The sequence below is a fragment of the Methylomonas defluvii genome (assembly GCF_033949435.1).
In the GTDB taxonomy this organism is placed as follows: domain Bacteria; phylum Pseudomonadota; class Gammaproteobacteria; order Methylococcales; family Methylomonadaceae; genus Methylomonas; species Methylomonas defluvii.
In genome coordinates, this window is sequence record NZ_JAXARY010000014.1 from 112,789 (window position 1) to 153,572 (window position 40,784).

General features: G+C 48.0%; 33 protein-coding genes (1 of these 33 running past the window's edge). 20 read left to right on the forward strand and 13 right to left on the reverse strand.

Features of this window, described 5'->3' with window-relative positions:
- The 11 genes from hldE to QLH52_RS15630 form a co-directional block, all read left to right on the forward strand.
- Nucleotides 1-990: the 3' portion of a bifunctional D-glycero-beta-D-manno-heptose-7-phosphate kinase/D-glycero-beta-D-manno-heptose 1-phosphate adenylyltransferase HldE gene (hldE, locus tag QLH52_RS15580; protein WP_319962174.1), read on the forward strand. It extends 441 nt beyond the left edge of the window; 990 of the gene's 1,431 nt are visible here — the last part of the coding sequence; the start codon falls outside the window, past its left edge; it ends in the stop codon at nucleotides 988-990.
- 28 nt (nucleotides 991-1,018) lie between these two features.
- Complete coding sequence (locus QLH52_RS15585) at nucleotides 1,019-1,183, forward strand: hypothetical protein (protein ID WP_319962175.1); 165 nt, start codon at nucleotides 1,019-1,021, stop codon at nucleotides 1,181-1,183.
- A 101-nt stretch (nucleotides 1,184-1,284) separates the two neighbouring features.
- Complete coding sequence (gene dndC / locus QLH52_RS15590) at nucleotides 1,285-2,421, forward strand: DNA phosphorothioation system sulfurtransferase DndC (RefSeq protein WP_319962176.1); 1,137 nt, start codon at nucleotides 1,285-1,287, stop codon at nucleotides 2,419-2,421.
- On the forward strand, nucleotides 2,394-2,612 hold the full coding sequence (locus QLH52_RS15595; RefSeq protein ID WP_319962177.1) for a DNA modification system-associated small protein: 219 nt from the start codon (nucleotides 2,394-2,396) through the stop codon (nucleotides 2,610-2,612). The genes dndC and QLH52_RS15595 overlap by 28 nt, the downstream gene beginning before the upstream one ends.
- Nucleotides 2,609-4,642 (forward strand): DNA sulfur modification protein DndD, encoded by a 2,034-nt coding sequence (gene dndD / locus QLH52_RS15600; RefSeq protein WP_319962178.1) that lies wholly within the window; start codon nucleotides 2,609-2,611, stop codon nucleotides 4,640-4,642. The genes QLH52_RS15595 and dndD overlap by 4 nt, the downstream gene beginning before the upstream one ends.
- Nucleotides 4,635-6,131 (forward strand): FtsK/SpoIIIE domain-containing protein, encoded by a 1,497-nt coding sequence (locus QLH52_RS15605; protein ID WP_319962179.1) that lies wholly within the window; start codon nucleotides 4,635-4,637, stop codon nucleotides 6,129-6,131. The genes dndD and QLH52_RS15605 overlap by 8 nt, the downstream gene beginning before the upstream one ends.
- A gap of 24 nt (nucleotides 6,132-6,155) precedes the next feature.
- Complete coding sequence (locus tag QLH52_RS15610; protein WP_319962180.1) at nucleotides 6,156-7,346, forward strand: AAA family ATPase; 1,191 nt, start codon at nucleotides 6,156-6,158, stop codon at nucleotides 7,344-7,346.
- Nucleotides 7,347-7,350: 4 nt separating this feature from the next.
- Nucleotides 7,351-8,244, forward strand: coding sequence for a hypothetical protein (locus QLH52_RS15615; protein WP_319962181.1), 894 nt, complete (start codon nucleotides 7,351-7,353; stop codon nucleotides 8,242-8,244).
- A gap of 34 nt (nucleotides 8,245-8,278) precedes the next feature.
- Nucleotides 8,279-9,148 (forward strand): 4-hydroxybenzoate octaprenyltransferase, encoded by an 870-nt coding sequence (gene ubiA, locus QLH52_RS15620; RefSeq protein ID WP_319962182.1) that lies wholly within the window; start codon nucleotides 8,279-8,281, stop codon nucleotides 9,146-9,148.
- Nucleotides 9,149-9,299: 151 nt separating this feature from the next.
- Nucleotides 9,300-9,749 carry a nucleoside deaminase gene (locus QLH52_RS15625; protein WP_319962183.1) on the forward strand — a complete coding sequence of 150 codons (450 nt, stop codon included), beginning with the start codon at nucleotides 9,300-9,302 and terminating at the stop codon, nucleotides 9,747-9,749.
- Nucleotides 9,750-10,013: 264 nt separating this feature from the next.
- The gene (locus QLH52_RS15630) at nucleotides 10,014-10,661 is read left to right on the forward strand and encodes a glutathione S-transferase family protein (RefSeq protein ID WP_101052874.1); all 648 of its coding nucleotides are present in this window, start codon (nucleotides 10,014-10,016) and stop codon (nucleotides 10,659-10,661) included.
- Between the two features lie 240 nt (nucleotides 10,662-10,901).
- Here the strand turns inward: QLH52_RS15630 and QLH52_RS15635 are convergent, their stop codons facing one another.
- Genes QLH52_RS15635 through QLH52_RS15645 form a run of 3 tightly spaced genes read right to left on the reverse strand, consistent with a single transcriptional unit; the run spans nucleotide 10,902 to nucleotide 16,050 of the window.
- Nucleotides 10,902-14,018 carry an efflux RND transporter permease subunit gene (locus QLH52_RS15635; protein ID WP_319962184.1) on the reverse strand — a complete coding sequence of 1,039 codons (3,117 nt, stop codon included), beginning with the start codon at nucleotides 14,016-14,018 and terminating at the stop codon, nucleotides 10,902-10,904.
- The gene (locus tag QLH52_RS15640) at nucleotides 14,015-15,082 is read right to left on the reverse strand and encodes an efflux RND transporter periplasmic adaptor subunit (RefSeq protein WP_205452378.1); all 1,068 of its coding nucleotides are present in this window, start codon (nucleotides 15,080-15,082) and stop codon (nucleotides 14,015-14,017) included. Before QLH52_RS15640 ends, QLH52_RS15635 begins: the two co-directional genes overlap by 4 nt.
- A 41-nt stretch (nucleotides 15,083-15,123) precedes the next feature.
- On the reverse strand, nucleotides 15,124-16,050 hold the full coding sequence (locus tag QLH52_RS15645) for a hypothetical protein (RefSeq protein WP_205452380.1): 927 nt from the start codon (nucleotides 16,048-16,050) through the stop codon (nucleotides 15,124-15,126).
- Between the two features lie 543 nt (nucleotides 16,051-16,593).
- Between QLH52_RS15645 and QLH52_RS15650 the strand changes: the two genes are divergently transcribed.
- Nucleotides 16,594-19,578 carry a cytochrome c peroxidase gene (locus QLH52_RS15650; protein WP_205452389.1) on the forward strand — a complete coding sequence of 995 codons (2,985 nt, stop codon included), beginning with the start codon at nucleotides 16,594-16,596 and terminating at the stop codon, nucleotides 19,576-19,578.
- A gap of 479 nt (nucleotides 19,579-20,057) precedes the next feature.
- Here the strand turns inward: QLH52_RS15650 and QLH52_RS15655 are convergent, their stop codons facing one another.
- The 9 genes from QLH52_RS15655 to gmk form a co-directional block, all read right to left on the reverse strand.
- A complete protein-coding gene (locus QLH52_RS15655) occupies nucleotides 20,058-21,401 on the reverse strand; it encodes a DNA recombination protein RmuC (protein ID WP_240348147.1) in 1,344 nt (447 codons plus the stop codon).
- Between the two features lie 31 nt (nucleotides 21,402-21,432).
- The gene (locus QLH52_RS15660) at nucleotides 21,433-22,080 is read right to left on the reverse strand and encodes a hypothetical protein (RefSeq protein WP_171697035.1); all 648 of its coding nucleotides are present in this window, start codon (nucleotides 22,078-22,080) and stop codon (nucleotides 21,433-21,435) included.
- A gap of 187 nt (nucleotides 22,081-22,267) precedes the next feature.
- Complete coding sequence (locus QLH52_RS15665; RefSeq protein WP_171697036.1) at nucleotides 22,268-22,537, reverse strand: Txe/YoeB family addiction module toxin; 270 nt, start codon at nucleotides 22,535-22,537, stop codon at nucleotides 22,268-22,270.
- Nucleotides 22,518-22,790, reverse strand: a complete 273-nt coding sequence (locus tag QLH52_RS15670) for a type II toxin-antitoxin system Phd/YefM family antitoxin (protein ID WP_171697037.1) — start codon at nucleotides 22,788-22,790, stop codon at nucleotides 22,518-22,520. Before QLH52_RS15670 ends, QLH52_RS15665 begins: the two co-directional genes overlap by 20 nt.
- Before the next feature lie 176 nt (nucleotides 22,791-22,966).
- Nucleotides 22,967-23,485, reverse strand: coding sequence for a hypothetical protein (locus tag QLH52_RS15675; protein ID WP_319962185.1), 519 nt, complete (start codon nucleotides 23,483-23,485; stop codon nucleotides 22,967-22,969).
- 129 nt (nucleotides 23,486-23,614) lie between these two features.
- Nucleotides 23,615-23,863 carry a CCDC90 family protein gene (locus QLH52_RS15680; protein WP_033157634.1) on the reverse strand — a complete coding sequence of 83 codons (249 nt, stop codon included), beginning with the start codon at nucleotides 23,861-23,863 and terminating at the stop codon, nucleotides 23,615-23,617.
- A 76-nt stretch (nucleotides 23,864-23,939) separates the two neighbouring features.
- Nucleotides 23,940-25,226, reverse strand: a complete 1,287-nt coding sequence (gene hemL, locus QLH52_RS15685; RefSeq protein WP_319962186.1) for a glutamate-1-semialdehyde 2,1-aminomutase — start codon at nucleotides 25,224-25,226, stop codon at nucleotides 23,940-23,942.
- Nucleotides 25,227-25,369: 143 nt separating this feature from the next.
- Nucleotides 25,370-25,810 (reverse strand): hypothetical protein, encoded by a 441-nt coding sequence (locus tag QLH52_RS15690; RefSeq protein WP_033157632.1) that lies wholly within the window; start codon nucleotides 25,808-25,810, stop codon nucleotides 25,370-25,372.
- A 17-nt stretch (nucleotides 25,811-25,827) separates the two neighbouring features.
- Nucleotides 25,828-26,442 carry a guanylate kinase gene (gmk, locus tag QLH52_RS15695; RefSeq protein WP_205452397.1) on the reverse strand — a complete coding sequence of 205 codons (615 nt, stop codon included), beginning with the start codon at nucleotides 26,440-26,442 and terminating at the stop codon, nucleotides 25,828-25,830.
- A gap of 121 nt (nucleotides 26,443-26,563) precedes the next feature.
- On the opposite strand from gmk, the gene dnaA reads away from it, so the two are divergent.
- From dnaA to QLH52_RS15720, 5 genes are all read left to right on the forward strand, one after another.
- Nucleotides 26,564-27,880, forward strand: a complete 1,317-nt coding sequence (gene dnaA / locus QLH52_RS15700) for a chromosomal replication initiator protein DnaA (protein WP_205452398.1) — start codon at nucleotides 26,564-26,566, stop codon at nucleotides 27,878-27,880.
- A 189-nt stretch (nucleotides 27,881-28,069) separates the two neighbouring features.
- Entirely contained in the window at nucleotides 28,070-29,173 is a 1,104-nt protein-coding gene (dnaN, locus tag QLH52_RS15705; RefSeq protein WP_020484043.1) for a DNA polymerase III subunit beta, read from the forward strand.
- A gap of 14 nt (nucleotides 29,174-29,187) precedes the next feature.
- Nucleotides 29,188-30,261: a DNA replication/repair protein RecF gene (gene recF / locus QLH52_RS15710; protein WP_205452399.1), complete on the forward strand. Its 1,074-nt coding sequence runs from the start codon at nucleotides 29,188-29,190 to the stop codon at nucleotides 30,259-30,261.
- Nucleotides 30,262-30,381: 120 nt separating this feature from the next.
- Entirely contained in the window at nucleotides 30,382-32,787 is a 2,406-nt protein-coding gene (gene gyrB / locus QLH52_RS15715; protein WP_205452401.1) for a DNA topoisomerase (ATP-hydrolyzing) subunit B, read from the forward strand.
- Nucleotides 32,788-33,079: 292 nt separating this feature from the next.
- A complete protein-coding gene (locus QLH52_RS15720) occupies nucleotides 33,080-35,803 on the forward strand; it encodes a DEAD/DEAH box helicase (protein WP_319962187.1) in 2,724 nt (907 codons plus the stop codon).
- 457 nt (nucleotides 35,804-36,260) lie between these two features.
- On the opposite strand, the gene QLH52_RS15725 is transcribed toward QLH52_RS15720, so the two are convergent.
- Nucleotides 36,261-37,256, reverse strand: coding sequence for a hypothetical protein (locus tag QLH52_RS15725; RefSeq protein WP_319962188.1), 996 nt, complete (start codon nucleotides 37,254-37,256; stop codon nucleotides 36,261-36,263).
- A 171-nt stretch (nucleotides 37,257-37,427) separates the two neighbouring features.
- Between QLH52_RS15725 and QLH52_RS15730 the strand changes: the two genes are divergently transcribed.
- From QLH52_RS15730 to QLH52_RS15740, 3 genes are all read left to right on the forward strand, one after another.
- Entirely contained in the window at nucleotides 37,428-37,721 is a 294-nt protein-coding gene (locus QLH52_RS15730) for a hypothetical protein (protein ID WP_319962189.1), read from the forward strand.
- 225 nt (nucleotides 37,722-37,946) lie between these two features.
- On the forward strand, nucleotides 37,947-38,705 hold the full coding sequence (locus tag QLH52_RS15735; protein WP_319962190.1) for a TnsA endonuclease N-terminal domain-containing protein: 759 nt from the start codon (nucleotides 37,947-37,949) through the stop codon (nucleotides 38,703-38,705).
- Nucleotides 38,668-40,743 (forward strand): Mu transposase C-terminal domain-containing protein, encoded by a 2,076-nt coding sequence (locus QLH52_RS15740; protein ID WP_319962191.1) that lies wholly within the window; start codon nucleotides 38,668-38,670, stop codon nucleotides 40,741-40,743. Before QLH52_RS15735 ends, QLH52_RS15740 begins: the two co-directional genes overlap by 38 nt.
- Nucleotides 40,744-40,784 lie beyond the last annotated feature (41 nt).

Genomic DNA, 40,784 nt, shown 5'->3' on the forward strand with positions numbered 1-40,784 from the left:
TCCGATTACGGCAAAGGCACCCTAAGCCAAGTGCAACAATTCATCAAGTTGGCTAAGCAGTTGCACAAACCGGTATTGGTCGATCCGAAAGGCAGCGATTTTTCGATTTATCGGCAAGCCACGCTGATTACCCCCAACCTCAGCGAATTTGAAGCGGTGGTGGGCCGCTGCGCCGATCAACAGAAAATCGTCGAACGCGGCATGAATTTGCTGAACGAGCTAGAACTTCAAGCCTTGCTGGTCACCCGTGGCGAAAACGGCATGACCCTGCTCAGCAAGAATGAAGAACCCTTACATCTACCAACGCATGCCCGCGAGGTTTTCGATGTCACCGGCGCCGGCGATACGGTGATCTCCGTACTAGCCGCCAGTCTGGCCGCGAAAAAGTCGCTGGCCGAAGCCACGCAACTCGCCAATATCGGTGCCGGCATCGTGGTCGGCAAAATGGGTACCGCCACCGTCAACACCGACGAACTGGCTAACGCCTTACAAGGCCCACGCGCCCATCACAAAGGCGTCTGCAGCCTACCGGACCTGCTGGCTGAGCGCGCCGCCGCCAAACAAAACGGCGAAAAAATCGTCGCCACCAACGGCTGCTTCGACATCCTGCATCCCGGCCACGTCCGCTACCTGCAACAAGCTAAAACCCTGGGCGACCGCTTGGTGGTGTTGGTCAACAGTGACGCCTCGGTGCAACGCCTGAAAGGCCCGGAGCGCCCGGTCAACAAACTGGATCATCGCATGGAAATGTTGGCCGCGCTGGAATGCGTGGACTGGGTGGTGGAATTTGAGCAAGACACCCCCAAGGAAGTCATCGACCAATTACTGCCGGACATTCTGGTCAAAGGCGGCGACTACACCGACATCACCAGCATCGCCGGCCACGAAAGCGTATTGGCGAATGGCGGCGAGGTGAAAATCCTGTCGTTCATCGAAGGGCATTCGACGACGGCGATTATTCAGACGATTAAGGATAAAGCCGGCAACTAAGCTAATAACGTTACAAAGGAGGACGGCCATGTTTGATGATGAAGAAATGTCGATATTAACCGCATTGGAACATAATCGGCTGATACGTAGCGTCAATGCGGACGAAGAAATTGCCTCAGCAAAACAAGCAGCTAAAGAATACCTGTCGAAAGGGAAATCTGACATTGAAAAAAACCGCAAGGTAGAAATTTGACTTTTTTCTGGGTTCGAACCACATGGCAAGATCGCTGCAATTAGCGACGCCCCCGCTAACAGGTTAGAATCCATCTATACCACCAACAGTAAAACAAACAGATGCAACAAGCCGTACTCCCAATCGATAAGCTGCAATCGCACGTCGAGCTAACCAAAGATTTGCTGCTACGCAATTACCTTGCGGATAGCCGGCCGTGGGTTGTTGCCTATTCCGGCGGCAAGGATTCGACCCTGGTACTGCAATTAGTATACGAGCTGATTTATTCGCTAGAGAAAGAACAGAGAAAACCGGTATTTGTTATCGCCTCGGATACCCGCGTGGAAGCACCAAATGTTGAAAGCTACCTTGATAAACGCATTAAAGAAATCAGCTTTCACGCCTCGGCAAACGATCTGCCAATTCATGCCGAACTGGCACAACCAACCGTAGAACAAAGTTTTTGGTTTAATTTAATCGGCAAGGGCTATCCGCCACCGACACGCTGGTTTCGTTGGTGTACGTCCAAGATGAAAATCAAACCGGTACAAACAGCCATTGAAAACGTCATAACCGAATTTGGTAGCGTCATTTTATTGCTCGGTTCACGAAGCGCGGAAAGCAGCCAACGCTCTCAAAGCATGGGCAAACGTGAACTGAGCAGCCGTAAATTGAATGCACATGGCGAGATAGCCAATGCACTCGTTTTGTCCCCTATCGCGGACTGGACTAGCGACGATGTCTGGGAGTATTTATTTACCAACAATCCACCACCCTGGGGCGGCAGTCACGACTTTATGCTGGACTTGTACCGGCAGGCAAACGGTGGCGAATGCCCGGTGGTGATGGATTTGAACACCCCTTCCTGCGGCGGTAGCCGTTTCGGTTGCTGGACCTGTACGGTCGTCAAAGCCGACAAATCAATGGAAAGCTTTATCGAAAACGGCGAAGAATGGATGAAACCGCTCAACGATTACCGAAATTGGTTGAAAGAGATTCGAGAAGACGAATCCCGGCGTAGTCCGGTTAGAAGAAACGGTGCCGAAGGTCACGGGCCTTTTATAGCCGCCACTCGTAAAGAGATGCTGCAACGCTTGTTAATGGCGGAGCAAAATGTCAAACAGCCTTTAATATCGGATGAAGAAATCGTGGAGATTCAAAAACAATGGACTGCCGACTTCGATATTATGGATAGCGCTTTTATCATCGCAGAACAATTTGGCAGAGAACCATGGAAGATATTGCACAAGACTCATTAATCCAATCCACCGAATTACTTAAATCTCTTGCTAAAGAGCATCAAGTTCCACTGGAAATAGCAGAACAAATGGCTGTGCTGATGCAGCAATATCCAGATTTAAGTATATGGGGAAGTGAGTCAGAATTGACAGGAAAACTTGAAAGAGTTTTAGAATATGCCTTTAAGAATAAAGTTGTAGGAATGGAATGATTTTTAAGTCTATCACGCTACATAATATATTTTCTTATTATGGCTCTTGCTCATTTGATTTAGAACCACCTGCAGACAACTCGGGTAACATTGTTGTTATTATGGGGCGCAATGGTTTTGGAAAAACAAGCCTTCTCAACAGCATAAAACTACTTTTTGGCGGTGTCACTGAAGAGTTACGACAAAGCGTCCAACGCGACAAACCTCCTACGGCAAAAGGTTTTGTGGTTGGAGATAAGGACTGGTGGGGTATATTAAATCATCAGGCTAAAATAAAGGGTGATTTTGAGTGCTTTGTTTCTGCAATTTTACTTGATGACAATCATCGTGAATATGAAATAAAACGCGCTTGGAATTTGTATGGTGGTAATTACCAGAGCGAATTAACCATCACGGCCCCCAGAAAGGCTCCGCTAGTTGGTGAAGATGCTAATAATTATTTATCTGCGCTATTACCTCTTGACTACATTCCATTCTTTTTTTTTGATGCTGAAGAAATCGGTTATTTGGCAGAAGCCAATCGTAACAAAGTCATCGAGAGAATGGAGCAATTGCTCAATATACGCCCTGCCGATAATCTCAAAGAATGTATCAAGAGACTGACTAGAAAAATAGAACGTGATTCTATCGCGCCAGATGCCAAATTAGAATTAGTTAAGGCCGAAAATCGCCAGTCAGAAATGCGAATACACCGAGAAAGCCTTCAACAAGAAATGCAATCTGTAGGCTCTGATATTGAAACTTTAGAAGAGGAGATTCGTGAACTTCGACAAAAACTTAGGTTATTCAGTGGGCAGGGTGCTATCGAAAATAATGCAAAATTTGAAGCTATTAGAAATGGCGAGTTGAAAAACCAAGAAAATGCGCTGACAGCACTTTCGGAAATGTTTGAACGGGATGCATTTTTACGTTTAAATTCGAAACAGATTCAAAACACAATACCCGTTGTTGATGTTTGCGTTAATGGTCAACGTGGTATAAACGCAGAAATGTTGGAATCCCTTCGGGAGCCGTTGAAAGAAGTTTTTACCACACCTCCTTATCCAGATTATCGACTTACTGATTCTCAAATAGCCTTTTATCAAAAACGTATAACTAAATTACTTGACTCCCGTGATATAGAAGAGGAAGAAAACATCCCTTTCCGACTGGACATTGGCCGAGCAAAAAAGCTTTTGACTACAATTTCTGCTTATGCGCCGCAACATATCCCTGAACAACCCTTGCGCAATCTATTGTCTCAAGCTATCCAAGCCGATAATGCAATTAATGATATTGACAAAACATTACAGGATGTCCGGCTGTTATCTGAGGAAAATAAACAGCAATTGTTACAGATTCAAGACAGGTTAGAGCAACGGCAAGACGAACTTACTAAGCTCAACAAACAATTAAGTGATATTGCCCATAAACTTCCTCTCATTGAACGTGAGATTAAACCTTTAGACGAAGCAATTACCAGATTAACCCAGCAAGCTCGCCAATCAGAACAAGCTCAAACACGTATTGAATTATTAGATAAAATGCAAAAGCTATTGGCAGCCTATAAGCAACAACTCAAAGAAAGACAACGAGGTACTCTGGAAAAATATTTCAACAGTCACTTAGCTAGTCTATTGGACTCAAATAATCTAATTAGCGAGGCAAAAATAGACGAATTATTTCAACTACACTATTTAGACATATCCGGCAACCCAGTTGCAATGAGTAGCATTTCCGCAGGAATGAAGCAGCTCGCCGCCACCGCTTTGTTGTGGGCCTTGAAGGACGCTTGTGGTCGGCAATTGCCGGTTATTATTGATACGCCATTAGGCCGTATCGACAAACAACACCAAGATAATTTGCTAAGCCGCTATTACCCTCATGCAGCCAAACAGGTCATTTTGTTGCCGACCGATTCTGAGTTGGACGAACGCAAACATCGCTTATTGGAACCTTATATTTATCGGGAGTTTCATCTATATAATCCCGCTGGGGAAAATACCGAGATAAGAGAAATAACACGAAGCAAGGAAACTCACTATGGCTGATATTTACACTAGCCACGATGATGAGAATATTATAGAGCAGGTAAAAACCTATGGTTTTCGTACCCCTAAAGCCCCTAAATATCGGGTATTAAGATTAGCGCTGGCTAAATCTTTATCGATCGATGCACATCCAGACAAGGATTTAGATACGCTTGTTGGTAAGGGATCGGAATACTGGCTAGAACAAGTAACAGGGTATGGCAATAACAAAAACGACGGCGCTTTGGACTACGATGACGCTATTCGTTCGGTATTAAGCGTTTATCACAACGAAGACTTATTTAATTCGGATGCCCGGTATAAAAAGCTGCTGCAAAGGCATATTCGCCGAGGATTACGGGAAATTCGCACCAGCTGGAATCGCGGGCACAGTTTCATTCATTGGTTGCGCGAAGAGTTAATTTTCGAGCCCGCTATAGAAACCGGCAGTATTATAAATACCGAACTTGAACAAGGACAATTGGAAGCAGCATTGAAAGAAATCGGCATCTCCACGGAAATCAAAGAATCCAAGCAAGGTATTCGTCTTAACAAATACGCACTCTATCTCGCCAATATTCATCATCTGGATACTCTGAAAAAAGGCTTGAGCAAGCTTTCGTTCCGGCTTGGCGTACCTGATGACAGTATTACTCTGGAAGTTGGTTCCGAAGCGGGTATCGCCAATCTTTATATCCCTAGAGATCCCGAATTCTGGCGGATAGTGCCAGCCCAGCGCCTTAATGAGTGGGCTATAACAAAACGACCGGAAAAATTGCCGATCTGGCTAGGCTGTACCGTTATGGGTGATGACTTTGCAATGGATTTAGCCGAGGCGCCGCATATCCTGATTGCCGGGGCCACCGGCAGCGGCAAAACCGTATGTTTGCACAGTATGCTCTGTTCGCTATTGCTGACATTGAGTAGCAGCCAAGTACAGTTAGCTTTGATCGACCCCAAAGGCACGGAGTTTTCCTTGTACGGCAAATTACCGAATTTGTTTGGTGGGCAAATAGGCCGGAATATTGTTGAAGCCGCCGACATTCTTAATGCCTTGGTCGATGAAATGGAAATGCGTAACCAGCATTTCATCGAGCTGGGTGTCAGGAATTATGAAGAAGCCAGCCACAAAATACAGATGCCGCGCATTGTCGCGGTTGTAGAGGAGTTGGCCGACCTTTTGATGCAATCTCGCGATCTCGAAATTCCGCTGGTACGATTGGCGCAAAAGGCCCGGTCTGCCGGCATCCATTTGATTCTTGCCACGCAAAGACCGGATTCCGCGACGTTCAGCGGTTTGTTGCGCAGCAATATTCCGGTCAGGATTGCACTACGAGTGCAGAAACACACCGAGTCCAACATTATTTTGGACACAAAGGGTGCGGAAGCCTTACTGGGTAAAGGCGATATGCTGGTTAAATTAACCGATAAGCCCGACCCGATACGCTTACATGGTGCCAAACTAACTGACGACAACATCGCCCAAGCCATTGCGCATTATTGCCGGTAGCTTATTCGAAATACGGAGCATGCAATGGACGACCTATTGGTATACGAATTCAAACCCTTATTTTTGACACTGGATCGGGTGGGGCCTTTCCAAAGCTTTTATAAAGTCGATTTCACCGATAACAACAATCATCCTTGTAATTTCTTCATGATGGTTTCGCCCAATGGCTTGGGCAAAACCACATCACTGGAAACCTTCTCGTGCCTGATGAATTTGTTGGGAAAAAAAGCTATCGACAGCTACGGTCATGAGGATTTAGACAAACGTGACGGCCGCGCGCAGCTGGATTTCTGGGTTAGGTTGCGCTGGCAAGGTAGAAATATCGGTATTGTGTTATCGGTTTTGGCGGGCGTTATTGGTGAAGAAACGTTTTTAAATCCGTGGTCGCCGGATCAACTGCAAACTTTTAATGCCGAGAGTTGGCACAAGGCCGGATTTCGCAGTCCGGTTCCTGGAAGGTACGAAGGCATCGCGCTGAAAAGCGATGATCTGTTACAAGATTTACTTGCGACTCTCCGTGCTGCCAGTGAAACGGCGCCAGAAGATAACTTTCTGCAACCGTCGTTTCATTTGCCGACCGTTTTATATTTTTCCGCTTACCGGGATATTCCCTATCCGAATAACGACAATCACGACTGCATTCCGCAAACGGCCCAGTTCATAAACGAACGCAGTATTTCAACACCTAACCATTGGAATTATCAGCCTGTTCACGCTTTCGAAGCGCATAGCGCTTATTGGAAGAACTCACTGGACAATTTGTTAGTTTGGCTTAAATGGCTCGACAACGGTTCATTTGAAAAAGCTCAAGAGTGGATTAACCAACAGTTATTTGTCGAAACGCCCAAGCTGTTGAAAGGCGTACGCCGCAATCCACCCGAAGCGATTATCGATACCGGTAATAACCAAACCCATCGGCTAGACAGATTGAGCAGCGGCGAAAAAAGTTTGGCTTATTTGTTTTTGCGCATGGGAGCCCACAGTACCTGCAACACCATTATTTTGATCGATGAAATGGATATTCATTTGCATATTCGCTGGCAGCACCGCTTATATAACGCCTTGGAGAAACTAGCTAAGGATAATCCCGGTTTTACGGTGATATTAACCACCCATTCCATTGAAATATTACGGCGCTTTACCGCGACGATGGGGCAGGAAAGAGAAGGTCTCTATTTGGGCGGCGAACTAATCGAAGAAACGGATTTGAGATAGAAATATGGCAAGTTTCAAAACAGCACAAACAGCAGTTGTCGATGCAAAGTACGAAGGCGGAATCAAAGTCTTTTTAGAGTCTGCCGAAGATGTGCGCATCTTCAGTGAACATTGGTTTAGCCACAAACAGGATAAATTGCGTTTTGTGAGCGCGGAAGGCGAACAATCGGGCGGTGGTGGATGCCAAGTTGTAATTAGCAAAGTTGAAGAAGCTAATAAGCAGAATATTCAAGCTTACGGCATTGTTGATCGTGATGTTTTATTGTCTGACGAGAAGTTAGATATATTTTGGGAAACCAACGATCCAAAATTCCACGCTGCAAAGCCCTATGGAGAGAAAATTCATGTATTGCGCCGCTGGGAGTTGGAAAATTATTTATTACAACCGGATGCTTTTACCAGTGAAGTTTCCAGAAGAGTTTCTCGGTCGCCCTCGCCAATCGTTTCAGAGGATATATTTTTATCTCAAGCGGACGAACTTATCCAAGTTACCGCACTGACTACCTTTTCGGTAAGGCACTGTAAAAATTCGCCAAATCCAGGTTTTGGTATTCAGTCAACGGGCGAAGAACTAACCAAGGAGATTGATAAGTTTCTGAAAAAACAATTTCCTGAAGTTGTTGATCCCGATATTAGCAATGACGCTAAGAAAATCATCGCATTTGGTCAAAATGATGTTAATTCCGCCGAGCGTTGGGAAGGACTATCACGCATTTTAGATGGAAAAAAGAGTTTGATGCGCTTATGCCGGTATTTATCTGATAGCCTGGGAATTGAAAGTATTCGCCATTGGGAAGAAATGCGTGGCTGTCTTGCCAATGCCATTGCATCGAAAGATACGATTGATCATGAGTTGAAAGACTTGATGGACGATATTGGTAGCAAAGCACCAAATTAAAGACCTTTCAAACGCTTCAGTTCTATCTAAAAATATGCAGACGAATAAAATAATCGACCGCCTCCACCAATACTGGCTACTGGCCCGCTTTGATAAACCCATCGGCATTTTCATTTTGCTGTGGCCGACATTATGGGCCTTGTGGATAGCCGGTAACGGCAAGCCGGATTTGTTGGTGTTGTTCGTGTTTACACTGGGCGTGGTATTGATGCGCGCTGCCGGTTGCGTGATTAACGATTACGCCGACAAGGATTTCGATCCGCATGTTGATCGCTGCAAACTAAGGCCTATCGCGGCCGGCAAAGTCAGCCCTAAGGAAGCTTTGATTGTATTTGCGGTATTGTGTCTGACCGCGTTCGGTTTGGTGCTGCTGCTGAATGGGTACACGATTGGCTTGTCCTTCATCGGCGCGTTTCTGGCGGCCAGTTATCCGTTCATGAAGCGCTTTACCCATCTGCCGCAAGCTTATCTGGGCGCGGCCTTTGGCTTTGCGGTGCCGATGGCGTTTGCAGCGCAAATCAACGAAATCCCCTTGGTGGGCTGGATTTTATATTTAGCGGTGCTGCTCTGGGCTCTGGTGTACGACACGATGTATGCGATGGTGGATATCGACGATGATTTGAAAATCGGTGTCAAATCCACGGCCATTCTGTTCGGCAAGCGGGTGCGGGAAATTACCGCCGGCCTGCAAGTTATTATCATGGGATTGTTGGTTACAGTGGGCATAATGCAACAACTGAGCTGGCCGTATTACGCGGGCTTGGCCGTCGCTGCCGGTCTGTCAATTTATCAGCAAACGCTGATTTTTCATTTCGACAAACCCAAGTGTTTCAAGGCTTTTTTGAATAACAACTGGTTCGGTCTGGCGGTATTTGTGGGGATTGTGTTGGCTTACTGGCAATAGCGGATCGAGGCGCTTAGGTTTGGAAAATCTCCCCACCCCCTTTTTAAAAGAGGTTTTTGGAGACCTAAAACTCGACTTAACCCCATACTCATCTACCCAGCCTTTGTAGAACGGATTTTCAAACATACCCCAATTGATTTTAGGAGTTGCGATGAACTATCACGAGATGCTCGCCGTGGCGTTTGCCGAAGCAAAAGCCGGTTTTGACGAAGGCGGCGTGCCGGTCGGCGCGGCCTTGTTCGATGCTGATGGCAGCTTGCTGGGCCGGGGCCGCAACCGCCGCGTGCAAGATAACGATCCGTCTGTGCACGGCGAAACCGATGCCTTCCGCAATGCCGGCCGGCAGACCAGCTACCGCGACAAAATTTTGGTCACCACCTTGGCACCGTGCTGGTATTGCTCGGGATTAATTCGGCAATTCAATATCGGCACGGTGGTTGTCGGCGAATCAAGCAACTTTTCCGGGCATCTGGACTGGCTAAGAGAAGCCGGCGTCAAGATTGTGGAATTGAACGACCCCGTCTGCATCGAGTTGATGAGCCGTTTTATTGCTCAATCGCCAAAGATTTGGTTTGAAGACATCGGTGAGGATTGTTGTTAAACCAAGATTTGCCGCTGATTCCATCCGTTGAATAGCACAGCCGTAGAACCCAACTAAAAATCCCTTACAAAATGGCATTGCTCTATGCGGTTATTTATTATAAAACGGCGAGAATGATGCGCTGATACCTAAAGGCGTTCTTCGCTGTCAAGCCTTCGAGAGTGGAACAGGGCTTCTCATTTCCCTGGGTTCACACATTCTCTGGGACGACGATATCCGATTTAATAAATTCTCGATCCATAATCTGCAAAGGAGTTTTCGTTTATGAGTCTGTCCTTAGTCATCGGTAACAAAAATTACTCATCCTGGTCGTTACGGCCTTGGTTGTTTTTGAAATATCACGACATCGATTTCACGGAAATCCGCATCCCGCTGTATCGGGAGGATTCGAAAGACAAGCTGCTGCAATACTCGCCGACCGGTAAGGTACCGGTTTTGCTGGATGGTGAGCTTAAGGTTTGGGATTCGCTGGCGATATTGGAATATCTGGCGGAACGCTTTCCGCAAACCCAAGGCTGGCCGGAGGATTTTGCCGAACGCGCCGCGGCCCGCTCCTTGGCTGCCGAAATGCATTCCGGATTTACGGCGCTACGAACCTATTGCGGGATGAATTGCAAGCGAACACCCTCAGCCAAACCCTTGCCGGAAGCAGTACATCCGGACATCGAACGTATCGGTGAAATTTGGCAACACTACCGGCAACTGCACCGCCACGACGGTCCGTGGTTATTCGGCCGTTTTACGATAGTCGATGCGATGTTCGCCCCCGTCGCCTTGCGATTTCACAGCTATCAACTGGCAACCAATAAAGAGGCGCAGGCCTATGTAGACTCGGTGCTGGCTTGCCCGGCTGTAAGCGCCTGGATGGAAGCCGGCAAGTTGGAAAGCGAGGTAATCACCGCGTTTGAATAAGCGGTTTACAACGTTGCTTATCACCAAAATAAAATGGTCACTGCTTTACTGAAATGATCGATATTTTCAAAACTGAGTTTTGCCGATATGCCAGTGCAGATGTAAAAGGCAACTGGAAAGATCAACTCATTGACCAGCCATTAATCGGTCGTTCCTGTAATGCTTTTCTACAGTTCATACCGGGGCATTCGAAACCTGAATTTCACCCACGCGAAAACACCGGTTTCTAAACCTTAAAAATTAAACAGTGATTCTGAACCAAGCTGCATATAAAGCCGGCAAAAACAGCAGCGTCAACGCAGTCGCGACGGTCAAACCTCCCATAATCGCCACTGCCATCGGGCCGAAAAAGGCGCTGTGGGTGAGGGGAATCATAGCCAATATTGCCGCCGCCGCCGTTAATACGATGGGGCGAAACCGGCGCACCGTCGAATCGACAATCGCATCAAAATCCGAACGCCCGGCCTGCTTATCCTGATCGATTTGATCGACCAGAATTACCGAGTTGCGCATGATCATGCCGGAAAGTGCGATGGTACCCAACATCGCCACAAAACCGAACGGTTGTTGAAAAATCAACAAAAACAAGGTCACGCCGATTAAACCGAGCGGCGCTGTTAATAACACCAAGGCCATCCGCGAAAAGCTTTGCAACTGGATCATCAGCACAGTCAATACCGTCAGAAAGAACAAAGGCATACCGGCCGCGACCGAATCGCCGCCTTTGGCCGATTCTTCCACCGCGCCGCCGGTCTCCAGGCGGTAGCCAGGCGGTAATTGCCGCTTTATGTCGACCAGTTGTTCTTCTATCTGTGCCGACACCATCGGCGCCTGCATATTGCCATACAAATTCGCGCGCACCGTGACGGTAGGAATGCGATTACGCCGCCAAATCAAACCTTCCTCAAAACCGTATTCCAGTTCCGCGACTTGCGACAGGGGCACACTGCGTCCGCCGGGGATCGGTATCATCAAATTTTGCAGACGCGATAAATGCTTACGTTCGATTTCGGCGCCTCGCACCAATAAGTCGATGCGCTCGATGCCTTCACGAAATTCGGTCACATACAAGCCTTGTAGCGCACCGTTGACAATATTGGCAATATCACTGGAGCTAATCCCCAGCAGTCTGGCTTTCGATTGGTCAACATTCACGCGCACGACTTTCACCGGCTCTTCCCAATCCAACTGCACATTGGACGGATAAGGGTTGGCGCGCATCACATCCGCCACCTGGCGAGCAATCGTGCGTAGCGTTGATAAATCCGGCCCGGAGACTCTGAATTGCACGGGAAAACCTACCGGCGGGCCGTTCTCCAAACGTAATACGCTGCCGCGCATATCCGGAAAATCCTGTTCAAACAAATGGATGAGTTTATCGCGCAGTTGTTCTCGTTCCGCTGGACCATTGGTCAACACCACAAACTGCGCAAAGCTGCGTTGCGGTAATTGCTGATCCAAAGGTAAATAAAAACGCGGACTGCCGTTGCCGACATAAGCCACGTAATTATCAATGCCGCTTTGCTCATCCAGCCAGGCCTCCATTTTTTTCACATCGGCTTCGGTGGCGGCATACGACACACCCTCAGCCAAACGCAAATCGACGATTAACTCCGGCCGAGTGGAATCCGGAAAAAACTGTTGCTGGACAAACTTAAAACCGAAGATCGCGGTAATAAACATGGCTATGGTTAAAACAATCACCAGCCAACGGTGGATAACGCAAGCAGCCACCAGTTTTCGGAAGCGCAGATAAAACGGCGTTTGATAAAGCTCGTGGGCGTGGTTCTTGGGCTGTTCGGCATGTGGTTTGTTCCGCAATTTGGCCCAAATCCGCGCCCAGCTCGACGCTTGCTCTTGTCCCTTGCTCAAGTCAGGCAACAAGCGATGGCCCAAATACGGTACAAACACTACCGCCGCGAACCAGGAGACCAACAAGGCGATGACCACCACTTGAAAGATCGAGCGGGTGTATTCGCCGGTAGAAGACGCCGCCGTGGCAATCGGCAAAAAGCCGGCAGCGGTTACCAATGTGCCGCTCAGCATCGGCATCGCGGTGGTTGTATAGGCAAATGCGGCAGCACGGGTTCTATCCCAACCCTGTTCCATCTTAGACGCCATCATTTCCACCGCAATAATGGCATCGTCCACCAACAAGCCCAAAGCCAAAATCAACGCACCCAGAGAAATTTTGTGCAAGCCAACGCCAAACAGATGCATCAGCCAGAAGGTAACCGCCAACACCACCGGAATCGTGATCGCGACCACGATGCCGGTGCGTAAACCCAACGACAGCAAGCTAACGCCCAGCACTATGACGACCGCTTCGGTCAGCGATTTGGCAAACTCGTTAACCGAGCGCTGCACCGCTTTCGGCTGCGAAGACACAGTATGCAATTCCAAACCCACCGGCAATTGAGCTTGGGTAGTTACTACGGCCTGGTCCAAATCGCGGCCCAGCTTGATGATATCGCCGCCAGCACGCATCGCCACGCCGATCAACAGCGCGTCATGACCTTTATAACGCACCCGGTCCTTGGGGGGATCTTCAAAGCCGCGGCTGACTTTGGCGACATCGCCCAACCGAAATTCGTTGTTATTGGCGCGAAAACGTACATCCCGCAGTTCTTCCAATCTATCGTAACGACCGGTTACCGCAATCCGAATATGCTCGTTTTCAGAATCGAAACTACCGCTGCCCGTCACCAGATTTTGCGCTTGCAAGGTGCGGAGCAAGGTGGCAACGTCGATGCCGATGGTCGCTAATTTGGCATTGGACAATTCGACGTAAATGCGTTGTTTCTGCTCGCCGAAAAAATCGACCTTGGCGACATCGTTCACTCTGAGCAGTTCGGCGCGCAAGGTTTCCGAGTGGCGTTTCAGTTCCGCATAGTCGTAACCGTCGCCGGTCAAGGCATACAAGTTTCCGTATACATCCCCAAACTCATCGTTGAACGTCGGCCCTTCAACACCAGCCGGCAGGGTGTAAGCAATATCGCCGATTTTTTTGCGAACCTGATAAAAAATGTCCGGGACTTGCGCCGCTGGTGTGGAGTCCTTGGCCGACAGAAAAATTAAGGATTCGCCCGGTCTGGAATAGCTGCGTAAATTGTCCAGCCAGGGTACTTCCTGGAGTTTTTTCTCCAGTTTATCGGTGACTTGTTGTTCCACTTCCTGCGCGCTGGCACCGGGCCAACCGGTGCGGATAACCATCACTTTGAAAGTGAACGGCGGATCTTCAGACTGGCCCAGCCTGGTATACGAAAGCATGCCCACCAAGGTCAGCATCAACATGGCATATAACACCAATGCCGGGTGCCGCAAAGCCCACTCGGAGAGATTGAAGCCCGATTTCATGGTTGGCTCCGCAGCGGCGTTGCCCTAACTTTCTGGCCGGGTATCAAAGTTTGCACCCCAGCCACCACGACTTGTTCGCCTTTTTGGATACCGCCGGCAATCAACACGCCATCTTCGCGAAACGCGCCAGCCTGAACGGTTCTAGGCTGAACTTCACCGTTCGCCGGATTCACCACCCAGACGACGGATTGACCATCGCGCTGAGTGAGCGCTGTGGTGGGTAATAAAAAATCCTTGGTGTCCTGATGATAAAAGCGAACGCCGGCCGTCATGCCCAAACGCACCGAATCGTCGGCATCCAGCAAAACCACACGTACTTGAAAAGTACGTGTGAGATTATCGGCCGCCGGTGCCACTTCCCGGACTTTACCTTGATATACGGTAGTGGGGTTGGCCCACAATCTGATTTCCGCCGGCACATCGACAGCGATGCCCAGCATGCGCGACTCGGGAACGGCTATTTCGACTTCTTTATTTTCCGGCACGGCGATACGAACAATAGGCTCGCCGGCGGCAACCACTTGGCCTGGTTCGGCCTGAATGCGGGTAACCACGCCATCCCGCTCCGCCAGTAACTGCGTGTAGCGCGACTGATTGCCGGTTACCGCCGCTTGCGCGCGGGTTTGCTTTACCCTGGCCGCCGCCGCCTTGAATTGCGCTTCCTGAATATCCAAAGCCTGGTTGGAAATGAATTTGCTGGCGTGTAATTGGCGTTGTCTGTCCAGCTCGGCTTGGGCCAAGGCCAGATCGGCTTCCGCCGCCCGGACTTCCGCCTGCGCCGCTTGGGTGGATAAACCGGTATCCATACTATCCAGTTTGGCCAACAGCTGACCTTTCGTCACCACTGCGCCTGTATCGACATTGCGTTCGATAATTTTGCCGTTGATGCGAAAACCTTGAGCACTTTCGTAGCGGGAGCGAATTTCGCCTATCAATATGATAGGAGCGGCTGTGGTTTGTTCGCCTACTGTCACCACTAAAGCCGGTCTGGGCGCTGATGCCGTGGGCGCTGGTTTTTCGCAAGCGGCCAGCAATAGCGGCAACGTCAACAACAAATATTTCATTTTATCCCCTAAAAAATGGCACTAGCTGCATCCAGAGTTATTTATGCCATGGCCTTGCGGATTAACTCCAGCGGCACCAGCGAAATCAATGCTCTAAACAACAAGGCGTTGTGATTGTTGACTAGGCCGTAACATTCGTAATCCAAGGGTGTGGCGTTCAAATCGCCGAAATCGTGCGCGGCACAATCCGCTGCGGGTTTGATCAAAATATGCACCGCGTCGTTACTTTTAAGCTGCGACAAACAGCGTCTGTCGATGGAAATTTTGTGCGAAGTATAGACCATGGGGTTACGCTCGAAATCGTGCAGCCATTTCAAGGCCTTTTCCAGCAAAGCACTGGACAGCAATGCGCACGGAAACATCTCCGGGAAAATCACCTTATCCTGTAGCTCGTCGAAATACTGGGTTTGATCACGCAGCGATGCACACAGAAAATTCTTGGCATTGCTGGTCATCATGAACTTGCGTTTGAGAAAAAAACCATTGCTCAAAAAACAACGGTCAGGCTGGATTTTTAATTCGCCGACCCGAGACAAATCCGGCTGATCTAAAAACAGCGGTTCAGCAGTTTCTTTTTTATAGCCGGTCAGGGCCAGTTTGCCGTCGGCCTTGACGATAATCCGATTGCTCAAGCTTGGCGACGGTTCTTTTTTAAATACCGAGTCTTTAATATCCACTTCAATCGCCTGGTTCGGCTTAATGGCATTGGCAAAGGCAAACTGGTAATTGCTGAAGTTCAAGCCCTGTTCGGCCAGCAATTTTTCTTCGTCATGTTGCCGGCGATAGTCGGCAATCTTGCCTTCGATCAAGGACTCCAGCTGAAACCCCAAGGTAATCGGGCCATTAAACGGATTACCGTTGATGTTCTGCCACTTCCGGCTATCGTGGAACAGATTGAAATCGTCGGTGGAATTGCGGGCGATGTCGATATGTAGCTGACTGAAAACATCAGCATTGTTTAGATTCATGTGGGAAGCCTCCGCTCAGCTATCGTCGAAACGACAAGTTTAATCTCATGCGACCAACTTATCGAGGATAGAACTTACATCTACCGTTTACCCGTTTAGAAACAGAAATTTTTGATTCTGCTCGTGATCGACTGCAATTACATAAGCGTTAAAGCAAATCGACAGCACTTGCCGCAAGCTTGTCGAACCCCACATACTCTTTGAGGAGTCATTAGCTAACTCAACTTATTCAATGTTTCTTAAAATCCAGGATAGCTATCTAATCAGAACTTCCCTACATAAATCGTAGGCATTGTCTGATTTTTTTACAGTTGAAAAAATACCTTGGTCCAATTGCTAGTTAACATCTTAACTGATAAGAAAATTTGTCCTATCGGTATATTTATTGCTGTTCTCAATCCGAGCTGACCATTCTGGAACCGCTCAACATTCAATTTTTCAACTTCCTAACTAAATGATATGAATCAAAGCAATTGTACCCAGTTGCCGCTTGTCGACCAGCAATCGGCACCCCCGAGAACCAAAATAAATGCTCTTTCAGTTTTGGCGATCATTTTATCGACGTGCTATTTCCCCGCCACTCAGGCCGTGGTGTTTTTTTCCGACGATTTCGAGCGCACCACACTGGAACAGACTGCCGGTTCGCCGAACGGCTTCATTCAAGACCAAATGCCCAATAGTGCCTATCAGTATTTCCCCAAAACCCGGGTTTGGACTGCAGGCGACAATAATCTGGAATTGCTGACAAATGGTGCCTCTGGTGTCAACGCACACAGCGGCAGACATTTTGTCGAATTGGATACGTGGGCCAATTCCAGCATGTCCACCAAAGTTAAATTGGTCAACGGCCAACATTATCGTCTGCGGTTTCACAGCCGCTCAAGAAGCCTTTTCCAGTTGGGAGGCGGTTTGCGTGCCGCAGTGACAGCACCCAACTTTAACAGCGGTTATTTTTCTGTTGTAGGTACTAGCAACTGGACGGAGTGGCAGTTCCTGTTTTTGTATAGCGGCCCAACCGGCGAAGCTACATTAAGTTTTGAAGCCACTGGCACGTCTGATGGCATCGGCACCTTCCTAGATGACGTTTCGCTGGAAACTACGATTTCAGGGGATCCCAATACCCCTGAAGCCTTGACCGGCATCTTACCGCCGGCCACACCCGGCCTATTTGGCAATGAAAAAACCCGTACCGACATTGTCACCCCTATTGTTGTCGATAAATCGGCCGCGATTGCTCTGGGTAAAGCGTTGTTCTGGGAGCAAGGTGTTGGTAGTGATCAAATGGCTTGCGCCAGTTGCCACTTTCACGCTGGCGGTGATAACCGGGTAAAAAACCAGCTTTCGCCCGGCTTAACCCATGCTGCAGCAACAGGCACTACCTTTGAACCCACTTTGTCTGGCGCGCTCGGTGGTCCAAATTACACCCTGACTAAAGCCGACTTTCCCTTTGACCCTGCCAATGACGACACGGTGACCTCCTCAGGTACCTTCTCGGGTCAATTCTTCTCGACAATTGCTGACAGCAATAACGAGGATTGCGACCGCGATGTTTCCCCCATCTTCCATGTCAATGGCGTGGGTACCCGGAATGTCGAGCCGCGAAACTCACCAACCGTGATCAATGCCGCTTATAACTACCGTAACTTCTGGGATGGTCGAGCCAACAATGAGTTCAACGGTGTGTCGCCATTCGGTGCGCGCGACGTTGCCGCAGGTGTTTACATCAACGATAACCTAACCCGGAACGTGGATTTCCAACAGGGCACAAACAATTTCAGCGGCACTGTCGACACCTATCTCGACGCCAGCTTCAGGAATACAGCGTATGCGACCGCTACTTCCCTGTTAGTTGACGATGGCTCTCCCAATCAGAAAAACATTCTGATTCGTTTCGACGGCTTGTTTGGGAACGGTCCAGGACAAATTCCTCCCGGTTCGAAAATCGAAAGCGCGTCGCTGAAGGTGTTTGTGACCAAAACCGATGGTCTGGATTACGTCGGAATTAATCAAATGTTGGTGCCCTGGAGCGATACTTCGACCTGGAATTCGCTCGCCAGTGGTATTTCTACCAACAATGTGGAAGCCAGCAGCACCCAATTGTTCCGCTTGTCCGCAGGCGGTTCAGGAAACCAAAGTTTCGACAACTTGGCTTCATCACTTCAAGCTTGGTCCAATGGTGCGCCCAATTACGGCTGGGTGATTAACACGGGCTCAACAGACGCTGATAACTGGACTATAGCCAGCGCCCAAGCAGCCACCACATCACAACGGCCAAGACTGGTCGTGACCTACACGCCACCGGTCAAAATCGTCAAAAAACCGCTGAAATTGATAAACGCCTCTTTGGCGTCTCAAGCGGTGGGCCCGGTCGGTAGTGATTTTGAAATGGCTTGTCGGGCGCGTAAATTTGCCGACGTCGGGCGTAAGCTTTTGAATAGAAAGCCCTTGCAGTTCCAATCGATAGCGGCTGATGACAGCGTGTTGTCTGCTTTACCTACACTGTTGGGTGCCAATGGAACCTATAGCACCCTGATCCAAAAAGCCTTTGCACCCGCTTACTGGAACGGTGATTGCGGCAGCCAATGCGGTACGCCCAATACAGGGGTGGCGCCTAACGCGGCTTACAATCAAATGGAAGCCAATTTCTCGATGTATTTTGGTATTGCCTTACAGCTCTATCAAGAAACATTGATATCCGATGACAGCCGCTTCGACAAATGGAAACGCAGCTTGTACATCCCCACCACAGCCGAACGTAACGGTGAAGCGATATTCAACGGTAAGGGGGAATGCAATGCTTGTCATAAAGGGCCAACGATGTCCAACGCTACCAACTTGCAAACCAGTGACAATGTCATCGAAGGCATGTTGATGAAAAACAACCAGGTTGCGATTTACGATAAAGGCTTTTACAACATAGGCGTCGTTCCAACGGATTACGATATTGGCGGTGGCGGTTTGGATCCTTTCGGTAATACGCTGTCTTTGTCACGCCAGTATGTGCAAAGTCAGTTCGTCGACAGCTTTGGTGTTGAACCTTGTAAGTTTGACCAAGATAACGGCCTGTGCGCAGATAATTCGCCGGCGCGACGCGCTCAAAACACAGCTGTGGTAGATGGCGGCTTTAAAGTACCGACGTTGCGTAATGTGGAATTTACGGGACCGTACATGCATAACGGTAGCTTATCAACGCTGGAACAAGTGGTGTCCTTTTACAACCAAGGCGGCAACTTTGATAATCCGCAAAAACATCCGGATGTCAAACCGCTGGGTTTAACACCGCAAGAACAAGCGGATTTGGTGGCATTCATGAAAACTTTCACGGATCCCCGAGTCAGTTATGAACGCGCACCTTTCGACCACCCATCACTGACCATTCCGCATGGCCATGTCGGTAACGAGTTTTTCGTAACGGATGGTAATCAATTGGACCCAGCTCTGGGTGTGGATGAAAATCGCACTTTGCCTGCCGTTGGCCGGTTTGGCAAATCGGCTCCATTGCCTTCCTTCGAAAGTGGCTTGAAATAAACGACCGCTCAAATCTCTTCACCCACCGATTAAGGCTGGTGGAGAGATCCCATTCAAAAAGACATGGGCACGGGCTGATAAGCCTGTGCCTTTTTTATTTAAGCCTGCAACACTAGGGCTGCCCAGGGATTTTCCCTTTTTCCGAGTGTTAGTTCAATCTCCTACACAAGTCTGACGGCCCATCCCAATTGCATTTTTCCTATAGTTTGCAACAGCTGTTGAAAACCTGTTGTTTAAATAGCTATAAATTTGTGGATAAGTAGCCAAAGAAAACCTAATTTTTGGTTATCCCCAAGCTGTGAACAAGCACAATAGCCGATGCATAACAGCCTTATTTTTTAATAAGGTATTGAATTAAAAAATATAAATATGGTTTTCCACAGATTTTTTACAGCTAATAGTAATAATAATTTTAAGATCTTTATAAAGTTATTACTATTATTGCGCCCAGATTCTGGCCATTAAGCCCCCAAGAAACATCAATCTTCTGCGGATAGTTGTTCGGTTAGGCTTTTAGGCAGCTTTTTCTTAACTTTGACTCCCAATTCTTCTAAGGCGCTAGCTTGACGCAGCAAATTGCCGCTACCGCTACTGAGCTTGTTGACGATGCCGTCGTAGGTTTTTTGTACCGTGCTGAGTTGGTTACCCAGTTTTTCAATGTCTTCGACAAAACCTCTGATCTTGTCGTACAGGCTGCCGGCTTTATCGGCGATCAAGCGGGCGTTTTCGTTTTGTTGTTCGTATCGCCAGATGTTTTGCACGGTGCGCAAAGTCGCCAACAAGGTAGTCGGGGTGACGACGACGATTTTGTGCTCGAAAGCATCGTTAAACAATTTTTCGTCTGCCTGGAAAGCTGCCATAAAGGCGGCTTCGATGGGCATGAATAGCAACACGAAATCCAAGGAGCGCAGGCCTTTCAGGCTGGAATAATCCTTGTCGCTCAAACCCTTGATGTGATTGCGCACGGCTTCGGTGTGTTGTTTCAAGGCTTCGATACGTTGATTATCGTCTTCCGCCGAGCAATAGCGCTCGTAGGCCACCAATGAAACTTTGGAATCGATGATGACATCCTTGTTTTCCGGTAAGCGGACGATGACATCCGGTTTGAACAGGCGGTTGTCTTCATCGCGAAACGCGCCTTGGGTTTCGTATTCGATACCTTTGCGTAAACCGGATTGTTCCAAGACTTTTTCTAGGATCATCTCCCCCCAATTACCCTGGGTTTTATGATCGCCTTTCAAGGCGCGAGTTAGGTTCAGCGCGTCCTGATTCATCTTCGCGGTATCGCGGCGTAGCGAGACGATTTCCTCGCGTAAGGAAATGCGGTCTTTGGTTTCGTTATCGTAAACGCTTTCGACGCGGCTTTTGAATTCACCGAGTTGTTGCTTAAGTGGTGCAACCAAACTTTCGATACTGACTTTATTGTGTTCGGTAAATTGCTTGCCGCGTTCTTCGAAGATCTTATGCGCCAGATTCTCGAACTGGGTTTTTAACTGATTTTCCGCATCTTGCAGTAGGCGGATTTTCTCGGCGTTGCTTTTGTGTTGTTCTTGCTGACGCGCGTTGAGATCCGCGTTTTCGGTTTTCAACTCCAACAATTGTTGCTGTAGCAACTGCAACTCGGATTCTTTTTGCGCCAACAGCAAAACCCGCTCTTCCGCCACGGCCAATTTAACGGCTTGTTGCTGGACTTGCTGTTGCTGATGCTCTAACTGACTTTGCAATTCGCGCTGCCGCTTACCGCTCAGCCAGGCGCAAGTCAGGTAACCAAGCAAAGCCGCCAACGGTATTGCCGCCAGTGCCATCCCTATTTCTGTTTCCATCGAAATCCTCTTAATAAATCAAGCAGACGGTTTACCGCGGCTTGATCGACAAATCCCCAATCGTAAAACCAATGTCAAAGCCCTTGCCTTTACCCATCAACACCAGGGAAATTTCGCCACGGGTCAATACTTGCCTATCCACCGAGTTTTTAATACCAAAGTGATTACCCAGCGAAATGTAATCGCCAAAAATTTCGCTGATATATTTCACATCGGTGAAATGGCCTTCGCCTTCAATAACCGAATAGCCAATCGTAAAACCTATGCTTTTTGAGGACAGCTTTACCGCTGCCTTTTGGCCATTACGGCAGGTGATTTCGCCAGTACCGTCGTATTGCTTATAAGCCAGCGAAAAGCCCTCCATCTTGTAGGTCATGCTGCAGGTACCCAGTTTCTTTTCGCCAAACTGCTCGTTAAAGTCAATCTCGGCCTGGTTAGGCTGGCCGGTATCAGTGGTTTCCGGCGCGGCCGGTGTTGCCGGTTCCGATGGCTTTGGAGACGGTGCGTCGGTTAGCGGATGGGTAACAAAATCGGCGTGGCTTATATTGGAAAACCCGACAAGTAGACAAGCAACGTAAAGTAGTATCCGACCAGAAATCTTATACTTGGCTGAGTTAATCAGGATTAGGCTATAACCCTGTTTCTTTGGAGTTGGCAAGTGGGTTGGCTGCTTATTCATCTATTTCGTCCAAATCAGTTAGACACGGAATATACGATTTGGCCAGAGAGCACAAATCGTTGGTTTTCAAAGCTGGGAAAGCCTGCTTTGAGTTATCAGGAGAGATTGTAGGCTTGGGATTAGCGGGTGGGAATGGCGAAAATCAAAATTGTACCGCCGAGCGATGGCGACGCTCAGATACTGACTTTCAATGTTGGTCGTAATGTCCGCCGATAGCAAAAATATAAATGCAGTTATCGTCGAACTTATAAATCAGCCGGTCTTTATGCGAAATTCGCTTGGACCAAAGTCCGGAAAGATTGTGACGTAAGGGTTCCGGTTTGCCCAAACCAGTTGCGGGATCACCGCGCAGCATTTCCTTGAACAGTTTGCAAAGCGCTTTGTGTAAAACTTTGTCTTTGTCTCTCAGCGCTTCGTAGACAACCCAAGTGTTACCTTCAAATGCCAGCGATCTCAATGAATTGCTCTTCGCTTGGTCGGTAGCCTTGCTGTTGAGTGTGTGTGGCGGCGGAAGCAGCGATTTGTGCCATCAGGTTGGCGTTTTGCAGCACATAAAGCGTTTCCTGCTCCCGTTCCCAATCGTCGGCGCTGATAACCACAAACGCTTCTCCAGCTCGGCGGGTGACTTTCAGCGGCTCGTGATTATCGACCACTTGCTCGACGTAGCTTTTTAAATTGTCCCGAAATTGATTGACGCTGACAGTTTCCATAATGGCTTTCTCCTGTACGGAAGTTCCGTACCATTATAGGATGAAAGTCGTTATTGGGCTACGGCTATGAATGATGCTAGCCACTCAGCTATTCGCTATGTCAGAAAAAACAAGGTTTGGTAGGTGCGGTTAGCGGAGCGTAACCGCACAAAAATAATAGCTTTACATGCCTTCGGTTAGAACGATATTTCAGTGCTATCCCATTGAATTGACTTGATATACATAGCCTCAGAGCTTTCTAGTGCTATCTCAGTATACGGTAAGTGTAATTTTTGATTGTTGTCCAATGACCTAAAACAAAGCCAAGTTCCGTTATTGGTAACAGCTATGGAAATGCTTGGTAAAGGATCCTCTATACCTGAAGCATTCCTAACAAAGATTTTCGGTGAGAACGCCGCTCCATTGGGGCCGACAAATTTCGGCGGTACCACCCCATTTGGACCGAATACTGCGTCCGCAACCACATATGGCTCAGCTGGAAGCACGCAAACAGAATCATAATCGTTCGGGGTTCTTATATGTTCTGGGTTTTTGATTGACACCCGTGTGTTCGCGGGGATCTGAAGTGGCCCACTTACCACGCCATATTCAAACTCACGAGAGCAGCCAATAAGAGTTAAGGTAACAATTACAGTGAAATAGATGTAGGGATTATAGTGATACATAAGCCTAACAAGTAATTTAAAGGTTTTCATACATTACTCGGACACCACAATCTCACAACGCTTTAAACACCTCCGCCGCCGCCTGCAAATCCTCCTTGGTATGCGTCGGTCCGTGGTGCTATTAGCAGCGTGTATACCGCACGAACGATGTTAGGCTATTCAAGCCAAAAGCTTGGCAAGCAGCGGCATGACTTCGGCGGCAAATACCAAGCCGAGCATCCATTTGACGATCAATAAATCCGATTTGACCGGCGCTAGCTCGATTTGCAAATCCTTTTTGGTGAGCGGATCGGCTTCGGTTTGGGCGTCGCGAAAAGCTTCCGATACAGCCTCCGCCTGTTTTTCGTCAAAACCGGCTTCTTTCAACTTACGCGCAAATTTGTGAGTATCAAAAGTCACACTAGCCATTGCATATCCCCTTTCAATTTGCCTGTCAGTGTACCAGAATTCAATGAGTTTTCAGGGGTTTGAACATACGCTACATTCAATCCAACAAGCACTTAAACACCTCCGCCGCCGCATCTACCGTTGCCTGCAAATCTTCATCCGAATGCGCAGCAGAAACAAACCCAGCTTCAAAAGCCGATGGAGCCAGGTAAAAGCCTTTGTCCAACATCCCATGAAAAAATCGTTTAAAGCGATCAACATCGCAAGCCATGACTTGGGAAAAACGGCTAACCAATTTTTCATTGCTAAAGAACAAGCCAAACATACCGCCGACCTGGTTGGTGGTAAAGGCGATGCTGGCTGCGTCGGCGGCGGCTTGCAGGCCGGCCAATAATTTAGTGGTTTTGGTGGTTAAATCTTCGTAGAAACCCAGCTGGTTGATCAGTTCCAGGGTTTTCAAGCCGGCGGCCATCGCCACCGGGCAGCCGGACAAGGTGCCGGCTTGATAAACAGGGCCCAGCGGCGCCAGATATTCCATGATTTTGCGGCTGCCTCCGAAAGCGCCGACCGGCAGGCCGCCGCCGATGATTTTACCCAGTGTGGTCAAATCCGGTTTAACGCCGTACAGGCCTTGCGCGCCTTGCAAACCAACGCGGAAGCCGGTCATTACTTCATCAAAAATCAACACGCTGCCGTATTGATCGCAAACCTCGCGCAAAGTTTGCAGAAATCCCGGCTCGGGCGGAATGCAGTTCATGTTGCCGGCTACCGGTTCGACGATGATGCAGGCGATTTTGTCGCCCAGTTCGGCGAAGGTGCTGCGCACCGCATCGCTGTCATTGTAAGTCAGGGTTAGGGTGTCGGCAGCGACGGAGGCCGGCACGCCGGGTGAACTGGGTACACCAAAGGTCAACGCACCGGAACCGGCTTTGACCAACAAGGAATCAGAATGGCCGTGGTAGCAGCCTTCGAATTTAACGATCTTGTCGCGGCCGGTATAACCGCGCGCCAGGCGCAATGCGCTCATGGTGGCTTCGGTACCGGAGCTGACCATCCGCACCATGTCTATCGACGGCAGCAGTTCACAAACTGTTTGCGCCATCAGCGTTTCGATTTCGGTGGGCGCACCAAAACTCAAACCTTTTTCGGCGCTGTGTTTAACCGCGTCGATTACGGCCGGATGTGCGTGTCCCAAAATCATTGGTCCCCAGGAACCGACATAATCGATGTAACGCTTGCCTTCGCTGTCGTAAACATAAGCGCCGGCTGCGCGATCGAAATATACCGGCGTGCCGCCAACACCGCTGAAGGAACGCACCGGCGAGTTGACGCCGCCGGGAATGTATTGTTTGGCTTGAGAAAATAATTCGGAAGATTGGGTCATTGGGGGAATGAAAGATTGGATAAATCGGTAGGTTGGGTTTACCCTGAATAAGCTCGATAGAGGGTAACCCAACATTTAAGGCCGACGTGTTGGGTTACGGCTAACGCCTTTTATGCCCTTTCGGGCAAACCCAACCTACATCGTTATTGCGGTTTGCCAAACAAATGCGGGCCTTTCGGCTGCGGTTTGTTTTGCAAACAGAAATACGCCGCAGCATCGAATTTGATCTGCAAGGTGTGGGTGTCTTCGTGGTCTTCCAGGTATTTCTCGGCATCAATTTCCGATAGATCTTTCATGATGTGTTCGGCGATACAGTCGCAGCTTTCTTGGAAGCGTTTTTCGTCGACGTCTTTGTTATTCGAGTTTTTCAGTTCCCGCGCGACGCATTTGGCTGAAAACTCTTTTTCGAATTGACGTTTCTCGGGTTCGGTCGCTTCGCCGCTATCCACGCGATGGACAGCTTTTTTACTTGCAGACGGGGCACTGGCTTTGGGTGTTTCCGCTTCATCACTGGAGCAGCCGGCAAGGGTCAACGCCGAAACAATCAGCGTGGCAAACAGATAAGACGTTTTTCTAGTTTTCATAAGTGTTGTTAGTTCTATTAGTTAAGTAAATCTTGCAGCAATGCTGCCAAGGTTTTTTGTTGTTGATTTTGGGTTAAGCGGTTTGCGGTCACAATGCTTTTTAATTGCTGCAACGCCAGACTGAAATCGTCGTTAACGATCAAATAATCGTACTCCGGATAATGGCTCATTTCCGTCACCGCATCGCGCATGCGCCGGGCAATCACTTCAGGATTATCCTGACCGCGATTTTGCAAACGCTGGCTCAATACCTCGATAGACGGCGGCAGGATGAAAATCGACAGGCTTTCCGGCAACATCCTTCTGACTTGCTGAGCGCCTTGCCAATCGATTTCCAAGATCACATCCAGCCCTTTAGCCAGATTATCTTCTACGGTCTGTTGTGCTGTGCCATAAAAGTTGTCGAACACTTGCGCATGCTCTAAAAAAGCTTGCCGCTCGATCATGGCTTTAAAAGTCTCGACCGAAACAAAGAAGTAATCGACGCCATCCTGTTCGCCACTGCGCATAGCTCGCGTCGTGTGGGATACCGACACGGCCAGATCGTCCATCTCGGCAATCAGTTGTTTAACAAGACTGGTTTTGCCTGCCCCGGATGGTGCGGAAATAATATAAAGTTTGCCCGAAATCATGTGTAGTAATGAGGGTAATCCATGCGGCCGTCATTCTTTTCTGATAACGTCCACAGAGTCAAGCCCTAAGCGGTCACTGTGGTATCATGCAAGGCCTTTCTAAGCCCCTTCTTGAATGCCGATGAGTGTGATTTGGAACAACTGCCTGGCCAAGCTTGAACATGAAATTCCCAGTACCGATTTCAGCACCTGGATCAGGCCGCTGCAAGCAGTGGAAAGCGACAGCCAGTTAAAATTGCTTGCCCCCAACCGGTTTATTATCGACCACATCAAACAGCATTTTTTCGCGATCATCGAAGACTCCGTAAACGAATTTTCCAATGCAACTTTGGCGGTGCAGTTTGAAATCGGCAGTAAAAAATCGCCGGCCATCAAAGCACCGGCACTTAATAAGAGTCCGACGCAAAAGAAGAATCAACCGAATTTTTTAAACAAAGCCTTCACCTTTGAAAGCTTTGTGGAAGGTAAATCCAATCAATTGGCCAGAGCGGCTTCGATGACGGTTTCCGACAATATCGGCAAAGTCTACAACCCGCTGTTTATCTACGGCAGTTCCGGTCTGGGTAAAACCCACTTGATGCATGCCATCGGTAACGCGGTGTTGTTGAAAAAGCCCGACGCCAATATCGTCTATCTGCATTCCGAGAAGTTTGTGCAGGACATGGTCAAGGCGTTGCAACAAAACAGCATCAACCAATTTAAAGAATACTATCGCAGCATCGATATTTTATTGATGGACGACATCCAGTTTCTGGCCGGTAAGGAGCGTTCGCAGGAAGAGTTTTTTCACACCTTTAACAACCTGCTGGATAACAAACATCAGGTGGTTTTGACTTGCGACAAATATCCCAAGGAAATCGACGGTTTGGAAGATCGTTTGAAATCGCGCTTCGGTTGGGGTTTGCCAGTGGCTATCGAACCGCCGGATCTGGAAACCCGGGCCGCCATCTTGATTAAAAAGGCTATGCAGGTCGGTGTGGATCTGGATCAAGACATAGCCTTTTTTATCGCCAAGCGGATACCTTCCAATGTTAGAGATTTGGAAGGTGCATTACGGCGGGTGGTAGCCAACTCACAATTTACCGGCCGCGACATTACCTTGGAATTTACCAAGGAAGCGTTGCACGATTTGATCAGCTTGCAAGACAAGTTGATCAGTATCGATAACATTCAAAAGACCGTGGCTGAATATTTCAAGATCAGGGTAGCCGATTTATCCTCAAAAAACCGCAAACAATCCATCACCCGACCCAGACAGGTGGCGATGTGCCTGGCTAGGGAATTGACCTCGCACAGTTATCCGGAAATTGGTGATGCATTTGGCGGACGCGATCACACCACAGTCATCAATGCCTGCAAGCGGGTGGCTGAGTTGAAAGATGACGATGTGAAGATGGCGGAAGATTACAAAAACCTGTTGAGAACCTTATCGCATTAATTGCGCTTAAGTTGTGGATAAAGTGTGCCGAAAATACCCTATCCAGGTTATCCACAAACCTCATACAAGCTAAAACGGTATCCGGCAACAATGTTTGATACATGCTAAGATTTTGATTTAAATTAGATAAAACCGGTTTTCCACAGCTTTTTGTTTACATAGTAGTAACAATATATAAAAGATATTTATATGAAATTTATTATTAGCCGAGATCAAATTTTGCCGCCGCTGCAGCAAATCGTCAGCGTTATCGAGAAAAGGCAGACCATGCCGATTCTGTCCAATGTGTTGTTGCAGGCTAGCGACGAGCAACTGGTCATGACCGGTACGGATACGGAAATCCAGATCGTTGCTAAGTTAAATATCGAATCAATAGCGCATTCCGGGGAAATCACGGTTCCTGCTAGGAAATTTCTGGATATTTGCCGCTTATTACCCAATGGCGCGGAAATTCATTTCGAGTTGCAAGACGATAAAGTCAAAGTTGTCTCCGGCCGCAGCAGATTTTCCTTAAGTACCTTGCCAGCTGAACACTACCCTGAATTCAATGAGTCAGAGTTTGAACACAGCTTTTTGCTGAATGCCGGCAAATTCAAGAAGGCGTTGGATAAAACCGTGTTTTGCATGGCTAATCAAGATGTACGCTATTACTTGAACGGTTTGTTGTTGAACGTGAGTAATTCCAAGCTAAAGCTGGTCGCTTCCGATGGTCATCGTTTGTCGATTTATGAAGACGATATAGGACAAGCGACCGGTTATGAATCCCGCATTATCATGCCCAGAAAAGCGGTGCAGGAACTTAGCCGCTTGCTGGACGATGCAGACGCTGAACTAAACATCCAGTTTTCCAGCAACAACATCCGAATTTATTACAAGGATGTAGTGTTCTCCTCCAAACTGATCGATGCCAAGTTTCCGGATTTCAGTAAAGTGTTTAATCAAAGCTTTATGAGTCCTTTGCTAATCCAAAAACAAGTCTTGAGAGATGCGTTAACGCGGGTGGCGATTCTGTCTAATGAAAAATACAAGGGCGTGACTTTCGATATATCCGGCGATTTGCTGAAACTCAGTACGCATAATCCTGAGCATGACGAGGCCGAGGAAGAGTTGATCATCGATTATCAAGGTGAGCCGTTGAGTATTTCGTTTAACTCGCAGTACATGTTGGATGCTGTATCTAATTTGGACTCCGAAATGGCGGTGCTAACCATAGCCGGCAATGCCAGCAGTTGTTTTATTGAAGAACCCGAACAGCCTTTATTTAAATTTATTGTGATGCCGATGCGGATGTAGGTTGTCCAGGGATTATGACCTTGTTAAAGCTGGATGTGCTGTCGGTCAGAAACATCCATTCCGCAAGTATCTCGCCGTCGCCCGCCATTAATTTCATCACCGGCGCCAATGCCAGCGGCAAGAGTTCGCTGCTGGAAGCTATTTTTATTTTGGGTAGATCCCGTTCGTTTAGAACGACCCATACCAAGCAGGCAATTTCTTTCGAACAGTCGCAATTGACCGTGTCGGCACAAAATCGGCAACAGTCCGGTTCAGTCAGTACGTTGGGGATACAGATTGACAATAAACAATGCCAGATCCGCATCGATCAGGAAGATCGGCAAAAAGCGGATTTGGCTTACGCATTGCCGGTGCAATTGATTCATCCCAAGAGTTATCGCTTGCTGGACTCCGGGCCGCAAATCCGTAGAGAGTTTTTAGACTGGGGGATTTTTAATCAGCACAAAAACTTTCTGCCCTGTTGGCGCAAGTTTAATAAGGCTTTGCAGCAACGCAACGCTTTGTTGAAAACCCGGCAAATCAAACAGCTTCCGGCCTGGGACAAAGAACTTGTGGAATATGGGCAGGTGATTAACGATTTTCGTTTGGCCTATGTCGCCAGCTTGCAACCGGTGTTTTTAGAAATGGCTGGTCATTTTTTGGATAAGGATGATGTCGATTTACGCTTCTTGCCAGGCTGGGACGATAGACAAGCCTTAGACTTTATTTTGAAAAACGATCTAGACCGAGATATGCGCTATGGCTTTACACATAGCGGCCCGCACCGGGCGGATTTTCAAACTTATCAAAACAAAAGACTGGCGAAAGACTATCTGTCACGCGGGCAACAAAAGCTTTTGGTCTTGGCTTTGTTGTTAGCGCAAGTGACTTTATTAAACCAGGAAAGCCCATACTCGTGCGTCATTCTCATTGACGATCTAGCGTCCGAATTGGATACAGAAAACCGGGCAAAATTGATAAAATACCTCGTTGGATTGAGTTGCCAGGTTTTTATCAGCAGTACCGATATAGCTGATTTTGGCGACTTAAGTACAGTAGAAAACTATAAATGGTTTCACGTGGAACAAGGCGATGTAAAACAATTTTGATGTTTCACGTGGAACAAATAATAAAAATTAACAACTCCCATCACACACGATACAACCGATTCATGCGTGACATGAAGACCGGGCATCGTTGCGGTAAAACACAACACAATGGATATACCCATGAGTGAAAATTACGACAGTTCGAATATCACCGTACTAAAAGGCTTGGATGCGGTCAGAAAACGTCCAGGCATGTACATTGGCGACACCGATGACGGTTCCGGCTTGCATCACATGGTGTTCGAAGTGGTCGATAACTCCATCGACGAAGCGCTGGCTGGTTATTGCAAAGGCGTCGATGTCGTTATTCATGAAAATGGGTCCGTATCCGTTTACGACGATGGTCGCGGTATTCCGGTGGATATACACAAGGAAGAAGGCCGCTCCGCCGCCGAAGTAATTATGACCATCCTGCATGCCGGCGGTAAGTTTGACGACAACGCCTACAAAGTCTCCGGCGGTTTACACGGCGTAGGCGTCTCCGTGGTGAATGCCTTGTCTGAAGAGTTAACGTTGAAGATCCGCAAGAACGGCAAACTGCACATGCAAAAATACGTGCTCGGGGAGCCCGTAGCGCCGCTAGCGGTGATAGGTGATTGTGAGGGCAGCGGCACCTACATCAACTTCAAGCCCAGCCCAACTATCTTCACCAATATCGAATTTCACTACGACATCCTCGCCAAGCGTTTGCGCGAACTGTCGTTTTTGAATTCCGGCGTGCGAATCTCCTTGCGCGACGAAAGAACCGGCAAGGAAGATGTATTCGAATTTGAAGGCGGCATCAGTGCCTTCGTCCAACATCTCAACAAAAACAAAACACCATTGTTTGAAAAAGTTTTTCACTTTGTCGCCGAGAAAGAAGGCGTCACGGTGGAAGTGGCGATGCAATGGAACGACTCCTACCAAGAGAACGTATTCTGCTATACCAACAACATTCCGCAACGCGACGGCGGTACGCATTTGGCCGGCTTTAGAGGCGCCTTGACTCGTACCATCAACCAATACATCGAAACCAACGGCTTGGCTAAAAAAGAAAAGGTCGCCACCACCGGCGACGACGCCCGCGAAGGTTTAACTGCCGTGTTATCGGTGAAAGTCCCCGATCCCAAGTTCTCCTCGCAGACCAAAGACAAATTGGTGTCATCGGAAGTCAAACCCTTGGTCGAATCGACCATGAACGAAAAACTGCAAGAGTTCTTACTGGAACAACCGCAAGTTGCCAAAGCCATTGCCGCCAAAATTATCGATGCAGCCAGAGCACGTGAAGCGGCTAGAAAAGCTCGGGAAATGACCCGCCGCAAAACCACCCTGGATATTGCCGGTTTACCCGGCAAACTCGCCGATTGCCAGGAAAAAGACCCGGCCTTGTCCGAACTGTTCATCGTGGAAGGGGACTCGGCGGGCGGCTCAGCAAAGCAAGGCCGTGATCGCCGTACCCAAGCTATTCTGCCGTTGAAAGGTAAAATTCTTAACGTGGAACGCGCCCGCTTCGACAGAATGATTTCCTCGGAAGAAGTCGGCACCCTGATCACCGCGTTGGGCTGCGGCATCGGTAAAGACGAATACAACATCGATAAACTCCGCTACCACCGCATCATCATCATGACCGACGCGGACGTCGACGGCTCGCACATTCGCACCCTGCTACTGACTTTCTTCTATCGGCAATTGCCGGAGCTGGTCGAGCGCGGCCACATCTACATCGCCCAACCGCCGTTGTACAAAGTCAAAAAAGGTAAACAAGAACATTACGTCAAAGACGACAACGCCTTAAACCAATACTTGATCCAATTGGCGTTGGACAAAGCTCAACTACAAACCGATGCCGACACCCCGGTGATCCAAGGCCAAGGCCTGGAAAAACTGGCGACGGAATTTGCCGACGTGATGAGCATCATCAATCGCCTGTCCAGACGCTACGACGACCTGTACCTGGAGCAAATGACCTACATGCAGGTGTTAAGCGACGAAATCAAAGCCGACCAGCAAAAGCTGCAAGCCTGGTTGGATTTACTGCAAAAAAATCTGAACGAAGGCGGCCATAAGGCTATATTCAGCACCCAATTAAAATATCGCGGGAGCGATGATTTTGATGTGGAAGTCAGCAAACGCTTGCACGGCATCACCAAAAGCTTTGTTTTGCACGCACCGTTCTTTGCCGGCAACGATTATCAAAAAATCGCCCGCTACGTGGAAAAAACCCTCAGCATGTTCGGCGAAACCTCCGTCATGCGCATGGGCGAACGCGAACAGCAAGTGGATAACTTTAAGCAAGCATTCGAATGGATGATGAAAGAAGTCAAAAAAGGCCAGCATATCCAGCGCTACAAAGGTTTGGGCGAAATGAACCCGGAACAGCTTTGGGAAACCACTCTCGACGCCAACGGCCGCCGCATGCTGCAAGTCACCATCAACGACGTAGTTGCCGCCGACGAAATCTTCACCACCCTAATGGGCGATGTGGTGGAACCGCGTCGGGATTTCATAGTTAAGAACGCCTTGGATGTGGCGAACTTGGACGTGTAACGGTTGTCGGATGCCACAATTAGTGAAAAGTGTGCCAAGTTAGTGAAAAAATAGTGACATAGATAGTGAAATAATCCGGCAATTTCACCTAATGCTAAATTTTCAAAAGCACTTTAGAAAACCAGGTAACCCTATGGGAATCTGGTTTTTTTTGAGTTGGAACAAATGGTATAGATGGTCAGAATGAATAAACCAATCGTCGATTGGTGCCGTTTGGGCGCAGCTTTGGAGCGTAAAACAATGATGTAGATTGGCTGTTATTAATAGTGCCAGAAAGATTCTAAGGAAAACAATGGAAATTCAGTCAGTGGTAGCAAACGGATTTGATGATTTCATCAAGGGAACATTAACGAGTTGGGGAATTCAGTCGCTTACTGTTATTCAACAGCGAGCATTAGACGCTGGGGTAATACAGGGAGAGAGCATATTCGTCAGCGCACCGACATCTTCCGGAAAAACACTCGTTGGTGAACTTGCGGCTCTCGCCGGTCTTCGGAATGGTAGGCAAATCATTTATCTTGTCTCACATAAAGCGCTTGCCGATCAAAAGTATCTAGATTTTCGTCAACGCTTTGGGGAAGAAGCTCCAATACCTTTGGCCTCGGTTGGCCTTAGTACCGGCGATCGTGAGGAAGGCGATGTTGATGCCCAGTTCATGATAGCTACTTACGAAAAGGCGTTGGGTTTATTGTTGGCCGGACAGCTTCGACCTAATGATTCAGTGGTCATTGCGGATGAACTTCAGATCCTTCGGGAGGATGGAAGAGGTCCCGAAATCGAAACTTTGTGCTCAGCGCTCCGGCAACGTGGTATCGGTCAGTTCATTGCGTTAACAGCTACAGTGGAAAATGCGGAAGATTTGGCTGGATGGATGGAATGTAAAATGGTTTCAAGTAGTCATCGTGACATTCCGCTACATCAGGAAATTTGGTTCAACGGGCAGGCACACGCAACGACCTTTGGTCAAGAACAAGGTGAGTTGGTCGATGTTGGTGGCAGAGCGCCTTTTAACGTAGAAGATGTGGTTTCTAAGCTTTTGGAGCTTGATCGAGGCCCCATTCTTGTGTTCACTGAAACACGCCGGGAAGCGACACAATTAGCAGAATCTTTTTCTCAGAGACGGCCTAAGCAAAGTCGGGGCATCGAGCTATCGAATCAGCTAGAACTTTTCTCTGAACCCACCGAATCATCCAATAGTCTTCGTGCAAATGCGGAGCGCCACGTAACATTTCACACGGCTGACCTTTCGCCTCAGGAAAGACAGGTGATTGAGCGTGGAATCAGCGAGGGTGATATAGATGTGTGCTTTGCTACGACGACTCTAGCAGCGGGTGTGAATTTTCCTTTTCGGACCATTTTGTTTTGGAAATTAACGTACGAGTATTTTGAGCGAAAGGGAACACGTATCGCTAGATGGGATTATCGAAACATGTCTGGGAGAGCTGGACGCTTAGGAATGCATGAAAAGGGATACGCGATCATTCTTCCGAAAAATCAGGTTGAACTTGGGCATGCAAATCAACTTGTCTTACCTGAGAATGACCGGCTCGAATCACGTTACTTCTCCGTCGGATTGAGAAAAACGATCTTGTCTCTACTTGCCGCTGGTCTTGCGGACAGTCTCGAATCCGTCATGGGATTCTTCAGAAATACGTTGTACTGGTATCAAACACTTGAAACTAATCCAGTGAAACTTCAAGCGCTGGAAGCCAAGACGATTGATGCAATTAACTGGCTGTTGGATCACAGACTGATTACCAAGGAAGAAACGGAGCTGTTGGTAACGCCATTTGGTGCGGCAACAGCATCAACGGGGCTATTACCCTCTACAACGGTTCAATTTGCAAGAATCTTAGAAGTATATCGAAATCGCTTGGAAGATGCGTTTGAAGATGCAATTCCAGGGTTAATTCATGCTGCCGTGTCCAGCGAAGAATTTATTGGTAAGCACCGTACTCGCTTTCTAACTTTTCAAAAAGAGGAATATGAATCTCTGTCAATACTACGTGGCTTAAATCTACTTGTAAGATTGGATCCTGCGAATTTGCAGGTGGCTCAGTGCGCACATGCGATATTGCTATTTTCTCAAGGGGAGCAGGAAAGGAAGATCGCTTACCGGACTAACATCACATCCGGGAATTTGCATCGTCTCTCGAACGATGTTGCGTGGGTACTAGAAGGCCTTCAAAAGCTCTCATGTGTGCCTGAATTCCAATGTTCACAGAATGTGACGAACCATTTGGCAATGTTGTCGCGAATGGTTCGTTGGGGTGCCCCCCCTGAAGCATTAGATGTTTTGCGTATCGCCCAGAAACACCAGGTTCCCGGGTTAGGAAGACAGCGCGCTATGGCTCTAGTAGCGCAAGGAATTACAACGCTCAAAGACGTGTTGACAATCAGCATTGACAAACTGACTTCAATCTTACGTCATCAAACGCGTGCCGAGGCACTGGTTCAAGCAGTCTCCTCGGTATCCGGCATAACAGAGGATCGACTAAAACACGCACATTCGCGAGTCGCAAAATCCGTTGGGGTCGACGAACTGGTAAATGAATGTAACACGCAGCTTGGCACCCCCTATGAGGCCGCTATAGCAGCTCTCTTGAGAGAGGAGCCTTCTTGGGTCGTCACTGAAATAGATGATGGCAAACGCCAGAACGATCCTGACCTGATGGTACAACTGGGTACAATCACGATCATAATAGAATGCAAAACAACTCAAAAGAAGGTGCCGTTGATTGGAAAGGAGGAGGCTTGGGCAGTACTTCAGAAAGCGGCAGATTACGACCGGAGTTATAAGCGTGTGACGCTTGGTAAGCCCCAATTTGATGAAACCTGTAAGAAGAAGGTCGCTGGTGCGCATGACATAACCCTCATCGAACATAATGTGTTCATTGAGGGGGTTTTGCGTGTGCTGCTAGGCTCATTATCTGCGCAGTCTTTTTTGGAATGGTTAGGACAGCCTGGCTTGAGTGACTTGCAACGTCTAGGTGGTAAGCCTACCTATAAAGAGTGAAAGCGTTAATTCAAATTGAATCGAGGTTATGTTTGCGATAAGTGACTCTTCTTAGATCTAATTCCAGCATAAGCTATCTTGCTCCCGGGTCATACCCAAGATCACCTAGGCGATCCCTAGGGATGTTATGTATTCACTCCAACCCAATCGCCCCCTTTAAGCATGCCAGCCTCTGCAAATCAGGCTCTCGGTCAAATATTGGATGTGCATTTGCATTATCAGTTAAAACGATTTTTCTAAGAACAGGAATACCACCATGGATAGAAACTTGGTTTGTCGGTAGATATAGGGGGCGGGTCAGGAATTGCTTCTGAGTGTAGGATTGCGATTACAGCTTGATCCAGCTTCTAATTGCTTGCTATCGTTCCGCCAAATTGGCAATTTCAAAGGGGACTATCGTTTCGACCTAGATGGCACCTTTTAGTCGACGAAGCGCGATAGATTATTATGACGCGCTTCAGCCGCGACTAGAAAGCGAGTTAAGGCCAAGGGATTTCCATATATCGTCTTCACCATAATAGCCTATAGTTGTGCGGTTCAGATGGGTCCATCCCCAGAGCCATTCTTTGTAATGTCTGACCCATGAATTCCATTCTCCTTCTGTTGGTGGTCCAAATTGCCAGTTAGGAGTTAGCACGACATCTAATCCGCAACTGATAGAAAGACCCCGTTTACCCTCCAATAGTAAATGCATTGCACTGCTGCAAGTTTTTCGTGAGGAAAAAGCTTTCAATTCTGGAAACTTGTATAGCATGACGTTTAATAGATTGAATGCTCGCCGATAATGAGAATAGTTGATACCAAATTCTAAATTGGTGCCCCAATTGGTTCTATCAAAGACTCTTTCTAATATAAGATCGAAAAGGTCCTCGGCAAGATTCCGTTCTTTTAATTCCAATCCCAGCATTAGCAAAAGTCGGTACATATACTGCGCCTGATTCTGAGTGTTATTAACTTGTCCAAGCTGTTTTGACTCTATCCAATATAGAAGTATCGCCGCCAATGCATCTATATTGCCCAATTTGACAAGTTCTCGGCCTATCTTTGAGCTGAAGGGTTGCCTGGATTTGACCGGAAAGACCTCATAACTTTGGCCAAATACAGCGAATTGAACTTTTGGCTCGAGCTTCTCCATCCAGTTATCGATGTCTGATATTACTTGATCGCCCCGCAGAAGTATTTCCCAAAGTGGATGATTAAATTCCCTGGCGGAACCAGGAAATACGACATCTACGTTCTGAACAAATTTTTGTCTAGGCACTTCTATTCCTAACCTATATCGCCGCCATTTGTTTCTTAACGGCGTATCTGGATGGAGAGGTGTAGGAATTTTATTTTCGATCAACTTTTCAATCTGGTGCGGGTTAGTGCAGTTTGAGCGTTGCTTGATACCTTCATACCAAGCGCGAACGCGTAAACTTTTGATAGGGCAAATGTTCTTTTTTGTCTTCAAAATGGCGGCGAATTTATTTTCGCGTCGGATGACGCGAAAAATAGTATGTTATTGATATATTGAATAAACAGTCGCAGGTTCTGGTACAAACCTACCCTGAATTATCCTAATTTATTTCGATGGTATTTCGGTTAAGCTACGACTGCAAATTTAAGCGATACTGGACGTTACATGGCACAAATTAATTCCTCAGAACCACTATGCAAGGAATTGCAGGAGATGCTGACTCGACTGTATGGGCCCTTGCTGGCTAGTCGAGATTTGTGGAAGGTTTTAGGCTATGCGAGTCCAGGCGCTTATCGGCAAGCCCGATTACGGAAACGGGTGTCGGTGCCGGAATTTGAGATTGAAGGCCGAAGTGGTCATTTTGCGTTAACGATTGATGTTGCACGCTGGTTGGCAAAGCAGCGTATGTCCAATTCTCAAACACATTTACCAGAAGAAGGAGAAAAAGATATGACCTAAGCAATCTGTTTTGATTGAAACACAGGCTTAGAAAAACAAAAAGCTTAGGGTTGGCGCCCTAAGCTTTTTTGAAACCGTCGAGAATTTGGTACTCCTGACAGTTTAATTGTTGATCTAAATTTCGTGGGTGTCAAGCCTGCGGCCTGTTTATGCGAACCATTTTTTAAACGCATTACTCAGGGCGCAGGAATTGTGCGCTCTGAAATTAGATTAACGGAGACAAATATGTCCTCAAATCTTTGGCAAGGGGCTTGGCGTGGTCGTCGACCCGACGGCGATGTGCATAAACGAGCTCGAAACGTCATCACTCCATCAGGCGGCATTGTTCGCTGTAAATACCCCAGCCGCAAGAACGGGCGAATGGTCCACCTTGAGGGATTACTAGAACTCGAAGCTAGTTATCTTTTCGAGGCCTCCCCCAATATTGTCCGATATCGTGAACAACCCATAACCTTTCATTATCCAGACGGTCCCAAGTTGCGCCGCTATACTCCGGACTTTGAATTGGTGTTGAGCACCGGCGAAATCGTATTCATCGAAGTTAAGCCAGTCAGTAGTCTCCAACATGCCAAGGTGCAACATAAACTCGGTTGCGTAGCCGAACATATGTACCGCTCAGGAAAGCCTTTCGTCATTTTGACTGATCAAGTCATTCGCCAGGAACCACGATTATCCAATCTACGCTGGATCTATCATCGGGCTCGACGAATTCCACCATCGCCGGATGCCATGAGGGTTGCAATCAATAAAGTTCGTCATCATTTCCCCGTATCGATTGCAAAGGCGACAGCCCTGCTGAGGACAATTTGTATCGATCCTTACAGTGGGTTTATCACGCTAAGTGATATAGATCCTTACAGTCTATTGTTAGCTGGCCACCTGCGCTGTTCCCTAGATCAGCCTATTACTCAAGAAACCTTAATTGAATTGAATACGGGGGCAGACAATGGCTGGTTTTGCATTGCACAAGAACAGGGTTTTTAACTGGGACGGTACTGCATATCGGATTGATCGTATCCAACCGAATGGTGATTTACTGCTGGAAAGCACGAATGATGGCCATTTTTCGGTGATCAGTCGTGAGCAACTGCTCACTGAGTACGGGGCAGGCAAAATTTCCGCGAAGACAGTTGATGTTGCTTCTGCTACTACTACCTCGTTAGTACCTTCATTTTCAAGACCGCTCGATGAACTCTCTGAAGGCGTTAGAAACGCCGTGAAGCGGCGTAAATATTATCTTGAAAGTATTCTCGATCATGGCAATCCGATTTTTACACCGGAGTATTTGAAGCCGTTGATTGGGCAGGCCGCTACGGAAATCGGCGATTTAAAACCGCCGGGTGTGATTACCGTATATCGTTGGTTTCGTCGATTTAAATCAGTTAACGATCCGCGAGCGATCATTCCGAGAACTGATCTTCGTGGTCCCAAAGAGTTACGGCAAAATGATCGTATTCTCCAGTTGGTAGCAGAATCTTTGGAGGAAGCTTTTAAGGCCTCGCCGCAGGCGACCTGTCGTAACGTGTATACGCGCTTGCTTGGCAAAATCGACCTTGAGAATCAACGCACTCTCGGAGGTGAGCCTATCAAACCGCCATCCTTACGCACCTTGTACCGATTGGTTGAGCGTGCCGAGGCTTATGAACTCGTGGCCTTAAAGGAAGGTAAGGCGGCTGCCGATAGGCGTTTTAGGATCGGCAAAGCTGGTGTAAAAACTTCTCGTATCCTGGAGCGGGTTGAAGTTGATCATACACCGCTCGATCTATTCCTAGTTGACGAAAGAACTTGGCTACCTCTGGGCAGGCCAACGTTGACCGTGATTATCGACCACTATAGCCGGATGTTGCTTGGCTACTATTTGAGTTTCGATAGCCCTTCGACTACGGCGGTGATGGGGGCCTTACGGCATGCCATTCTGCCCAAGAAGTTAGCAACTGCGGTCATAGCAAACCTAAAAACCGTTAATACGTGGAATTGTTACGGTCTTCATGAATTAGTGGTGGTCGATAACGGCTTGGAGTTCCATAGCGATGATCTGGAAAGCGTTGCTTACGATTTAGGCATTCGCATTCAATACTGTCCCAAGCATGCGCCCCGTTTCAAAGGCGTGGTAGAGCGCTATCTAAAAACGATCAACTACTTCTTTGCTCATCAGTTGCCTGGCACCAGTTTCGCTAAATTTTATCTGCGCGGCGATTACGATCCAGAAAAAGCGGCGTTGTTAACCTTTGCCGAATTTAAGCAAATCTTCGAAAAGTGGGTGGTTGATGTTTATGCCCAGGATGAACATCGAGGACTCGGTAAAACAACGCCATGGGCTCGCTGGCAAGAAAGCATTGCGCATCACGAACCTATACTGCCCGATGATTTGCGTACGTTGCAGCGCCGAATTGGATTAGTTGAAGAGCGTTCATTACGCTGCGACGGCATTTTCCTGCATGGCATCCGCTACAGTGGCGATGAGCTCGGTCACATACTTCGGGGATTTGGTGAGGGGGTGAAAGTTCGGTTGGTCTACGACCCGGAAGACTTGGGTGAAATCCAGGTCTGGGGTCCCAATGATGTCGAGCCGGTGACGGTGAAGGCCGTCGACTACGCGTTTGCCCATGGACTCACCGAAAAACAGAACGACTTCATTCGTGAATATCTGCGAGAGCAAGGCGAGGCGGTTATCGATAAAGTTGCTCTCGAACGGGCTCGATATGAACTGGCACAAGCCATCGAAGGATTAATGATCAATCGGAAACATCGGGCTCGGCGCCGTAGTGCGGCGTTACGCGGGATCAGCAGCAGTAAACCCAGCGGATCGGGGCTATCAACCGTTGCTAATCAGGATTCGGCCGAGGTAATCAAGCACACCAAACCAACGCCGTCCTCCGATGTCGACCAGAATGCGGAGATGAAGTCAGAGGACATCATCAAATCGTTCCAAATTAAGCGGCCTAAGGATTTCGCCAAAAATAACTTCCCTGTATTGATACTGTCCCTAACTGGATTTGTAATGGAGAATACAACGACTTGAACCGTGGAAGATGAAAAAGTGACTGGCTACGAACCCGCGAT

What these genes read in the sequence shown, in the direction of transcription:
- QLH52_RS15585 (WP_319962175.1), top strand. Translation starts at nt 1,019, where the DNA reads ATGTTTGATGATGAAGAAATGTCGATATTAACCGCATTGGAACATAAT.
- dndC (WP_319962176.1), top strand. Translation starts at nt 1,285, where the DNA reads ATGCAACAAGCCGTACTCCCAATCGATAAGCTGCAATCGCACGTCGAG.
- QLH52_RS15595 (WP_319962177.1), top strand. Translation starts at nt 2,394, where the DNA reads ATGGAAGATATTGCACAAGACTCATTAATCCAATCCACCGAATTACTT.
- dndD (WP_319962178.1), top strand. Translation starts at nt 2,609, where the DNA reads ATGATTTTTAAGTCTATCACGCTACATAATATATTTTCTTATTATGGC.
- QLH52_RS15605 (WP_319962179.1), top strand. Translation starts at nt 4,635, where the DNA reads ATGGCTGATATTTACACTAGCCACGATGATGAGAATATTATAGAGCAG.
- QLH52_RS15610 (WP_319962180.1), top strand. Translation starts at nt 6,156, where the DNA reads ATGGACGACCTATTGGTATACGAATTCAAACCCTTATTTTTGACACTG.
- QLH52_RS15615 (WP_319962181.1), top strand. Translation starts at nt 7,351, where the DNA reads ATGGCAAGTTTCAAAACAGCACAAACAGCAGTTGTCGATGCAAAGTAC.
- ubiA (WP_319962182.1), top strand. Translation starts at nt 8,279, where the DNA reads ATGCAGACGAATAAAATAATCGACCGCCTCCACCAATACTGGCTACTG.
- QLH52_RS15625 (WP_319962183.1), top strand. Translation starts at nt 9,300, where the DNA reads ATGAACTATCACGAGATGCTCGCCGTGGCGTTTGCCGAAGCAAAAGCC.
- QLH52_RS15630 (WP_101052874.1), top strand. Translation starts at nt 10,014, where the DNA reads ATGAGTCTGTCCTTAGTCATCGGTAACAAAAATTACTCATCCTGGTCG.
- QLH52_RS15635 (WP_319962184.1), bottom strand. Translation starts at nt 14,018, where the DNA reads ATGAAATCGGGCTTCAATCTCTCCGAGTGGGCTTTGCGGCACCCGGCA.
- QLH52_RS15640 (WP_205452378.1), bottom strand. Translation starts at nt 15,082, where the DNA reads ATGAAATATTTGTTGTTGACGTTGCCGCTATTGCTGGCCGCTTGCGAA.
- QLH52_RS15645 (WP_205452380.1), bottom strand. Translation starts at nt 16,050, where the DNA reads ATGAATCTAAACAATGCTGATGTTTTCAGTCAGCTACATATCGACATC.
- QLH52_RS15655 (WP_240348147.1), bottom strand. Translation starts at nt 21,401, where the DNA reads ATGGAAACAGAAATAGGGATGGCACTGGCGGCAATACCGTTGGCGGCT.
- QLH52_RS15660 (WP_171697035.1), bottom strand. Translation starts at nt 22,080, where the DNA reads ATGAATAAGCAGCCAACCCACTTGCCAACTCCAAAGAAACAGGGTTAT.
- QLH52_RS15670 (WP_171697037.1), bottom strand. Translation starts at nt 22,790, where the DNA reads ATGGAAACTGTCAGCGTCAATCAATTTCGGGACAATTTAAAAAGCTAC.
- QLH52_RS15675 (WP_319962185.1), bottom strand. Translation starts at nt 23,485, where the DNA reads ATGAAAACCTTTAAATTACTTGTTAGGCTTATGTATCACTATAATCCC.
- QLH52_RS15680 (WP_033157634.1), bottom strand. Translation starts at nt 23,863, where the DNA reads ATGGCTAGTGTGACTTTTGATACTCACAAATTTGCGCGTAAGTTGAAA.
- hemL (WP_319962186.1), bottom strand. Translation starts at nt 25,226, where the DNA reads ATGACCCAATCTTCCGAATTATTTTCTCAAGCCAAACAATACATTCCC.
- QLH52_RS15690 (WP_033157632.1), bottom strand. Translation starts at nt 25,810, where the DNA reads ATGAAAACTAGAAAAACGTCTTATCTGTTTGCCACGCTGATTGTTTCG.
- gmk (WP_205452397.1), bottom strand. Translation starts at nt 26,442, where the DNA reads ATGATTTCGGGCAAACTTTATATTATTTCCGCACCATCCGGGGCAGGC.
- dnaA (WP_205452398.1), top strand. Translation starts at nt 26,564, where the DNA reads ATGAGTGTGATTTGGAACAACTGCCTGGCCAAGCTTGAACATGAAATT.
- dnaN (WP_020484043.1), top strand. Translation starts at nt 28,070, where the DNA reads ATGAAATTTATTATTAGCCGAGATCAAATTTTGCCGCCGCTGCAGCAA.
- recF (WP_205452399.1), top strand. Translation starts at nt 29,188, where the DNA reads ATGACCTTGTTAAAGCTGGATGTGCTGTCGGTCAGAAACATCCATTCC.
- gyrB (WP_205452401.1), top strand. Translation starts at nt 30,382, where the DNA reads ATGAGTGAAAATTACGACAGTTCGAATATCACCGTACTAAAAGGCTTG.
- QLH52_RS15720 (WP_319962187.1), top strand. Translation starts at nt 33,080, where the DNA reads ATGGAAATTCAGTCAGTGGTAGCAAACGGATTTGATGATTTCATCAAG.
- QLH52_RS15730 (WP_319962189.1), top strand. Translation starts at nt 37,428, where the DNA reads ATGGCACAAATTAATTCCTCAGAACCACTATGCAAGGAATTGCAGGAG.
- QLH52_RS15735 (WP_319962190.1), top strand. Translation starts at nt 37,947, where the DNA reads ATGTCCTCAAATCTTTGGCAAGGGGCTTGGCGTGGTCGTCGACCCGAC.
- QLH52_RS15740 (WP_319962191.1), top strand. Translation starts at nt 38,668, where the DNA reads ATGGCTGGTTTTGCATTGCACAAGAACAGGGTTTTTAACTGGGACGGT.